Source organism: Pandoraea oxalativorans, assembly GCF_000972785.3.
GTDB classification, from domain to species: domain Bacteria; phylum Pseudomonadota; class Gammaproteobacteria; order Burkholderiales; family Burkholderiaceae; genus Pandoraea; species Pandoraea oxalativorans.
The window spans coordinates 2,643,318-2,700,507 of record NZ_CP011253.3 but is presented as its reverse complement, the minus strand read 5'-3'; the positions used below and the strand labels follow the sequence as shown (position 1 = coordinate 2,700,507).

General features: G+C 61.7%; 50 protein-coding genes, 9 pseudogenes and 1 other annotated feature (1 of these 60 running past the window's edge). Of the genes and pseudogenes, 36 read left to right on the top strand and 23 right to left on the bottom strand.

All coding sequences use genetic code 11. The annotated features are described in order from the left end of the window. The 4 genes from MB84_RS12140 to MB84_RS12125 all read right to left on the bottom strand — a co-directional run. Positions 1 to 1,180, bottom strand: the 5' portion of a protein-coding gene (locus MB84_RS12140; protein ID WP_046291958.1) for an acetyl-CoA carboxylase biotin carboxylase subunit. 173 nt of this gene lie to the left of the window's left edge; the window shows 1,180 of its 1,353 coding nt (coding positions 1–1,180); the start codon lies at positions 1,178 to 1,180; its stop codon lies off the left edge, out of view. 80 nt (positions 1,181 to 1,260) lie between these two features. Continuing rightward, positions 1,261 to 2,202, bottom strand: coding sequence for an IclR family transcriptional regulator (locus MB84_RS12135; protein WP_052653246.1), 942 nt, complete (start codon positions 2,200 to 2,202; stop codon positions 1,261 to 1,263). Positions 2,203 to 2,344: 142 nt separating this feature from the next. Then, the gene (locus MB84_RS12130; protein ID WP_046291957.1) at positions 2,345 to 3,133 is read right to left on the bottom strand and encodes an enoyl-CoA hydratase/isomerase family protein; all 789 of its coding nucleotides are present in this window, start codon (positions 3,131 to 3,133) and stop codon (positions 2,345 to 2,347) included. Between the two features lie 48 nt (positions 3,134 to 3,181). Further along, positions 3,182 to 4,720 (bottom strand): acyl-CoA carboxylase subunit beta, encoded by a 1,539-nt coding sequence (locus MB84_RS12125; protein ID WP_046291956.1) that lies wholly within the window; start codon positions 4,718 to 4,720, stop codon positions 3,182 to 3,184. A 261-nt stretch (positions 4,721 to 4,981) separates the two neighbouring features. Here MB84_RS12125 and MB84_RS12120 point away from each other — a divergent pair. Continuing rightward, positions 4,982 to 6,572, top strand: a pseudogene (locus tag MB84_RS12120) (ABC transporter substrate-binding protein). Positions 6,573 to 6,645: 73 nt separating this feature from the next. On the opposite strand, the gene MB84_RS12115 reads toward MB84_RS12120, so the two are convergent. Next, entirely contained in the window at positions 6,646 to 6,867 is a 222-nt protein-coding gene (locus tag MB84_RS12115; protein ID WP_046291955.1) for a biotin/lipoyl-binding carrier protein, read from the bottom strand. Positions 6,868 to 6,939: 72 nt separating this feature from the next. Here MB84_RS12115 and MB84_RS12110 point away from each other — a divergent pair, with 72 nt between their 5' ends. The 16 genes from MB84_RS12110 (at position 6,940) to MB84_RS12035 (ending at position 23,519) form a co-directional block, all read left to right on the top strand. Then, on the top strand, positions 6,940 to 8,550 hold the full coding sequence (locus MB84_RS12110; protein WP_046291954.1) for an FAD-dependent oxidoreductase: 1,611 nt from the start codon (positions 6,940 to 6,942) through the stop codon (positions 8,548 to 8,550). 359 nt (positions 8,551 to 8,909) lie between these two features. After that, positions 8,910 to 9,683, top strand: coding sequence for an SDR family NAD(P)-dependent oxidoreductase (locus tag MB84_RS12105; protein ID WP_046291953.1), 774 nt, complete (start codon positions 8,910 to 8,912; stop codon positions 9,681 to 9,683). A 61-nt stretch (positions 9,684 to 9,744) separates the two neighbouring features. Beyond that, complete coding sequence (locus MB84_RS12100) at positions 9,745 to 11,310, top strand: ABC transporter substrate-binding protein (protein ID WP_046291952.1); 1,566 nt, start codon at positions 9,745 to 9,747, stop codon at positions 11,308 to 11,310. A gap of 58 nt (positions 11,311 to 11,368) precedes the next feature. After that, entirely contained in the window at positions 11,369 to 13,126 is a 1,758-nt protein-coding gene (locus MB84_RS12095; RefSeq protein ID WP_169835002.1) for an AMP-binding protein, read from the top strand. Further along, positions 13,123 to 13,773, top strand: a complete 651-nt coding sequence (locus MB84_RS30950; RefSeq protein ID WP_245725544.1) for an ABC transporter permease — start codon at positions 13,123 to 13,125, stop codon at positions 13,771 to 13,773. The genes MB84_RS12095 and MB84_RS30950 overlap by 4 nt, the downstream gene beginning before the upstream one ends. Next, complete coding sequence (locus MB84_RS12085) at positions 13,667 to 14,827, top strand: ISL3 family transposase (RefSeq protein WP_052653238.1); 1,161 nt, start codon at positions 13,667 to 13,669, stop codon at positions 14,825 to 14,827. Before MB84_RS30950 ends, MB84_RS12085 begins: the two co-directional genes overlap by 107 nt. Before the next feature lie 42 nt (positions 14,828 to 14,869). Further along, positions 14,870 to 15,355: an ABC transporter permease gene (locus MB84_RS12080; protein WP_342672658.1), complete on the top strand. Its 486-nt coding sequence runs from the start codon at positions 14,870 to 14,872 to the stop codon at positions 15,353 to 15,355. Next, positions 15,348 to 16,247 carry an ABC transporter permease gene (locus MB84_RS12075; RefSeq protein WP_046291951.1) on the top strand — a complete coding sequence of 300 codons (900 nt, stop codon included), beginning with the start codon at positions 15,348 to 15,350 and terminating at the stop codon, positions 16,245 to 16,247. The genes MB84_RS12080 and MB84_RS12075 overlap by 8 nt, the downstream gene beginning before the upstream one ends. After that, entirely contained in the window at positions 16,247 to 17,329 is a 1,083-nt protein-coding gene (locus MB84_RS12070; protein ID WP_084009743.1) for an ABC transporter ATP-binding protein, read from the top strand. Before MB84_RS12075 ends, MB84_RS12070 begins: the two co-directional genes overlap by 1 nt. Then, the gene (locus MB84_RS12065) at positions 17,329 to 18,399 is read left to right on the top strand and encodes an ABC transporter ATP-binding protein (protein WP_046291950.1); all 1,071 of its coding nucleotides are present in this window, start codon (positions 17,329 to 17,331) and stop codon (positions 18,397 to 18,399) included. Before MB84_RS12070 ends, MB84_RS12065 begins: the two co-directional genes overlap by 1 nt. Next, entirely contained in the window at positions 18,396 to 19,574 is a 1,179-nt protein-coding gene (locus MB84_RS12060; protein WP_046291949.1) for an acyl-CoA dehydrogenase family protein, read from the top strand. Before MB84_RS12065 ends, MB84_RS12060 begins: the two co-directional genes overlap by 4 nt. A gap of 63 nt (positions 19,575 to 19,637) precedes the next feature. Continuing rightward, complete coding sequence (locus MB84_RS12055) at positions 19,638 to 20,825, top strand: acyl-CoA dehydrogenase family protein (RefSeq protein ID WP_046291948.1); 1,188 nt, start codon at positions 19,638 to 19,640, stop codon at positions 20,823 to 20,825. Then, positions 20,822 to 21,988 (top strand): thiolase family protein, encoded by a 1,167-nt coding sequence (locus MB84_RS12050; RefSeq protein ID WP_046291947.1) that lies wholly within the window; start codon positions 20,822 to 20,824, stop codon positions 21,986 to 21,988. The genes MB84_RS12055 and MB84_RS12050 overlap by 4 nt, the downstream gene beginning before the upstream one ends. Before the next feature lie 34 nt (positions 21,989 to 22,022). Next, a complete protein-coding gene (locus tag MB84_RS12045; protein WP_046291946.1) occupies positions 22,023 to 22,508 on the top strand; it encodes an FAS1-like dehydratase domain-containing protein in 486 nt (161 codons plus the stop codon). Then, complete coding sequence (locus tag MB84_RS12040) at positions 22,505 to 22,933, top strand: MaoC/PaaZ C-terminal domain-containing protein (RefSeq protein WP_046291945.1); 429 nt, start codon at positions 22,505 to 22,507, stop codon at positions 22,931 to 22,933. Before MB84_RS12045 ends, MB84_RS12040 begins: the two co-directional genes overlap by 4 nt. A gap of 82 nt (positions 22,934 to 23,015) precedes the next feature. Continuing rightward, on the top strand, positions 23,016 to 23,519 hold the full coding sequence (locus MB84_RS12035; RefSeq protein ID WP_046293714.1) for a flavin reductase family protein: 504 nt from the start codon (positions 23,016 to 23,018) through the stop codon (positions 23,517 to 23,519). A 32-nt stretch (positions 23,520 to 23,551) separates the two neighbouring features. Here the strand turns inward: MB84_RS12035 and MB84_RS12030 are convergent, their stop codons facing one another. Continuing rightward, positions 23,552 to 24,424 (bottom strand): IclR family transcriptional regulator, encoded by an 873-nt coding sequence (locus tag MB84_RS12030; protein WP_245725543.1) that lies wholly within the window; start codon positions 24,422 to 24,424, stop codon positions 23,552 to 23,554. Between the two features lie 220 nt (positions 24,425 to 24,644). Here MB84_RS12030 and MB84_RS12025 point away from each other — a divergent pair, with 220 nt between their 5' ends. From MB84_RS12025 to MB84_RS12015, 3 genes and pseudogenes are all read left to right on the top strand, one after another. After that, on the top strand, positions 24,645 to 24,899 hold the full coding sequence (locus MB84_RS12025) for a hypothetical protein (protein ID WP_046291944.1): 255 nt from the start codon (positions 24,645 to 24,647) through the stop codon (positions 24,897 to 24,899). 81 nt (positions 24,900 to 24,980) lie between these two features. Further along, the gene (locus tag MB84_RS12020) at positions 24,981 to 26,246 is read left to right on the top strand and encodes an IS256 family transposase (protein WP_046291943.1); all 1,266 of its coding nucleotides are present in this window, start codon (positions 24,981 to 24,983) and stop codon (positions 26,244 to 26,246) included. A gap of 39 nt (positions 26,247 to 26,285) precedes the next feature. Beyond that, positions 26,286 to 27,578: pseudogene (locus tag MB84_RS12015) on the top strand (lyase family protein); the annotation flags it as partial. A gap of 89 nt (positions 27,579 to 27,667) precedes the next feature. Here MB84_RS12015 and MB84_RS12010 read toward each other — a convergent pair. Further along, a complete protein-coding gene (locus MB84_RS12010; RefSeq protein ID WP_046291942.1) occupies positions 27,668 to 28,384 on the bottom strand; it encodes an SDR family oxidoreductase in 717 nt (238 codons plus the stop codon). A 129-nt stretch (positions 28,385 to 28,513) separates the two neighbouring features. On the opposite strand from MB84_RS12010, the gene MB84_RS12005 reads away from it, so the two are divergent. Further along, on the top strand, positions 28,514 to 29,440 hold the full coding sequence (locus MB84_RS12005) for a LysR substrate-binding domain-containing protein (protein ID WP_046291941.1): 927 nt from the start codon (positions 28,514 to 28,516) through the stop codon (positions 29,438 to 29,440). A gap of 250 nt (positions 29,441 to 29,690) precedes the next feature. On the opposite strand, the gene MB84_RS12000 is transcribed toward MB84_RS12005, so the two are convergent. Then, positions 29,691 to 30,149 carry an MFS transporter gene (locus tag MB84_RS12000; protein WP_211279370.1) on the bottom strand — a complete coding sequence of 153 codons (459 nt, stop codon included), beginning with the start codon at positions 30,147 to 30,149 and terminating at the stop codon, positions 29,691 to 29,693. A 151-nt stretch (positions 30,150 to 30,300) separates the two neighbouring features. Between MB84_RS12000 and MB84_RS11990 the strand changes: the two genes are divergently transcribed. Beyond that, positions 30,301 to 31,511, top strand: a protein-coding gene (locus MB84_RS11990; RefSeq protein WP_157122856.1) for an IS3 family transposase whose coding sequence is annotated in 2 segments (ribosomal slippage) — positions 30,301 to 30,616 and positions 30,616 to 31,511 — 1,212 coding nt in all. Because the reading frame shifts where the segments join, the coding sequence is not laid out codon by codon here. Here MB84_RS11990 and MB84_RS11985 read toward each other — a convergent pair. Further along, positions 31,503 to 32,369: an MFS transporter gene (locus MB84_RS11985; protein WP_052653232.1), complete on the bottom strand. Its 867-nt coding sequence runs from the start codon at positions 32,367 to 32,369 to the stop codon at positions 31,503 to 31,505. The genes MB84_RS11990 and MB84_RS11985 overlap by 9 nt on opposite strands. 76 nt (positions 32,370 to 32,445) lie before the next feature. Continuing rightward, the gene (locus tag MB84_RS11980; protein ID WP_046291939.1) at positions 32,446 to 33,141 is read right to left on the bottom strand and encodes a DJ-1/PfpI family protein; all 696 of its coding nucleotides are present in this window, start codon (positions 33,139 to 33,141) and stop codon (positions 32,446 to 32,448) included. A gap of 50 nt (positions 33,142 to 33,191) precedes the next feature. On the opposite strand from MB84_RS11980, the gene MB84_RS11975 reads away from it, so the two are divergent. From MB84_RS11975 to MB84_RS11960, 4 genes are all read left to right on the top strand, one after another. Beyond that, entirely contained in the window at positions 33,192 to 34,193 is a 1,002-nt protein-coding gene (locus MB84_RS11975; protein WP_046291938.1) for a GlxA family transcriptional regulator, read from the top strand. A gap of 288 nt (positions 34,194 to 34,481) precedes the next feature. Further along, a complete protein-coding gene (locus tag MB84_RS11970) occupies positions 34,482 to 34,739 on the top strand; it encodes a hypothetical protein (protein WP_046291937.1) in 258 nt (85 codons plus the stop codon). A 375-nt stretch (positions 34,740 to 35,114) separates the two neighbouring features. Beyond that, positions 35,115 to 35,903, top strand: coding sequence for a DUF2092 domain-containing protein (locus tag MB84_RS11965; protein ID WP_046291936.1), 789 nt, complete (start codon positions 35,115 to 35,117; stop codon positions 35,901 to 35,903). A 4-nt stretch (positions 35,904 to 35,907) separates the two neighbouring features. Beyond that, the gene (locus MB84_RS11960; RefSeq protein ID WP_046291935.1) at positions 35,908 to 36,453 is read left to right on the top strand and encodes a hypothetical protein; all 546 of its coding nucleotides are present in this window, start codon (positions 35,908 to 35,910) and stop codon (positions 36,451 to 36,453) included. Between the two features lie 364 nt (positions 36,454 to 36,817). Here the strand turns inward: MB84_RS11960 and MB84_RS31710 are convergent. From MB84_RS31710 to MB84_RS30750, 8 genes and pseudogenes are all read right to left on the bottom strand, one after another. Then, positions 36,818 to 36,895: pseudogene (locus MB84_RS31710) on the bottom strand (chalcone isomerase family protein); the annotation flags it as partial. Positions 36,896 to 36,899: 4 nt separating this feature from the next. Further along, on the bottom strand, positions 36,900 to 38,111 hold the full coding sequence (locus MB84_RS11945) for an SAM-dependent methyltransferase (RefSeq protein ID WP_046291933.1): 1,212 nt from the start codon (positions 38,109 to 38,111) through the stop codon (positions 36,900 to 36,902). Then, a complete protein-coding gene (locus MB84_RS11940; RefSeq protein WP_046291932.1) occupies positions 38,108 to 38,959 on the bottom strand; it encodes a DUF1365 domain-containing protein in 852 nt (283 codons plus the stop codon). Before MB84_RS11940 ends, MB84_RS11945 begins: the two co-directional genes overlap by 4 nt. Further along, a complete protein-coding gene (locus MB84_RS11935; RefSeq protein ID WP_046291931.1) occupies positions 38,956 to 40,260 on the bottom strand; it encodes an NAD(P)/FAD-dependent oxidoreductase in 1,305 nt (434 codons plus the stop codon). The genes MB84_RS11940 and MB84_RS11935 overlap by 4 nt, the downstream gene beginning before the upstream one ends. A 34-nt stretch (positions 40,261 to 40,294) precedes the next feature. Then, on the bottom strand, positions 40,295 to 40,963 hold the full coding sequence (locus tag MB84_RS11930; RefSeq protein ID WP_084009739.1) for a lipocalin family protein: 669 nt from the start codon (positions 40,961 to 40,963) through the stop codon (positions 40,295 to 40,297). Continuing rightward, positions 40,960 to 42,075 carry an SAM-dependent methyltransferase gene (locus tag MB84_RS11925; protein ID WP_046291930.1) on the bottom strand — a complete coding sequence of 372 codons (1,116 nt, stop codon included), beginning with the start codon at positions 42,073 to 42,075 and terminating at the stop codon, positions 40,960 to 40,962. Before MB84_RS11925 ends, MB84_RS11930 begins: the two co-directional genes overlap by 4 nt. A gap of 31 nt (positions 42,076 to 42,106) precedes the next feature. After that, positions 42,107 to 42,898 carry a DUF1295 domain-containing protein gene (locus tag MB84_RS11920; protein WP_046291929.1) on the bottom strand — a complete coding sequence of 264 codons (792 nt, stop codon included), beginning with the start codon at positions 42,896 to 42,898 and terminating at the stop codon, positions 42,107 to 42,109. Then, the gene (locus MB84_RS30750; RefSeq protein ID WP_211279394.1) at positions 42,801 to 43,109 is read right to left on the bottom strand and encodes a hypothetical protein; all 309 of its coding nucleotides are present in this window, start codon (positions 43,107 to 43,109) and stop codon (positions 42,801 to 42,803) included. Before MB84_RS30750 ends, MB84_RS11920 begins: the two co-directional genes overlap by 98 nt. 183 nt (positions 43,110 to 43,292) lie before the next feature. Between MB84_RS30750 and MB84_RS11915 the strand changes: the two genes are divergently transcribed. Then, positions 43,293 to 44,264 carry an alpha/beta hydrolase gene (locus MB84_RS11915; protein WP_245725542.1) on the top strand — a complete coding sequence of 324 codons (972 nt, stop codon included), beginning with the start codon at positions 43,293 to 43,295 and terminating at the stop codon, positions 44,262 to 44,264. A 360-nt stretch (positions 44,265 to 44,624) separates the two neighbouring features. Here MB84_RS11915 and MB84_RS11910 read toward each other — a convergent pair whose 3' ends face one another. Next, positions 44,625 to 45,170 carry a TetR/AcrR family transcriptional regulator gene (locus MB84_RS11910; protein ID WP_046291927.1) on the bottom strand — a complete coding sequence of 182 codons (546 nt, stop codon included), beginning with the start codon at positions 45,168 to 45,170 and terminating at the stop codon, positions 44,625 to 44,627. A gap of 86 nt (positions 45,171 to 45,256) precedes the next feature. On the opposite strand from MB84_RS11910, the gene MB84_RS11905 reads away from it, so the two are divergent. Together MB84_RS11905 and MB84_RS11900 are read left to right on the top strand one after the other, a co-directional pair. After that, positions 45,257 to 46,279, top strand: coding sequence for an NADP-dependent oxidoreductase (locus MB84_RS11905; RefSeq protein ID WP_046291926.1), 1,023 nt, complete (start codon positions 45,257 to 45,259; stop codon positions 46,277 to 46,279). After that, a complete protein-coding gene (locus tag MB84_RS11900; protein ID WP_245725541.1) occupies positions 46,221 to 46,718 on the top strand; it encodes a nuclear transport factor 2 family protein in 498 nt (165 codons plus the stop codon). Before MB84_RS11905 ends, MB84_RS11900 begins: the two co-directional genes overlap by 59 nt. Before the next feature lie 60 nt (positions 46,719 to 46,778). Here the strand turns inward: MB84_RS11900 and MB84_RS11895 are convergent, their stop codons facing one another. After that, positions 46,779 to 47,624, bottom strand: coding sequence for an alpha/beta fold hydrolase (locus MB84_RS11895; protein WP_245725540.1), 846 nt, complete (start codon positions 47,622 to 47,624; stop codon positions 46,779 to 46,781). Between the two features lie 163 nt (positions 47,625 to 47,787). Between MB84_RS11895 and MB84_RS11890 the strand changes: the two genes are divergently transcribed. Together MB84_RS11890 and MB84_RS11885 are read left to right on the top strand one after the other, a co-directional pair. After that, positions 47,788 to 48,267 (top strand): MarR family winged helix-turn-helix transcriptional regulator, encoded by a 480-nt coding sequence (locus MB84_RS11890; protein WP_046293708.1) that lies wholly within the window; start codon positions 47,788 to 47,790, stop codon positions 48,265 to 48,267. A gap of 233 nt (positions 48,268 to 48,500) precedes the next feature. Further along, positions 48,501 to 49,379: pseudogene (locus MB84_RS11885) on the top strand (ISNCY family transposase); the annotation flags it as partial. Between the two features lie 13 nt (positions 49,380 to 49,392). On the opposite strand, the pseudogene MB84_RS28950 reads toward MB84_RS11885, so the two are convergent. The 3 genes and pseudogenes from MB84_RS28950 to MB84_RS11870 form a co-directional block, all read right to left on the bottom strand. Then, positions 49,393 to 49,893: pseudogene (locus tag MB84_RS28950) on the bottom strand (IS110 family transposase); the annotation flags it as partial. Between the two features lie 46 nt (positions 49,894 to 49,939). Then, positions 49,940 to 51,513: pseudogene (locus MB84_RS11880) on the bottom strand (IS3 family transposase). A 25-nt stretch (positions 51,514 to 51,538) separates the two neighbouring features. Then, the gene (locus MB84_RS11870; RefSeq protein ID WP_245725539.1) at positions 51,539 to 52,063 is read right to left on the bottom strand and encodes an IS110 family transposase; all 525 of its coding nucleotides are present in this window, start codon (positions 52,061 to 52,063) and stop codon (positions 51,539 to 51,541) included. 152 nt (positions 52,064 to 52,215) lie between these two features. Here MB84_RS11870 and MB84_RS11860 point away from each other — a divergent pair. The 5 genes and pseudogenes from MB84_RS11860 to MB84_RS11840 all read left to right on the top strand — a co-directional run. Next, a protein-coding gene (locus MB84_RS11860; protein ID WP_425415910.1) for an IS3 family transposase occupies positions 52,216 to 53,789 on the top strand; the annotation gives its coding sequence in 2 pieces (ribosomal slippage) (positions 52,216 to 52,681 and positions 52,681 to 53,789; 1,575 coding nt in all). 199 nt (positions 53,790 to 53,988) lie between these two features. After that, positions 53,989 to 54,908: pseudogene (locus MB84_RS28945) on the top strand (IS3 family transposase); the annotation flags it as partial. Beyond that, positions 54,270 to 54,386: a sequence feature (AL1L pseudoknot), on the top strand. It overlaps the preceding pseudogene by 117 nt. 289 nt (positions 54,909 to 55,197) lie before the next feature. After that, positions 55,198 to 56,283, top strand: a complete 1,086-nt coding sequence (locus tag MB84_RS11845) for an IS110 family RNA-guided transposase (protein ID WP_046289963.1) — start codon at positions 55,198 to 55,200, stop codon at positions 56,281 to 56,283. Between the two features lie 16 nt (positions 56,284 to 56,299). Further along, a pseudogene (locus tag MB84_RS28940) lies at positions 56,300 to 56,617 on the top strand (integrase core domain-containing protein); the annotation flags it as partial. A 42-nt stretch (positions 56,618 to 56,659) separates the two neighbouring features. Beyond that, positions 56,660 to 57,121: pseudogene (locus MB84_RS11840) on the top strand (ISNCY family transposase); the annotation flags it as partial. Positions 57,122 to 57,190: the final 69 nt, after the last annotated feature.

Below are 57,190 nucleotides of genomic sequence, written 5' to 3'. Positions count from 1 at the left end.
TCGCGTGCACGATGACCTTCGCCAGCAGCGGGTCGTAGTACGGTGTAACGGTATTGCCCGGCCCATATCCGGTCTCGACGCGAATGCCCTCTCCCTTGGGGAGATCGAAGGTGTCCAGCTTTCCGGGCGACGGAAAGAAGCGCACCGGATCCTCGGCGTACACACGCACTTCGATAGCGTGGCCGTTCACACGTGGCGAATCGGGTATCACCGTCGCCAGCGCTTCCCCCTCGGCCAGACGGATTTGCGAGGTCACCAGATCGATGCCCGTGATGGCTTCCGTGACCGCATGCTCGACCTGCAAGCGCGTATTCATCTCAAGGAAATTGCAGGTGCCATCGGCGCCGAACAGCGTTTCGGCAGTGCCGATGACGTCGTAACCGATCTCTTGAAGCAGCCCGGCAATTTTCTCGGCCGTGGTCTCCATATCGCGACGCGGCAACAGCGGGGCAGGCGATTCCTCGACGACCTTCTGATGACGGCGCTGCACCGAACAATCGCGCTCGAACAGGTGGCATGCGTTACCCGCCTTGTCCGCAAGGATCTGAAACTCGATGTGGCGTGGGCGCTCGATGAGCTTCTCCAGATAAAGCTCGCCGTTGCCGAAACTCTTTTGGGAAACGGAGCGCGCCTGCGCGATCGCCGCAAGCAGCGAAACTTCGTCGCGCGCCGGCACCATGCCGATGCCACCGCCTCCGGCCGCTGGCTTGATCAGCACCGGGTATCCGATGGCGCGCGCGGCAGCACTGATCGAGTCGGCATGGTCGTCGAGCAATCCCGAACTGGGCGACATGGGCATGCCATAGCGGGCCATCAGTTCTCGTGCGCGGGTCTTGTGCCCCATCGCTTCGATCCAGCGCGGCGACGGACCGATGAACGTTGCCCCGGCTTCCATCACGCGGCGCGCAAAGGCCGCGTTCTCCGAAAGGAAGCCGTACCCCGGGTGCACGGCATCCGCCTTGGAGCGTTCCAGCACGTCGATCAGACGATCCTGATCGAGGTAGCTCGACATGGCGGGTGCGGGACCGATGGCGTACACCTCGTCGGCTTGCGCCAGGTAGGGGAGTGTGGCATCCGCTTCGGAACAGACCGCCACGGAACGAATGTTCATCTCGCGCAACGCACGGATGATGCGTGCTGCGACCGCACCACGATTCGCTACGAGGACCTTCGCAAACATGTTGTCTCCTTCGTCGTTTTCATTCTCTACCGCAACGGGCGCGCAAAAGCGCTGCCGAGGAGTCGCGGTACGGGCGTGCGTCAGCCACAAAGGCTGTCAGCCAATCCCCCCCAGGCAACCCGTGCATCGTCAAGGTGACGACCGAGGGCATCGGATTCGAGACGCAGCGCATGCAGCGCCTCCTCAAGGTGCGCACCGGTCATTCGAGACGCAATCGACGCAACGCTGATCGAGACGAACGCCGGACCTTCCTTGCGCGGCAACGTCATGCCGATGGCGCTCACGTCGGCGATCACGGTTTGCACGTTCGTCGCATAGCCGTCTGCGCGCGTTCGTGCGACCAGCTCGCGCAGGCGCGCTGGCGAGATGTCGCGATAGCGGGGTAAATGCACGGCGTTCGCCGCGATGGCAGCTTCTACGGCGCTGTCGGGTAACGCAGCGAGCAACGCCATGGCGCCCGCGCCTGCGCCGAGCGCCCGGCGCGCGCCGATCTTCAGGCTATGGGTACGAATCGGGTAGCTGCCCTGCAAATGATCGAAGCACACGGCTTCATGCCCGCTTCGCACCATCAGAAAGACGGAGTCGCCCGTCAGGTCGGCCAGCCGTCGCAACGTTGGCTGGCAGCGCTCCCGAAGATCGAATGCCGGCGACGCGTTGAGGCCAAGCAGATACGCCGTATGGCCGAGCGTGTAACGGCGCGCCTGCGGGTCGAGTTGCAGCATGTTGCTGAAGGCCAACCCTTTGACGATGCGATGCGCCGTGATGCGCTCCAACGCCAGGCCCTCGGCGATCTCATGAAGACGCAATCCCTGCGGGCCGCACATGGCAATGAGGCGCAGCACGGCGATGGCGCGTTGAATGCTCTGCGTGCCTTCGCTCGCGCGACGTCCCGCAGCGGCACTTGCATGGCTACCGTTCGTCGTGAGGTCGGGCACGAAGTCTGCGGCGTCGGCGATGCGATCGGCAACGTCCTCGGACGAGGGGTCGGCAATATCGCTGGCATATCGTGGGGGCAGGCTCATCAAAATCTATCCGTTTCGGTGTCTGCCGAAGGCAGACAAAGTGACGCTGAGGAACAGGTGGCGAGGCATCGTCGAGCGGGTGTGGCGCCACAGTGTTCGAAAGACGAAGTAAACCGATATTGTCTCGCAAACCGGTACGCCGTCAGCGGCCTCGAAACACCGCTTCGCGCTTTGCAGCGAAAGCCTCACGTCCTTCCTTGCGATCTTCGGTGTCGCGCAACAGCCCCCACAGATGACGCTCGTAGTTCAGCGCAGGCGACAGTGGCATGTCCATGCCGTCGCGTGCCGCCTTTTTGATCGCCCGCACCGCGAGCGGCGCGCCGTCTGCAATGCGGCGTGCGATCGACGTCGCCACCTCCATAAGCGCGTTCTGCGCGACAACGTGACTCACAAGGCCGATACGCAGTGCTGTCTTGGCGTCGATGGCTTCGCCGGTCAGCAGCATCCACATGGCGTTCGCGCTGCCAATCAGACGCGGCAACCGCTGCGTTCCACCTGAGCCGGGCATGGCGCCGACGGTCACCTCCGGCAATGCGAAGCGGGCCGTATCGGCCGCGATGCGGATGTCGCATGCCAGTCCGATTTCGAGTCCGCCACCGTACGCCAGCCCATTGAAAGCGCAAATCATAGGAGTGTCGAAGTCCATGCCCAGCGTGAGCGATCCCGTCTCCGGTTCAGCGCCTTCGCCGCGAAAGATCTGTGCTGCGAACGATGTCGTCGGGGGCGGCGTGTGCCGAAGATCAGCGCCGCTACTGAATGCACGATCCCCGGCCCCCGTGATGATGACCGCGCGAATCTCCGGCGCGCCACCGATGTGCCGCCAAAGCGCCTGCAGTCGCGTGCGCATCGGATAGTCGATAGCATTGAGCGCTTCGGGGCGGTTTAACCGCACCGTCGCGACGCCGTCGCTCACACTGAAGTCGATAGTCATGGTCGCAATGTCGGGATTCGTAGATAGATAGGCACGTAGTGGGTTGTCTCAGGGATCGATGCGGTGCTTGAATCCCGGCTGACGTGAATCGGCTGCCGCCGCAAGCGCCTGCCGGATCGCGTCGCGCGTTTCCGCAGGGTCGATCACGTCGTCGATCCAGCCCTGTGCCGCGGCCTCGTAGGCGCTCGACTGCTCGTCAAGACGCGCCATGATCTCCGCCTTGCGCGCGGCCGGATCCGGTGCGGCGGCAATCTCCCGGCCGAACACCAGTTCGACACCGGCTTCAGGCCCCATGACGTCGAAATGCGCCCCCGGCCAAGCCGCAAGATAGTCGGGACGCATGGCGCGGCCGCACATCGCGAGATACGCCAGACCGATGGCTTTGCGGGCGACGAACGTAATCTTGGGGACTGACGCAGCACACACGGTGTTGAGCAGCCGGGCAGCGAGCGACACCATGCGGTGCTTCTCGATGTCGGGGCCCACAAGAAAGCCCGGCGCGTCGCAAATGAAGACGAGCGGGACATGAAAGGCGTCGCAAACGTCGACGAACTTGCGCGCCTTCTGTGCGGTTTTCTCGTCCATCACACCGCCGCGCGCCATCGGATTCGACGCGACGAAGCCGACCGGTTGCCCGTCGATTCGTCCGAGCGCCGTAATCAGATTGGGGCCGTAGCGCGGTCGGTAATGGAAGAGGTCGCCTGTGTCGACGATCAGGCTCAACACGCGCTTCATGTCGTACGCCTGACGCCCGATATCCGGGATGAGCGCGCGCAGCTTCTCGCGTCCTTCTTCCGTGTCGACGGCCGCAGGCTTCGCCTCGACGACCGGCGGCAACTCGCCGCTGTGGCTCGGGAGAAACGACAGGAACGTTCGCAGACTGCGCAGCGTGTCCGCTTCGGTGTCACCGACGTAGTCGGCCTGACCGGTGACGGTCTCGCTGACCTCCGCGCCACCAATCGCCTCGGGAGTGACCATCTCGCCGGTGCCGACCTTCACGACGAGGGGGCCCGACATCCCCATCACGCCCGTGCCACGCGCGAGTGCGGTGAAATCGGATTGCGCGGCAGTGAAGGACGGACCGCCGAATGCCGGTCCGAGAATCGCGGCGAGCTGCGGAATCTGACCGGACATACGGAAGTGATCCGCAAAGCGCGCGCCCATGTTTGCAGCCATCGCACCGAAACTCTCCTGCACACGCGCCGCACCGGCTTCCATCAGCGCAATGAACGGCTTTTTGTGACGCAACGCAGCATCGCGCACGCGCGCGATCTTGATTTCTCCCACACGTCCTCGTGTGCCGCCCAGCACCGTCGCATCGTCCGCTGCGACGTAGACGATGCGTCCGTCGATGGTGCCGTGCCCGGTCACGATGCCGTCAGCCGGGGTGCGTTCGCGTAATGACGGATGCGCGCTGTGCGCATGCACGCCCATTTCGATGAAGCTGCCATCGTCGAGCAACAACGCGATGCGCTCGCGCGCCGTGAGCTTGCCTTGTTCGCGCAGCTTGTCGATGGCGGACGCCGAAGTCGACGCCCGGATGGCGTCGCGGCGGTGTTGCAGTTCTTCGATCTTGCGTTTGTCCATGAGTGTCCTGGCGGTGCGATAGGCACGGAAAGCAAGCGGGCCTTTCCGCATATCCATATATTGAAATAGATAACGATTATATGGTGTGCCACGCGAGTATCGATGTCGTGTCGGTATGATCGCTTATTGACATCGTTAATCATGTTTCCTAGCTTTTATAGCGGATATTTCAACAACGCGCCAGATAAATCGGCGCAAATCCGGGTGGGGTTTTCGATGCTTCTGTAATTCCAATATGTGTACAAATTAAGAGAGGTCGAAATGAATCGTTTGACGGGACGGCGCGTCGTAACGCGCATGGCATCGGGGTTGCGGGCAGGGGCGGCAGTGGCCGCACTGGCCGCGGGAGCGCTGGGCGCAATGGGGGCATCGTGCGCGATGGCAGCCGACAAGACGGGGCCCGCCGTCGATCGAAACACACTGGTCGTGGCCCTCGACAAGGAAATCCAGAGCCTCGATGCGCTCATCACGGCGAGCGGCGATTCCCAGCGCTACGCGATGTCGATCTTCGACACGCTCTATGGCTTCGATACCAAGGGCAACATCGTGCCGCGCATGGCGAGCAGCTACACCATGTCCTCCGACGGTCTGACCTATACGTTCAAGCTCAGGCCGAATATCAAGTTTCATAACGGCGACCTGTTCACATCGGGCGATGTGAAGTACTCCATCGAGCGCGTGATCGACCCTGCGTCGAAAAGTACGCGACGCCCATATTTCGCCCCCCGTCATCGACGCCATCGACACGCCCGATCCGCTGACGGTCCGCATTCGCCTGAAGCAGCCGGACGGCGTCTTCCTCAACAAGATTGCAGGCTTCCTGTTCATCGTTCCACAGAAGTACACATCGTCACTGCCGAACGTAGAAGCGTTCGCGGCAGCGCCCATCGGCTCAGGGCCCTATCGCGTAAAGACGAACAAGGTCGGGCAATACCTCGAGCTCGAGCGTTTCGACGATTTTTACGGTGATAAACCCGCCATCAAGACGCTGGTATTCAAGTACATCCCGGAGCCGTCGAGTCGCGTGAATGCGATCGTGTCCGGCGAAGTGGATATCGCCGCCATGATCCCCCTCGCCGAAGTTGCGAGGCTGCGCCAGGACGCTGCCCTGGACGTCATCACGAACCCGGTGTCGTCGCCCATGCATGTGCGCCTGTACTCAAACGTCCCGGACTCGCCGCTGGCCAAGCGCGACGTTCGGCTCGCACTCAATTACGCAGTCGACGCCAACGCCATCATCAAAGGTGTTTTCCACGGCGTTGGCGCGCCGATGGGCACTTTCATCTCGAAGTACTTCCCTTATGGCGGCGACCCGAGCGTCGCACCGTACCCCTACGACCCGGCAAAAGCGCGCGCACTGCTCAAGCAGGCCGGCTACCCGAACGGCTTCTCGATCAAGCTCTACGACGCCGTCGGGACACCCAAAGAGTTTGCCGAAGCGCTGGCCGCCTATTGGGGGCAAGTCGGCGTCAAAGTGGACATCAATCGAATCGACTACGCCGCGTGGAGTCGCCTGAACAACACGCACAAGACCGGGCCGATGACGACCACTCAGTTCACCAACGCGATCTACGACCCGATCCATCCGGTAGCGGGATCGTTCTCGAAGGACGGCGCCTGGTCCGACTACTACAACCCGGAGGTCGAGGCACTCCTCAAACAACTCGACACGACAACCGGCGCCGAAGCACGCGGCGCGCTCTTCCGCAAGATCGGCAAGATCCTCCACGACGACGCCTCGGCTGTGCTCGTGACGGAACTTTTCAACGTCTTCGCGAAGAAGAAGACGCTGACATGGGAAGTGCAGCAAGGCTCGGGCTTCCTGAACTTCCGCAAGGTGGCCTGGCATTGAGACGCGTTTCGCCGTGCGTCACGCGATGCGACGCACGGCGACTCGACCAAACGGGCAGGCGAGGGCGCAGCCTTCAGGCGTCGAGACTCACGGCAACGTCCCCCTCGCCAATCGGATCGCCCACATTGAAGTGCACTTTCGTCACACGCCCGGCGCGCGGCGCGATGACGGGAATCTCCATCTTCATCGATTCGACCATGAGCAGCGCCTGATCTTCGGACACCGTGTCGCCCTCGGCGACAAGCACATGACAAACGGTGCCGGTGATTTCAGAGCGAATAGCTTGGTGGGACATCTCGGTTTCCTCCGGGTGGTGATAAATGGCTCAACAGATGATGGTCAGTGAACAACGAGGAGTCGTCGACACATGGTTGCATTCTTGAAAGCTTCGGAACAGCGAGGTGCGCACGCGCAGTGGCATGCGACTTACGACGTCGTCGTCGTGGGTTACGGTGCGGCAGGTGCGGTTGCCGCCATCGAGGCAGCGGATGCGGGTGCGCGAGTACTGCTGATTGAAAAGATGCCCGACCCCGGCGGCATTTCGATCTTGTCCGCCGGCGGCGTGCGCGTCTGCGACGATGCCGACGCGGCATTTGCCTACCTGCAACACACGTGCGGTGGCCGCACGCCGGACGACGTGTTGCGCGCGCTCGCCGTCGGCATGACGGAAGTGCCCGACTATCTGCGCGAACTGGCGCGCACGAACGACGCCGTCGTTCGCGTCGACGCGGCGCTCGGCAACTATCCGTTCCCCGGCTGCGACTCGCTGGCCTATGCCGACATTGAATCGATTCCCGGCTTCGGCGATCCGGCCGGCTACCTCGCCGCACGGCCATTCCGCCCAGGGTGTCTGCTCTTCAAGCTGCTGCTCGACAACGTCGAGGCGCGAAGCGCACAAGGGCGCATCGACGTCTGGCTCTCCACCCGCGTCGAACGACTGGAGCAGGGTGAGCGGCGCGAAGTGCTTGGTGTACGAGTGCGTCGCGGCGACGAATCGCTGCGCGTGCGCGCGCAACGCGCCGTCGTGCTCGCCTGCGGTGGATTCGAAGCGGATGAGGAGATGAAGCGTCAGTTCTTTGTCTCGACGCCCGTTCTGCCAGGCAGCTTTCGCGGCAACACTGGCGACGGGATCCGCATGGCGCAGGCCGCAGGCGCGGCGCTCTGGCATATGTGGCACCACCACGGGCCGTATGGCATCCGACATCCCGACCCGTCGTATCCGTTTGGCATCTACGCCAAAATCCTGCCAATGTGGACGCCCGAGCGCGAGACAAAACCCTTGCCGAAGATGGCATGGATCGTCGTGGATCAGCGCGGACGCCGCTACGTCAATGAGTATCCGCCGTACATATCCGACACCGGAGTGCGCCAGTTCGATCACTACGACCCGTCGGCCTACCGGCATGACCGCCTGCCGTCGTACCTGATCTTTGACGAGGCCGGACGGCGCATGTATCCGATGGGGCGCTCGATCACGAACGATCGCGAGGCTTGGTACGAATGGAGCAGCGACAACCTGAAGGAGGTGGAGAACGGCTTGCTGCAAAAAGCCGACACACTCGACGCGCTGGCGGAAAAACTGGGCATCGACGCGGCAGGACTCGCGCGCACGGTGCGCGAATGGAATGCCGGTTGCGAGGCGGGCCACGACGATGCGTTCGGCCGCCGCCCCGAAACGATGACGCCGCTCACTGAGGGGCCGTTCTATGCCGCGTCGCTGTGGCCGGTCGTCATCAACACGCAAGGTGGCCCTGTACACGACGCCGCTCAGCGGGTACTGGACCCCTTCGGCGAGCCGATTGCCGGCCTCTATGCAGCAGGCGAACTCGGCAGTGTGTTCGGGCATATCTATATGGCGGGCGGCAATCTGGCGGAATGCATCGTCGGCGGGCGAATTGCCGGTCGGAACGCAGCTCGCGCGTGCGACGCCGCGGCAGCACGAGGCGAAGCGAATTCCGTCGACATGCGGCGCGCCTGATGCATGCCGGGCATCCGGGTACTTCGAGCGATTGAAATGAACCGGACCTCGGATGCCCATTCTTGCGACCTTATCCTAATGTTCAAATGGTGGAATTAATGACGCGTTAATTTTCGCAGAAAACCGCGAACGAAGTGCGGTGATTTGCTAAGCAAAAATCCATATAAAGACTGGCTCACGCTTGCGTTATAAAGATAACCGATGGTGTATCGATTGAACTGAGAGTTATCCCTGATGAAATTCAAGCAAAGTAGTTTGTTTCAAATATTGACCGTCGCATCATGCGTGATTAGACTGGTTTCCATTACGACGACTGCCGACACAGATCAGGCAGCGCCACAACCAGGAGACGCAAGCGCATGAGCAATCGCTTCCAGGGAAAGGTGGTTCTAGTGACGGGCGGCGCGCGTGGCATCGGCTACGCAACGGCCGAACGGTTCGCGCAGGAGGGTGCGCGCGTGGCGATCTGCGATATCTCGGCAGACGCTGCGCAATCCGCCGCCGAAGCGCTGAAGCGCGACGGCGGGCATGACGCCGTCGGCTTCGGCTGCGACGTCACGGATGAGGCGCAAGTCGAAACGCTCTTCGCGCAGGTGATCGCGCAACTCGGCGGACTGGACGTCCTCGTGAACAACGCAGGCGTCACACGAGACAATCTGCTGTTCAAGATGTCTGTGGACGACTGGGATCGCGTCATGAACGTCCATTTGCGCGGCACTTTTCTGTGCACGCGCGCCGCGCAGCGACACATGGTCGAACAACGCAGCGGCAAGATCGTCAATCTCTCTTCCACATCGGCACTCGGCAATCGCGGGCAGGCGAACTACTCGTCGGCCAAGGCGGGGTTACAAGCCTTCACACGCACCGCCGCCATCGAGCTGGGCCCCTTCAACATCAACGTCAACGCGGTAGCGCCGGGGTTCGTCGACACCGAAATGACGCGTCAGACGGCGGAGCGTCGTGGCATCGATCCCGAAGAATACAAACGGCAGCGCGCCAAGAGCATTCCGCTCGGCCGCGTCGGTGTTCCTCGTGACATCGCCAATGTCGTCGCTTTCCTTTGCAGCGAAGACGCGTCGTTCGTTTCGGGGCAGATCATCTATGTCAAGGGCGGGCCGGAAACGTTGCGCTAACCTCAGTTGATTGTTGTCAACCGGGTATCGCTTCGTTCATCGCTCTTCTTCGGAGAATTCAATGCACACACGGGCATTGCATGCAGGGTCACGCAAGGTGGCGTGGATCGGGTTGGGTATCGCGCTGTGCGCGGCGCTTCTGACGTCGACAGCGGCACACGCCATTGGCGGGAAGCCCGCCCTCGACCGCGACACGGTAGTGTTCGCCGTCGGCAAAGATATCAATAACCTCGACGCTCAGGTCGCCGCTACGGGCGATTCTCAGCGCTACGGCTGGCAGTTGTTCGACTCGCTGTACGCGTTCGACATCGACGGCAACCTGAAGCCCAGTGTGGCCACCGGCGTGAAGATCGCGCCCGACGGCCTTCAGTACACGTTCACGCTGCGCAGCGACGTCAAATTTCACAACGGCGCGAAGCTCACGGCCAGGGATGTGAAGTATTCGCTTGAGCGCATCGTCGCGCCGGAAACGAAGAGCACGCGGCGGCCATACTTCGCGAACCTCGTCGACCGCGTGGATGCGCCGAACGACACGACCGTCGTGTTTCATCTGAAACGACAGGACGGGGCGTTTCTCAACAAGATCGCAGGTTATCTGCTGCTGGTGCCGAAGGCCTACACCGAAGGACTCGCGTCGCCCGAGGCGTTCGCACGCGCGCCGGTCGGTTCCGGCCCGTACAAGTTCGTCGAACAGAAGAGCGGGCAATCGGTGACGCTCGAGCGTTCCGACGGCTACTGGGGCGCGAAACCGGGCATCAAGCGGCTTGTCTTCAAGGTCATTCCCGAGGCGAGTAGCCGCATCAATGCGCTGCTCAACGGTGAGGTCGATGCAATCGACTATGTACCGAGCGTCGACGTAGCGCGCCTGAAGGCCAACGCCGGCCTCACCGTCAAGTCGGTTCCCGTGGGCAGTCCGCTCGCCGTGCGGCTGTACTCCAACGTGCCGGGCACGCCGCTCTCGAAGCGCGAGGTGCGCCTTGCACTGAACTACGCGCTCGATACCAAGGCGATCATCGGACAGGCGTTGCATGGCGTGGGCGCTCAGATGTCCTCGTATGTCTCGTCCAGCTATCCGTACGGCGTCGACCGCACGCTCAAGCCGTATCCGTACGATCCCGCGCAGGCGAAGAAATTGCTGGCGCAAGGCGGCTATCCGAACGGCTTTACAACCGACCTGCTGTGCCCGACAGACAACCCGAAGGAACTCTGTGAGGTGATCGCGGCGTACTGGTCGGCCGTCGGCGTGAAGACGAATGTGAAGGTCATCGATTACGCCGCGTGGAGTCGCCTGAACAACACCCACAAGGGCGGCCCGATGACGATGATGCAGTTCTCCAATGCCATCTACGACCCGGTCCATCCGATCAGCGGCGCCGCAACGAAGGACGGCACGTGGTCGGATTACTTCAACCCGGAAGTCGAGAAACTCGTGGCACAGGGCGACGCAGCGACCTCGCGCGAACAACGCGACGAGATCTTCAAAAAGATTGGCCGCCTGTTGCACGACGACGGCCATGCCGTGCTGATCACCGAGCTTTATTACACCTTCGCACAGGACGTGAAGCTCAATTGGGAGCCGCAGCACGGCAGCGGGTATTACAACCTGCGCAGCCTGAGCTGGAAGTGACCTTCGTGATGTCGAGAACTCAGGCAACGAGAGTAGAACCGAACCGATGAATCCGAACATGAAACGACAGGACAGTGCCCCACCTCCGGCGCATACCGCCTCGGCGGTGGCGGCCGCGCGGGTCGACGCGATCGACTGGACGCATGAGACGTTCGCGAGCGCGCTGACATGGATCGCCCAAGCGCATGGCGAGCGCGAGGCTGTGGTCCATGGCGACACGCGCCTGACCTTCGGCCAGCTCGTGCAGCGCATTCATGCATTCGCGCGCGGCCTGATGTCGCTGGGTGTCGGGCCCGGCGAAAACGTGGCCTTGTGGATGTCCGACAGCACGGAGTGGCTGATCGCTCGCTGGGCCGTGCCCCTCATCGGCGCGGTGCTCGTCCCTGTGAACACCCGGTTTCGCGACAGCGACGTGGCATATGTACTCAGCCAGTCGGAGGCCACCACGCTTATCGTTCAGGAGCGAGGCGGCGCATCGGGGCGGGGCGTGCGTTACTTCGACATTCTCGCGCAGCTCGTGCCCGACTGGACCACACAGCGGCGTGGCGCGTGGCAGTGCGAGCGCATGCCGGCCCTGCGCCGTGTCATCGCGCTGCCGGATGAACGCACCCTGCATACTGGCATGGAGAGCTTTCATGCTGTCGAAGCACACGGAAAGAGCCGGTTGGACGACGGGACGCTGGAGCGCCGCTTTGCAAAGGTGAAGGCCGACGATGTCGCCCAGATTCTCTACACCTCGGGGACGACCTCGTTCCCGAAGGGCGCGATGGTCCGCCACGGCGCATTGCTCGCCAATAACCACTACGCGGCGCAGTGTCTGCGGCTGAGCGCACAAGACCGCTACCTCTCGTGTGTGCCCCTGTTCACCGCAACGGGCACGTTCTACACGCTGGCGATGGCGCTTTCCGGCGCGGCCATGGTCATCGCCGATCACTTCTCGCCGCAACTCTTCTGCGAACTCGTTGCGCGCGAGCGCATCACGGTCAGCTTCTTCGTCGACACCATCGTGCAGGACCTCAAGGCGTTCCCCGATATCGGCAACTACGACCTGTCGAGTTTGCGCACCGGCACCGGCGCACCGCTGCCCACGGCGTCTTTCGAATGGGTCAGCCGCACGCTGGGCGTGCCTGAACTGGTGAGCGCGTATGGCATGTCCGAGACGTCCAATGCGGTCGTTCGCACGCGCTGGGACGATCCGTACGAAAAGCGCTCGCGCACGAACGGACGCCCGGTGCGCGGGGTGAAAGTGCGCATTACCGACATCGAAACCGGCAAGGAACTGCCCGCCGGTTCGATCGGCCAGATTTGCATTTCCGGTTACGTGGTCATGAAGGGCTACTACCGCATGCAGGATGAAGACCGCAAAGCCATCGACGCCGACGGGTGGCTGCTCACAGGCGACCTCGGCGAGCTCGACAGCGATGGTTATCTGACGTATCGGGGTCGGGTAAAGGAGATGATCAAGCCAGGCGGGTTCAACGTCGCGACGCAGGAAATCGAAGTGTTCCTCAAGACCTATCCGGGGGTGCGGCAGGCCGTTGTGGTGGGCGTGCCCGATGCGCGCCTTGGCGAGGTGGGGTACGCGTACATCGAACGGCAGGAAGGGGCCGATATCTCGCCCTTTGCCTTGCAACAGTATTGTCGCGAGCACATCGCCAGTTACAAAGTGCCGCGCTACGTGGAGTTCATCGATGTCTGGCCGCTGACCGGCAGTCAAAAGATCCGCAAGCTGGAACTGCGCGATCGCGCCACGCGCAATCTCCAGGGCGACGACGAGTCCACCAGCGCGACCGCCGATGGAGGCGCACACGCATGATTCGCTATCTCACGCGTCGCGTGGCGCAGTCGCTGATCACGGTGTTGCTCGTCACGCTGGTGATCTTCCTGATCGTGCGGCTGATCGGCGATCCGACGCACCTGATGCTCCCGCCCGAAGCCACTGAAGCCGACCGCGCGCTGCTGCGTCACGAAATGGGGCTGGATCGCCCGGTGGCCTTGCAGTACGGTAGCTATCTCTGGCATCTGCTGCAGGGGCAACTCGGCATTTCGTACCGGTTCTCCCGCCCGGCGCTCGACGTGGTACTTGGCGCGCTTGGCCCGACGTTGCTGCTCACCACCTCCGCGCTCGGACTGGGCATTCTGGTCGGGGTGCCGCTCGGGGCCATTGCCGCGGTACGTCGCGGTGGCGCGATCGATCAGTGCGCCAAACTTTTGGTTCATCGCGCAATAGCGTGGAGGGATTTGACAAGTTTTCGTACTCTTGATGGCAGGAATTTGCCATCAGGAGTGCGTGGAGATGCTGGATCGCAAGCTGCTGGAGTCGCTGGGAGGCTGGCAGGGCTATGCCGTCGAACGCGTGGAGTGGCCCGAGGGCACAGGGCGCACGCTGTCGATCTATTTGAAGCCAACCGCCAAGGTGATGCTGTGCGAGCAGTGCGGCGCACGATGTCGCCAGGTCCATGAGACCACGGTGCGCCGGGTGCGAGATCTGCCGTTATTTGAGTACCGGGTTGTTCTTCATGTTCCACGCCGGCGCTTGTTGTGTGAGCAATGCGGTGGCCCGCGCCTGGAGCGGCTTACTTGGCTGGGTCGCTACCAGCGGGTGACGGATCGGCTTGCGGCGGCCTGCAGCCAATTGCTGCAATCGAGCAACGTGCAGGCGGTGGCGAGGTTCTTCGAGCTGGGTTGGCATACCGTCAAGACGCTGGACAAGGCCCGGCTCCGAGCGTCAGTGCGCGAACCGGATTGGTCCAGGATCGAGTATTTAGCGATGGACGAGTTCGCCCTGCATAAAGGGCATCGGTACGCGACGGTAGTCGTCGATCCGATCAGCAGGCAGGTGCTGTGGATCGGCCCAGGACGCTCACGCGAGACGGCTCGGGCGTTCTTCGAGCAATTGCCGCGTGGGGTCGCCCAACGCATCAAGGCCGTAGCCATCGACATGACTACGGCCTACGAGTTAGAAATCCAGGCCCACTGCCCACGGGCGGAGATCGTCTATGACTTGTTCCATGTCGTGGCCAAGTACGGACGAGAGGTCATTGATCGGGTGCGCGTGGATCAGGCCAACCAACTGCGCCAGGACCGTCCCGCGCGCCGGGTCATCAAATCGAGCCGCTGGCTGTTATTGCGCAACCGCGACAAGCTAGACCGGCAGCAGGCCGTCCGGCTCGACGAATTGCTGCAAGCCAACCAGCCGCTGCTGACGGTCTATGTCCTGAGGGACGAACTCAAGCGGCTCTGGTTCTACCGAAGACCTGCCTGGGCAAAACAAGCCTGGCACCACTGGTGCGAGCAGGCCGAGCAAAGCGGAATAGCCCCCTTGAACACCTTCGCTCAGCGTCTGAAAGGCTATCTGCATGGCATCCTGGCCAGATGCCGACATCGTCTAAACACCAGCATCGTTGAGGGCATTAACAACACTATCAAGGTCATTAAGCGGCGCGCCTACGGCTACCGAGACCAGGAATACTTCTTCCTCAAAATCCGCGCCGCCTTCCCCGGTAATGCTCAATGAACCAAACTTTTTGCCGTCCTCGGGCAGGCCGCACCGCCATTCCTGTTCAGCCTGCTCTTCATCCGCCTGTTTTCCATTGAGCTGTCGTGGTTTCCGACGAACGGCTACGGCACGTTCTCACATCTCGTCATGCCCGCCGTGGCGCTGGGCTGGTATTCGGCGGCGGGGATCATGCGCCTGACGCGCTCGAGTATGTCGGAAGTGCTCGACACGGAATACATCAAGTTTGCACGTATCAAGGGCGTGCCCGAGCGCACCATTGTCTTTCGTCACGCGCTGCGCAATGCGCTGCTGCCGATGATTACGTTCACGGCGTTGCAGTTCGGCATTCTGATGGGCGGTGCGGTGTCGGTCGAATTCATCTTCTCGTGGCCGGGCATCGGCCGACTGATTCTCGATTCGATCTCCAATCTCGACTACACGGTCGTGCAAGCCGCCGTCACCGTCGGTGCGCTGATCTTCACCTTGCTCAACCTGGCAGTAGACGTGCTCTACGCCTACGTCGATCCTAGGATTCGCTATGCATGAGGTCACTCCCCAGGACCTGCAGCAACGCCCGGCCGAGGTCAGTGTGCCGGTGCCGCAGGCACGTGCGCGTCGCCGGCTCTGGCGCGACGTTCAGCTTTGGGTGTGCATGGCATTGGCGCTGGCGCTGATCGCCGTTGCGCTGGTGCCGCAATGGCTCGCCCCCTACGACCCGAACGCAATTTCGCTGAGCGATATCCTCAAGCCGCCGTCGGCCGCTCACTGGTTCGGCACCGATCAGTTGGGCCGAGACCTGCTGTCGCGTGTGATCTGGGGCTCGCAGATCTCGCTGTACGTGGCGTTTTGTGCCGTGCTGATCGCGGGCATCTTCGGCAGCCTGTTCGGCATTGCGGCGGGCTATCTCGGCGGACGGGTCGACGCCGTCGCGATGCGTATTGCCGACATCCAACTGGCTTTACCGGCGGTGATTCTCGCGCTGGTGCTCGTCGGTGCCATCGGCTTCAGCGTCTTCAATCTGGTGATCGTGCTGAGTCTCGCTAACTGGGCGCGTTTCGCCCGCGTGACCCGCGCCGAAGCGTTGTCGTTGCGCTCGCGCGACTTCGTGCTGCTGGCCAAACTCGCCGGGGCATCGCGTTTTCGCGTGATGTTTGCGCACATCGTGCCGAACGTGGTCAATACCTTCATCGTGCTCGCCACGCTCGACATCGGCACCATCATCATTCTTGAGGCGACGCTCTCGTTCCTGGGCCTGGGCGTTCAGCCGCCAACGCCGTCGTGGGGCGCCATGATCGCCGATGGCCGGGGCTACCTGGAAACCGCATGGTGGATCTGCGGCATTCCCGGCATGGTCCTGATGGTGACCGTGCTGCTCGCGAACCAGCTCGGCGACGCGTTGCGCGACCGGCTAAGTCCGACGATGTCGAGGGGGTGGTAATGACCGTACTCCTCGAAGCGAAGAATCTGACGACGATGCTGCGCGGCAAGCAGGGTGTCGTCACTGCGGTGGATAACGTGAGCCTGCGCGTCGAAGCAGGGCGCTCGCTGGCGCTGGTCGGCGAGTCCGGCTCGGGCAAGAGCATGACGTGCAATACGCTGCTCGGATTATTGCCGTCGAACGGGCGGGTCGTACAGGGAGAGGTGCGCTACAAGGGACGCGATCTCACCCGGCTTTCGCATGCGGAAATGGCAAAAATTCGCGGCCGCGAGATCGGCATGATTCTGCAGGATGCCATGACGTCGCTCAACCCGCTGCCGACCATCGGCGACCAGGTTGCCGAGATCTTCCGCGTACATCGGGGCATTCGCGACAAAGCCGAACTGCGTCGTCTGTGTGTCGATGTGCTGGAACGCGTGAAGATTCCCGCTGCGCTTGAGCGTCTGGACAGCTACCCGTTTCAGTTCAGCGGCGGCATGCGTCAGCGCGTATCGATCGCCATCAACATTGCGCTCTCACCGGAATTGCTCATTTGCGACGAACCGACGACCGCACTCGACGTCACCGTGCAGCTTCAGATTCTCAAGCTCCTGCGCGAGCTTCAGCAGCAGCGCAACATGGCGTTGATCTTCGTCACGCACGATCTGCATCTGGCATCGCAGTTCTGTGACGACGTCGCGATCATGTACGGCGGTCGCATTGTCGAATCGGGGCCAATTGCCGACGTGTTCGCCCGCCCGGCGCATCCGTACACCGCAGGCTTGCTGCGGGCCGTGCCTTCGCTGGGTCGCTACGAGAAGCGTCTCGAAGCGATTCCGGGGCAGCAGCCGGGACTCACCGAATGGCCTCAGGGTTGCCGCTTCGCGCCACGGTGTGCGCTCGCGACGCAGCAATGCCGCGATCAGTATCCGGATTGGTTCGAGTGGCAGGGTGGGGCGCGCCGCAGCGCCTGCTGGCAGACGATGCAGATGTGGACACAACCGTCCGCACCGGGCAGTCACGCGACCGGCGACGCGACTGCCGAGGCGGACGCCGAGACCGCAGTGAACCGTGCAGCCCGCGCGCGCAGGGAGGTGGCGTGATGTCTCAACCGTATCTTTGCGTGCGCAATCTTCGAAAAACCTACGATGTACGCCGCGGGCTGCTGGGGCGCGCCCGACCGCTGCATGCCGTGGCTGGCGTGACCTTTGACGTGGACCCTGGCGCGACCTTCGGGTTGGTGGGCGAGTCCGGGTCCGGCAAGAGCACGATCGCCAAGATGTTGATGCTGGCCGAACCGGCAACGAGTGGTGAGGTCAGGGTCGACGGGCAGGACATCCGGCAACTGAGCGCACAGGCGCGCGAACACTTCCATCGTGTGCTGCAACCCGTCTTGCAAGACCCGTACAGCGCGCTGAATCCGCGCATGCGGGTCGGTCGGATTATCGATGAGCCGTTGCGTATTCATCGCACGCTCGACGAGGCCGGTCGCGCCCGACGCGTCGACGAACTCCTGCGACTCGTCGGGCTGCCGGGCGGCGCAGCGCGCAAGTTCCCGCATGAGCTCTCGGGTGGACAACGTCAGCGCGTGGCGATTGCCCGCGCGCTCAGCCTCAGCCCGCGCTGCATGATCCTGGACGAACCGGTTTCCGCACTCGACGTGTCCATTCAGGCGCAGATTCTGAACCTGCTCAAGGACCTGCAGGACACGCTCGATCTCACCTATCTGCTGATCTCGCACGACCTGGCGGTCGTAGCGTACATGAGCCAGCGCATCGGGGTGCTGTACCTCGGCGAATTCATGGAAGTCGCCGATACCGCGACGCTCATGCGAGGCGCGCGTCATCCGTACACACAAGCGCTGATTGCGTCCGTCGATGCGCGCGGTGGCAGCGCAGATCAGGCGGTCGCGGGCGAGATTCCCTCGCCGATGAATCCCCCCTCGGGATGCCCGTTTCATCCGCGTTGCCCACATGCGGCGGCGCGGTGTCGTGAAGAAAAACCGGTCGCGCGGGAGATTGCGCCGCGCCACTGGGTGACGTGTCATTTCGCGGAGACGATTCCCGTCGCGACAGCGAACACCGCTGCGCGCGCCATCGGCCCGAAAGCGATAGAAACCGCCAAGACCTCCGCTCCGGAAGCTCAGGCGGTCCCCTTTCAGGAGGCAACATGAATTTTGCAGAAACCCCTTCGTTGTCCAGGCAGGGCAACCCCGATGTGCTCGCTGCGCTGGAATCGGTCGTGCAAGAGCGCTTCCCGGCACGTGAGCGCGCGTATCACGACGCGGCGGCCATGCCGTTCGAGAACTTGCAGGACCTGTTCGAGCTCGGCCTGCTCACCGCCACCGTGCGTAAAGAGCACGGCGGCCTTGGCAGCAACGTCATGTCGTCCGATCCGGCCACATTCCTGCAAGCGATGCGGCGCGTGGCTCGGGTGTCACCGGGCACCGCGCACTGCATGCAGGTGCAGAACCACGTGGCGTGGGCACTCGACGAACTGGGTACGGACGCACAGCGCGAACGTTTCGTGAAGCCCATGACGCAGAAAATGAGCGTGTCCTCGTTCGTCGGCAGCGAAGCCGGGCGCAAGCACATGTACGTGCTCAAGACCACGGCAAAGAAGGTCGACGGCGGCTACATCGTCAACGGCAACAAGAACTATGCGACGAATGGCTACGAGAACGGCGTCGCCATCGTGTTCGCGACCATCGAAGGCGAAACGGAGTACTTCAAGTCGCACCTGATGGTCGTCGTCGAACCGGGAATGGAAGGGCTCAGTATCAATCACGACTGGTATCGCCCGACCGGCATGCGCGTGTGTCCGAGCCCGGAGATTTACCTGAACGACGTCTTCATCGACGAACTCCACGTGCTCGGCGAGCCCGGCGTCTATCCGCGCGGACGCTGGCAGGGGCGCTTCCACCTCGGTTTCACAGCGAACTACCTCGGCATGATCGAAGGCGCGTACGAGTGGGTGCGACAGAGTCTGGTCGAGCGCGGTCGGGGCAAAGACCCGTTCGTGCAGTTGCGCATGGGCGAGGCGAAGACCCAGTTGCATGGGGCGCAAGTCGTCTTCGAAAACGCCATCGACGCGTGGCGTGCGGGCGACGTGCAACGCGCGGAACTCATCTCCATGCAGGCGAAATCGATCTGCGCCCATGCGGCACTGGAGATGTCGCACACGCTGATCATGCTGGCCGGCTCGACGGCGCTCTTCGACGAGTTCCCGCTGGCGCGTCTGATCCGCGATCTGAATACGCACATCCTGCACGTCGGACACGACAAGACAGCACAGATCGTCGGGGCCGCCGAACTGGGCGAGTCCTTCGATTCGACGTTGCAGCGTTGAGCCCCGCGCTAATACGTCGGGTACATCGGACCCATCCCGTCAACCAAGACTTCGAGAGTTTTCATGGATTTTCAGCTCACCGAATCGCAGCGCGAACTGATCGACGCCACCGAGAGGTTGTGTCGTCAGTTGCTCCCGTTCGCCAAGGAGGCGCATGAGGCCGAATCCAGGGGCGACTTTGCGCCCCTGCAACGGCTACGTCGGCAGATGGCAGAAGCCGGATTGCTGGCGTTGAACATGCCGCAGGAATATGGCGGCGTCGGCCTGCCGCTGCTGGAGACCCTGCTGCTCATTCAGACCATCCAGCGTGTCGACTCCACGCTGGGCGGTCTGGCGCACCGCACCTCCACCGGCGCCATCGGCGCCGTGCTGGAGCTGGGCACGCAAGCGCAGAAGACGCGTTTCGTGGGCGGTGTCGCACGCGGTGAGATCGGCGTGTCGATCGGCATTACCGAGCCGGATGCGGGATCGGCCGCCACGGCGATGAAGACGCGTGCGCGCATCGAGGGCGACGACGTCATCATCAATGGCCAGAAGATCTTTATCAGCGCCGCAAAAGGGCATCACTATACGATGCTCTATTGCCGCTTCGGCAACACCGGCCGCGCGAGCGACATCGGCGCGATCATGGTGCCGCACGATGCCCCCGGATTCTCGTGCAGCGGCGGGACGTTGAACATGGCAGGCGAACGGCAGTACGAGTTGTACTTCGACGACTGCCGCGTGCCGAAGGCGAACATCCTCGCCGAGAGTCGCGCATTTGCGAAACTGATCAGCGTGTACAACGTGGAGCGGCTGGGCAGCATCTCGCGCATGCTCGGCTCTGCGCAGGCGGCGTTCGAATTTGCATTGCAGTACGTGCAGGAACGCAAGCAATTCGGCCGCGAACTGGCCGACTTCCAGGGCTTGCAATGGATGCTGGCCGACATGAAGGTCAAGCTCGAAGCCGCCCAGATGCTGACCTACCGTGCGGCATCGAACACCGCGAGTGGACTGCCATCGCCGCTCGAGACGTCCGTGGCAAAGGTCTATGTGGCACAGGCCGCGAAGAAAATCTGCGACGACGCGATTCAGCTTCTCGGCGGCTATGGCTACATGGCGGAGTACCCCGTCGAAGGGCTGTATCGCGAAGTGCGCGGCGGATCGATTTACGGCGGCACCTTGCAGATCCATAAAAACATGATCGCCGGGCATCTGCTAGGCCGCAAGAACAGCCAGTGGGCACCGAACTCCGGGGAGTCAGGCGAATGAAGGTCACAGCGCTTGCCGACCGCGAGCCGGTCATCGTCGACGTCGTGCGAACGCCCGTGGGGCGTCGCAATGGCGCACTCAGGCAATGGCATGCAGCGGCGTTGCTTGCTCAGGTCCTGAGTGCCGTGCTCACACGCAACGGCGTGCCGGCGGGGGATGTCGACGACGTGGTCGCGGGATGCGCGACGCAGGTGGGCGAACAGGCAGGCAACATCGCCCGCACCGCGCTGTTGATGGCCGACTTTCCGGTGACGGTGCCGGGAACGACCGTGCAGCGTGCGTGCGGCTCATCGCAGCAGGCCATTCACTTTGCCGACAACCTGATCCGCAGTGGCACGTGCGATGTGGTCGTCGCCGGCGGCGTCGAGCTGATGTCCACCACGCAAGGCGGGAACGACGACACACGTTACGGACGCCGGTATCCCGAGTCGCTGGTGGAGCGGTTTTCGATGCCCTCCATGGGCATTGCCGCCGAGCGCATCGCTGCACACTGGAAGCTGGGACGTTCCTATCTGGACGAACTCGCGTTGCGCAGCCATGCGCTGAGCGCAGCGGCGCACGACGCCGGCCGGTTTTCGCGTCAGCTTCTGCCCGTAGCCGGGGCCGACGGCCAGCCGCTCACGCGGGACGAAGGGGTCCGGCGCGATACATCGCTGGAAAAGCTGGCCTCACTAAAACCGTCGTTCCGTGAAGACGGCCGGGTCACCGCGGGCAATGCCAGTCAGGTGTCCGACGGTGCGGCAGCCATGCTGCTGATGACGGCGGCGAAGGCGCGTGAGTACGGCTTGCGCCCGCGTGCCGTATTGCGTGCGCAACTCGTGGTCGGTGTCGATCCGGCGATGATGCTCACCGGTCCGATTCCGGCAACGCAGCAGATTCTCGCGCGCAGCGGGCTTGCCCTCGAAGACATCGATCTGTTCGAGATCAACGAGGCATTCGCATCGGTGCTGGGCGCGTGGCTTGCCGAGATTAAGCCCGATCTCTCACGTGTGAATGTGAATGGTGGCGCCATCGCGGTGGGGCACCCGCTCGGGTCGACGGGGGCGCGCCTGATGGCCGGGCTGGTCGACGAGCTGGAGTTGCGCGGGGGCTTGTACGGGTTGCAGTCGATGTGCTGCGGCGGCGGACTCGGTACGGCGACCATTGTGGAACGTGTCGAGTGAGGCGGCTCGCGAGCGACGAACGAGGAGCGTGACGATGACGGAGATCGACCATTCGCTGATTGGCACGAGCGCACCGCCGTTTTGGGTGGAAGTCGAGCGCGGGGCGATTCGCAAATTCGCCGACGCGATCGGAGACGACAACCCGCTATACCGCGACGAAGCATTCGCGCGTCGACATGGCTACGACGGCATCGTGGCGCCGCCCACGTTTCCGACCTGCTTTCGCGCACCGAAGGATCCCCCTTGGATAGCGACGCTGGACCGGCGTCGCATCGTCGCCGGAGAGATGGGGTTTCACTACGTTCGGCCCATCGTGGCGGGTATGCGGTTCGAATGCCGCCTCCAGTTCGTCGGCGTCGACGAAAAGACAGGCGCGCGAGGTGCAATGTCGCTGATGCGCCAGGTGATGTCCGGCTACCGGATAGGCGAGGACGGCGTGGCTCGGGAATGCGTATTCACGGTGCGACGCACTACCGTCTATCGATCGGCGCAGCAAGTCGCGTCGGGGAGTCTGGCATGAACGAGAGGCCTCTGTTGCAAGTATGCGTGGGGGACACCTTCGCGCTTTCGATACCGGCGGTGACGACCACGCAGCTCGTGAGATACGCGGGGGCGTCGGATGACTACAACCGCATCCATTACGACCAGGGCTATGCGCAAGAGGCTGGTCTGGGCGGCGTGATCGCCCACGGCATGCTCACCATGGGATTCATGGGGCGCGCGGTCTCGGAATGGGCAGGTCCGGCGGCGTTCATCGTCGACATCGAGGCACGCTTCAATGCACCGGTACGGCCTGGCGACGTCGTCGTCGTGACCGGCACCGTGGCGGATAGCGCGCCCGGCAGCGACGGACGTCAGCGCCTGCGATGCGAGATCGTGGCGCGCGTGGGTCAGAAAACGGTCGCCAGCGGCGCCGCGGTCGTGGCCGCGCCGCTGGCGCACTGACGGAATCGCAAGCGCTGTCGTGCATCGGCGACGCCGGGCACGACGCACAAAGATCGTTTTGACGTATCTCGAGGAGGCTTCCGTGACTACCACGTTCGATGCCAGCCACTTTCGTCACGCGTTGGGGCGTTTCGCCACCGGCGTGACCATCGTCACCACCACCATGCCCGACGGCACGCCGGTAGGCCTGACGGCGAACTCATTCAATTCCGTGTCGCTCTCGCCGCCGCTCGTGCTCTGGAGCATCAACAAGCGCTCGCGCAGTCTGGAGGTATTCGAGACCTCCGGACGCTTTGCGATCAATGTACTGTGTGCGGATCAAATGCCGCTCGCAGCGCGGTTCGCGTCTCCGGTACCGGATCGCTTCGAAGGGGTGGAGTGGCGCAGCGGTCGTGGCGGCATGCCGCTCTTCGACGGGTGTGTGGCGTGGTTCGAATGCGATCTCGCCTTCAAGTACGAGGGCGGCGACCATTTCATCTTTGTCGGTGAGGTGATGGATCTGCATCACTGCGACCGGGTGCCGCTGCTCTATGCGGGCGGGGCTTATGGGGTGCCCACGCCGCACCCGGATATCGCGCTGGGCTGATGCAGGCGCGGCGAGCGATTCTTCTCGCCGCATCACCCCCAGAGGAGCGATTCGGCGTCGAGTTTCTTTTCCAGTGCGCGCACTTCCTTTTGCAGGAGTCTGGCCATCTCGATGCGTCGCGCGCCGGAAAGCCGCGATTCGATGGCCGCAATGCTGATCGCCGCATACGGCGTGCCCTGACGCGGCCGGATCGACAGTCCGATGGCAGACACGCCCGGCAGCACATCTTCTTCGTTGATGGCATAGCCAGCGTCCGTCGACGCGGCAATCGCCTTTTCCAGTCGTGACGGCGTGAAATTACCGAACGTGGTGAGACGGCCCGCGTTGGTCGACATGACCCTCTCGCGTTCGTCGGGCGGCAACGAGATGAGCAGAGCGAGACTGCCCGCACCGACACCCAACGGTCGTCGGCCGCCAATTTCGAGCGTGCGCGTCTGAATCGGATAGCTGCCCTCGAGCAGATCGATACAGACGGCGTCGAGGCCGCTGCGCACCATCAGGAAGACGGAATCGCCCGACTTGTCGGCCAGTGTTTGCAGTGTGGGCTGACAAAGCTCGCGCAAGCTGAAATGCGGCGACGCAGCGAGTCCGAGTTCGTAGACGACGTGGCCGAGATGATAGTGCCGCGTCTCCCGGTTCTGCATGAGCATGCCCTGTGCGACCAGTCCCTTGACGATACGGTGGGCGGTCGGACGTTCGAGCGAGAGCGCGTCGGCAATGTCGGACAGGCGCAACCCCTTCATGCCGTGCGCGGCGATTTCGCGCAGAACGGTCACGGCCCGATGGACGCTCTGGGTGCCGAGTGGCGGTGCGTTGCCGACGGACTTCCCAGTGACCTTGTCCGCGGCTTTTACCGGTTGACCGGAGGCGCTCGCCTTGGCTTTCGCATTGGCGGATTTGGGCACTATTTCGACGCTTTTCGTGGGCACGATGAAATGAGGCAGGGGAGTGAGCGCAATATCGAGATCGTACTATATCGGCGCCGCCGGATGTGGCGCGCAAACGTCGACCGGCGTATCGTGGTCGACTGCATAGAACACCGGCGCCGATCCCCCTTCGAACGCCGTCAGGATCAGGAGACACGCAGTGCGCAAGACAAGAATTGCCGGACTAGGAGTGTGCCTTATGACGATGCTTTGCGCGCCGGGTATGGCGCAAACCTCGACGGATACCACGGCTGCCACAGCGCCTCGGCGAGACGCGTTTTTCTGGCTGGGGGAAATCAACAAGGCGTCACTCGTCATCAACACCCGCCAAGGTTTGCTCGATGCGAAGCTGGCGCCGCACATCGCTCAGGGACTCGACACGGTGCTGCGCGCGGGCGATCAGCCGGGCGAGCTATTGTCGAATCTGGTGTACGGGGTGCTTTGGGAAATATGAGAAGGCGGTGGCGGTTTAGCTGAGAATGTTGCTTGTCGAAGGCACACCGAGCAAAGCCGGCGCGAGCCGGCCCCGACCACCATGAAGAAGATTACGAAAGAAACGAACGGCAGTAAAGCACAAACGAAGAGCGCGCTCGATGAACTGATCCAGCAAGGCGCGCGGCAGATCATCGAGCAGGCAGTCGAAGCGGAACTGGCGAGCATGCTTGAACAGTACAGCAACGTGAGGTCGATCGACGGTCGGCGTGCCGTGGTGCGCAACGGCTACCTACCAGAGCGCGAAGTCGTCACGGCCATCGGTCCGGTGCCGGTTCGGGTACCGAAGGTGCGTGATCGCTCGGGTTCGGGCATCCGCTTCAATTCGGCGGTCGTGCCGCCGTACGTTCGCAAATCCGCACGCGTGTCGGCCGCACTACCGTGGCTGTACCTGCGAGGCATCTCGACGGGCGACATGAGCGAAGCCATGGGCATCATGCTGGGCGGCCAGGTCAGCGGCCTGTCGCCAAATGTGGTGAGTCGTCTGAAGGCGCAATGGGCCGATGAGCATGCTCAGTGGAATCAGCGTGAGTTGTCGTTGGCGCGCTGGGTGTACTGGTGGGCTGACGGCATTCACACCGGCGTGCGCAGCGACGATTCCGACGGCCAGTGCCTGTTGGTGATCATTGGTGTCAAACCGGACGGAACGAAAGAGCGTGTGGCGATCAGTGACGGGTATCGGGAATCGAAGGCGTCGTGGGCCGAACTGCTGCTCGATCTGAAAAAGCGCGGTCTGCAGTCAGGGCCGCTGCTGGCTTGCGGAGATGGTGCGATGGGATTCTGGGCAGCGATGGAAGAAGTGTTCCCGCAGACCAAGCATCAGCGCTGCTGGTTCCACAAGATGGGCAACGTGCTCAACGCGCTGCCGAAATCGCAGCAGGCCCGCGCCAAAAAGGCGATGCAGGACATTTGGATGGCCGCCACGCGTGCCGAAGCGCTGGTTGCCTTCGATCACTTCGTTGATACCCACTCGGCAAAGTATCCGAAGGTGGTCGAAAAGCTGACGCAAGATCGCGACGAGCTGCTGGCATTTTACGATTTCCCGGCCGAACACTGGCAGCATCTGCGCACGACGAATCCGATTGAATCGACCTTCGCGACGGTGCGTCACCGCACCAAGCGCACGCGCAACTGCGTCTCGCGCGCGACGTTCCTCGGCCTGGCATTCAAGCTGATCGAGTCGGCCGAAGACTCGTGGCGGCGCATCCGCGCCCCCGAAAAGATCGCGACGATGCTTGACGGGATGACGTTCAAGGATGGAGAGCCGGTGACCGACAGCACACCGGCTCAGCAGCCCCTGGCCGCCTAATCTTGCTCACGCCCCGTACACCAGATTTGACTTTAACTCCAGCCGGGCGGCGCGCGCCCTGATCTGGTGATCACGTTCGAGCCGTTGCTGATCAAGGCGGCGGGCGTCGAAGCGACACTGCTGCATGCCGGGCGCTCCAGTCAGGACATGCTCGCGACCGTGCGCGCTGCGATGTATCGTGATCGGTTGCTCGTCCTCGCCGCCCAATTGCGTACGACGACGGCAACGCTTCGTCGACTCGCGCAACAGTACGAATCGACCGTCGTGCCCAATTACACGAATGGCGTCGCAGCGCAGCCGAACAGCTACGGGCACTATTTGTTAGGGCACGTGGCCGGATTGCAGCGAGACGCTCAACGTCTGCATGAGCTGTATGCACGGGTGGATCTGTCGCCGATGGGAACCACCGTGCTCAACGGCACCAGTTGGCCGCTCGATCGCGACAAGATGGCGCACGCCTTCGGCTTCGCTGACAAGGTCGACAACGCGTACGATGCCGCCCAGATCGCGGCGACGGACCTGCCGGTGGAGATCGGCGCGCTGGCGACGAGCATGGCGTTGCATACGTCCGCGTTTGTGCAGGACGTGATGGTGCAGTATGCACAGCCACGTCCGTGGATCTTGCTGCGCGAAGGCGGTGGCAACACCTACGTCTCAAGCGCCATGCCGCAGAAGCGTAACCCCGGGCTGCTCAACGATACCCGCACGGCGGCGTCGATGGTGGTGACGCTCGGCGTCGGACGTGCGATCACCGCGCACAACATCCCGCCCGGAATGAGCGATGCGAAGCACATCGACGAAAACATGGCGGTGCTCGACAAAACGACGGCGCTGCTCAAGCGCTGGGATCGTGTGCTCAATGCACTGGTGATCGATCCGCAGCGCGCGCTCGACGAACTCGACAGCGACTGGACGGCGTCCCAGGAAGTCGCCGACGTGCTGATGCGCGACTATGGACTGCCATTCCGCGTAGGGCATCACTTTGCGTCGGAGATCGTGGATTACGCCAAGGCCCACGACCTGCGTCCGAGCCAGTTCCCGTATTCGGAAGCCCAACGCATCTTCAGGCAGACGCTCACGGAGATGAACGTGAGCGCAGGAGACCTGCCGATGAGCGAGGCGCAATTCCGCGCGACGCTCGATCCGGTCGCCATCGTCAAACATCGTGCAACGTCCGGCGGCCCGCAACCGGCCGAGATGAAGCGCATGCTGACGCGCACCGATAGCGAACTGAGCGCCGACGGTAAGTGGATCGACACCCATCGCCAGACCATCGATCGGGCACTCGCGTCGCTGGACGGGGATTTTCGGAAGTATTTGACGACGAACTGAGGTTCGCGAAACGCTCGCCGCTGCCGGACGATGACTGCGTCGTCCGGCATATCGCTTTGACGCCTGCGGACCGGAGGCTGATGTCGCTGTCACCAGCGAACCGTTTGCCCTCGGTAATCCCGATACTCGAGCCCCGGTCGCCCGCGCTTTGCCAGAAGCACATCCACGACACCAGGGACACTTTCTTCAATCGACAGGCGTCCCTCGGGGCCACCCAACTCCGTGCGCACCCAGCCCGGTGCGATGAGCAACATGGCGCGCTTCGTAGCCGTTGCCTGACGCGCCGCAAAGCTGCGCATGAACTGGTTCAGCGCAGCCTTAGTGCCCCGATAAAGCTCGCGCTGGCCGGATTCATTATCCGCAATGCTGCCTTGCCCCGAGGACATGATGCCGATGAGGCCATCCGTGGGCACGAGATCACACAGGCTTTCCACGACCCGCATCGGACTTAACGCATTGGTGATCATCAGGTCCACGAAATCCTCGGTGGAAACTTCACCGATGGTCTGCGTCGGATCCGGGTTCGTCGTTCCAGCATTGACGAAAAGAATGTCGAATTTCCATTGCCCGAGCCGCTCGTGCAAGGCCGTGATCTGCTCAGGGACCGTGATATCCAGCGTCTCGATCTCAACTTGTTCCGGGTGCGCGGCGGCCAGGTCGTGAAGTCGCGTGTCCTGGCGACCTGCTCGTACGGTCCCCACAACGCGCCAGCCGCGATTGACGAATTCGACGGCCATTGCATGCCCTAGGCCGCGCGACGCGCCAACGAGCACGATGGTGGGCACAGGTTCAATGAATGTCCGCATGGTGTTCTCCCTTGACCGGTTGACCTGGTGAATTTTCCAACCCACCGCTTGGTTGCACAAGACGCCTTACCTGCAATCGTGACTTGCGTCTGACGCCATGCATCGCGGCATTTGGATTATCCTGAGCGAATGTCACGAATCGACCTCAATCTTCTGACGGCGCTGGATGCCCTGCTAAGTGAACGTAGCGTCACGAAAGCGGCTGAGCGCATGAAAATCAGCGTTTCCGCCATGAGCCGAACGCTCACACGGCTGCGCGCGACGACCGGCGACCGTCTGCTGTTGCAGGCGGGGCGAACGCTTGTGCTGACGCCTTACGCGGAGCGTTTGAGTCAACGCATCCCGGCACTGGCCCGCGAAGCCGAAGCGGTGCTCAGTCGGGCCGAATATCGATTCGATCCGGCCGCGCTCGAACAGCGCTTCACTTTGCGAGCGGGAGAAGGGTTCATCGACTTGCTTGGCGCGGCATTGGTGGAGCGGATTCATCGCGCTGCGCCGGGCGTTCAATTGCGCTTCACGCCCAAGCCGGACTGGAATGCTCAGCCGCTAAGGGAAGGTTTGATCGATCTGGAAATTGGCGTTGTCAGGGTGTCGGCACCGGAGGTACGCGCGCGTCGGCTGTTCCGCGACCGGTATGTCGGCGTGTGTCGCAAGGGACATCCCGTGCTGAGAAAAAAGCAGATCGCCATCGAGCAATGGCTGACCTTTCGTCATGTGATGGTTTCACGCTCCGGCGACGCTGAAAATCCGGTCGACGCAGCGTTAGAGCTTGATGGGAAAACGAGGGCGCTGCCTATCGTTGTACCGTCCTACTCGAGTGCGATGCAACTGGTGCGCCAGTCGGACCTGCTAACGGTCATTCCCCGGTCCTGCCTGGGCAATTCGCATTTGCCAAACTACGCGACAGACCAGGGCCTGCAACCGTTTGTTTTGCCATTTGAGACAGCGGAATTCAATGTCTCGGCAATCTGGCACCCGCGCCTCGATCATGACCCCGCGCAGTGCTGGCTTCGCGCGCAGGTCATGGCGGTGTGCGCTGCGCTTTATCCGGAGTGAGGCAGGGGGGCGAATCGGCTAAATCGGAAGTCAGTTGAGCAAGCGGATGATGTCGTTGGCGAATGATCCGGCGAGACCGTACAGGGCTGCGGCGATGACGATCGGGTTCATGATGGTTTCTCCTTGATCCGTGATTCAGTGAGTGGGTCGACTTTCGCTGTGTCGCGTCAACCGGTGAATGAAGTATCGTCATTTGCCTTCAAATCCGAAACTGAGACAAATACAAGTGCGTGCCTGGCCGAACTTTCGCTTAGCCCAGCGTCGCCTTGTCACCGCCATTGCGCCGCTTCGCCACAAGAATCGCGACGACCGAAACTACTCCGATGACCGACACCGCAGCGATGAAAATGCCGGGCGCGGCGTGGTCTTGTGTGAGGCCGGTGAGCAATGAAGTCACCAACGGCGTGAATCCGCCAAGCAGCGCCGCAGCAGCGTTGTAGGCAATGGCCAGTCCACTGAACCGCAGGTTCGTCGGAAACAGATCGGCTGCAAGCGAGCCGAACGTCCCGGCAATCAATGACACGATAAGAGCCGCCACGCCAAAGAGCACATAGGGATTGATCGCACCGCTCCCCACCGACACGTAGAACGGATACCCACCCACCGCAATCATCAAAGCACCAATCAGGTAGAGCGTCGGTTTGCCGACGAAATCGCTGAGATATCCCACGATCACAATCAAGATCGACAAGATGGCGATGGAGAACATCACAAGCTTGCTTGCCACGTCAGCCGAATACATCGCGACTTGCGTCAGATACGGGACTGGAGCGGCCCCATGAAACACCGGACACAGCGACCCACTTACAATAACGGGTAGGCATAAGACTGTGTTTTTGACTAACACCAAGCAGGAAGTGATGGAAGTGTTGACGGGCCCAGAGCGCCGGCGTCGCTGGACGGCGGAGCAGAAACTGTCGATGGTTCGCGAGAGTTTCGAACCGGGAAAATCGGTTTCAATGGTCGCGCGCCATTACGGCGTGAACCCGAACCAGCTATTCCACTGGCGCAAGCTGTACCAGGACGGTAGCCTGTCAGCGGTCAAGGCTGGCGAAGAAGTGGTTCCGGCATCGGAGTTGGCTGATGCGCTCAAGCAGATTCGCGAGCTGCAACGGATGCTCGGCAAAAAAACAATGGAGAACGAGATTCTCCGGGAAGCAGTTGAATACAGCCGAGCAAAAAAATGGATAGCGCACTCGCCCTTGCTGCCGGAGGACGGCCAGTGAAACTGGTCTGTGAAGTTCTCGGCGTGTCGCGCTCGAACGTATCGGCACGACTGTCGCGTCCGGCGACGTGGCGCGATGGCCGGCAATCAAGGCCGACCGACGACGAAACTGTAGTCGAGGAAATCCGCCGTGTCGTCGGCGATTTGCCCAGCTATGGCTACCGGCGGGTTTGGGGCACGTTGCGCAACGAGCGCGTTGCAGTTGGACTGGCGCCGTTCAATGCCAAGCGCATTTATCGCATCATGCGAACGCATGGGCTGCTGACGCAGCGCCGACCGATTGCGCCGCGAGCCCACCGTCGACATGATGGCAAAGTGGCCGTCGCGCGCAGCAATCAGCGATGGTGCTCGGACGGCTTCGAGTTCCGCTGCGACAACGGCGAGCCGCTGCGTGTGACGTTTGCGCTGGATTGCTGCGACCGAGAAGCGATGAGCTGGGCGGCGACGACAGCAGGCCACAGCGGCGACATTGTGCGCGACGTGATGCTGGCCGCAGTGGAAAATCGGTTCGGCAACGAGGTGCATACGCCGTCCGAAATCGAGTGGCTGAGCGACAATGGTTCGGGCTATACGGCTGACGATACGCGCCGGTTTGCGATGAACATCGGACTAAAGCCATTGACCACGCCCGTGTGCAGTCCGCAAAGTAACGGCATGGCCGAGAGCTTCGTGAAAACGATGAAGCGCGACTACGTCGCCTTCATGCCGAAGCCGGATGCTGCAACCGCTGCTCACAATCTGGCCATTGCATTTGAGCATTACAACGAGAAGCACCCCCATAGCGCGCTGAAATACCGCTCGCCTCGCGAGTTCCGGCGCTCGATGGATTCAGCAACCTTAGTGTGATGGTGTGTCCGGTTTTACAGGGTCAACTCCAGGGACCATCGCGACGCTCAGCAGCGCAATGAGCGCCTGATTGAGCCCGACGATGCCAATGGTAGTGATGACCTGAAACCAGTGACGTTGCAAGACTTCAACCGCCGGAAGCTTCGTACGCTTGTGTTGTCTGATCGACAGGAAGAGTGCCGTCTCCTTGAGTCCGCTACGCATCAACGCGCCGACAGCCCCGAGTCCGCCGCCCACGAGAAACGCCGCCCGCCATCCATAAGCCAGCATCTGCGCGTCCGTCAGCCACGCATGCAAACCGAGGCTGACGATTGCAGCCAGCAGGCTCCCCGAGTTCACGCAAGCAAACATGACGCCGCATGCCAATCCGCTTTTCCTGGGGGCCGACTCGACGACGTACGCAATCGCGCCGGGTAATTCACCGCCAATACACGCGCCCTGCAGAAAACGTAATGCCACGAACGCGATGCTCGCCGTCACCCCCATCGTCTGATAAGACGGCATGAGCGCCATCCCCGCCGTGGTCGCGGTCATCAGTACGAGCGAGAGCTGGAACGCCAGCCGACGTCCGAACTTGTCTCCAATGTGACCGAGAACGACCCCACCAAGCGGGCGCGCGAGATAGCCGACGGCAAAGGCAGCAAACGTCGCGATCATCGACGTCGCCCCATTGCCCGTCGGGAAGAAGGACTTCGCAACATAAGGGGCGAAGATCCCGTACACGATGAAGTCGTAGAACTCCAGTCCGCCGCCGACGCTGGCCAGAAGAATCGTTCGCCAGTCGACCGTTTTTTCGGACACGCCTTGCGCGCCGTGCGCAAACGTCTGATCGTCTAACACCATGTCATTTGCTTTCATTTGACGCGTCCTGTCTGCCATGTCGTATGCGCTTAGATGCGCTTATCGATCTCAACCATTAAATCCTGCCTTGCCGTTATGCAAACCCGGCCGCTTTCGACGCGCTTAGCACGGCTAGCAATCGTCGCTCCCGACGCGCGGCGGTGGACGCCGTGAGACGCTCGACGACGGCAGCGGGGGCTGTCTCGGGGACGCCCGCCTGAAACGGCGGCTCCGGGTCGTATTCGATGAGCAGTTGAATGCCCTGTGCGACGTCGACGCCCGCCAGTTCACCGACGACTTTGAGCGCCATGTCGATCCCGGCAGTCACACCGCCAGAGGTAAAGAAGCGACCGTCGATCGTCATTCGGTCCCGGCTCGGGATCACGCCGAAGTACGGCAGGAACTCGACGGCTTGCCAATGACAACTGGCGCGACGCCCGGTGAGGCATCCTGCGGCGGCGAGGAGCAGGGAGCCGGTACAAATGCCGAACACGTAACGGCTGTGAGAGGATTGCGTCTGCGCGAACGAAACGATGGTGCGGTCAAGCATGGCGTCGTCTACCCCCGGACCGCCGGGTACGACGAGCAGGTCGTACTGGGGTGCGTTCTCGAAGTCGACGGTCGGCGTGAACGCAAACCCTTTGCCGCAGAGCACCGGCGACATCGTCGGGGCGACGAGATCAACCGTCCAGCCGGGCACGGCGCTCAGGACTTCCAAAGGCCCGGTCATATCGAGCTGGGTCATGCCCGCAAACATCATCACACCCACACGGAGTTGCGCATTCGTCATAACATCGGTCTCTCGGCGAAAGTGAACGATCCGACTCTAGGTAGCGAGGAATGGAAAAAAACTCAAAAACCCCGCCTTTTCCGTCACCGCCGCCGCGCAACGTCGTTTTTCTTGTCTACGACGGGTATCAACCGCTCGATCTGGTCGGACCGATGCAGGTCTTCGCACTGGCGAACCGGGACGCTCTCCATCCGCCGTATGTGCTGACGACGATCACGGCGAGGCCCGGTCGGGTGCATGCCAGTGCGGGGCCGGACATTCTGGTGGACGAAGGGCTGGAGCGTCTCGCGCAAGCGGATACGGTCATCGTTCCGGGCGGTCCCGGCGTCGACGCGGCTTGCGCCGACATTGCCATCACCGACGCGATTTCCCTCTCGCAACCCACTGTCCGGCGGCTCTGCTCGGTGTGCACCGGTGCCTTTCTGCTGGCGGCCGCGGGCGTGCTGGACGGACGTCGCGCGACGACTCACTGGGGACGCTGCGATGCACTTCAGGCCGCTTACCCCCGAATCGCCGTCGAGATGACACCGATCTTCGTCAACGACGGCAATGTGTGGACCTCGGCAGGGGTAACGGCGGGCATCGATCTCGCGCTGGCGCTTATCGAAAACGACTGCGGCTACGGCGTCGCGGCCTCGATTGCAAAGAAGTTGGTGGTTTATCTGAGACGGCCGGGAGGGCAGGCGCAATTCAGCGAAACGCTGTTGATGCAGGAAAGCGCGGGGGCACAGGCGTTTTCGGCGCTGATGACCAAGGTTTCCGTCAGCCCGAACAGGCGGTGGAGTGTGGAAGCGCTGGCCGCCGAAATGGGCCAGACGCCGCAAACATTTCAGCGACGTTTCAAGCTTGCGATGGGGTGCTCACCGTACGCTGCCGTACAGGACGTACGGCTTTCGCGAGCCAGATTGATGCTCGAGACGACCACCAGCGGCATTTCACTGATCGCCGACCGATGTGGATTCACGTCGGACGAGCAAATGCGCCGGGCCTTCCAACGGAAATACGGATTGCCGCCTGCGGCGTTTCGAAGTCATTTTGGAATTGAGGGGTGAATCATGCGACTTTCATTACACTTCGTGTTTGCGACGACTTTGATGACAGGCTTCACAAACGGTTTTGCCGCTCTCCCACCCAAATATCTTGGGATCAAGGATTTCGACAAATGCCTTACGGACAAGCAAGTCGACACATACAGGGCGTGGTGCATACCTGTCAGGAAGCCCAAAGCGTGTCCGAAATCGAGCTGGAAACAGTTACGCTCGTTGAGCGGCCAGGATCGCATCCCCCGATGTTCGGAAAAGTGATTGCTACACCGAATATGTTTTAGATAGGAAAGCACCGTGACCAAGAAGAGCGACGACCAAGTACAGGCAGAAATCAACGCGTTGACGGAGTTGCTGCCGCACCTTCCGCAGCGCGCACGGCAAGCGGTCGATGCCGCCATCGAAGTTCTGCGGGACGACCTGTCGAGCGACGCGATCCACGAGAAGTTCGAGGAGGGCACCGAGGAGTTTGAGGACGCGTTGACGGCATTCCTGTGGCGCAATGGCGTAGCAGGTAGCGACGCGCTTTCGGCGTGGTATCGCGAACTGATGTGACGCAATACGCGACCGACAGCTCCATTTCCAAATCAGAGGCGTCTTCCGGATGTACATAGAGAACGCCGCGATTTCCCCAGTTGCGCGCCCACCGAGGCGGAAGAAATGCTGTAGTAGCCCGATGAGGTTGTCCCGACACGCAGGACACGGCGGTCGTGTCCATATAGCGGGATTTTTCTTTGGAATACGAGCCAACCGCCATCGGGGACTTCGGGCAACGCGGATTCCCCATCGGGCAATTGGGGACAATCGCCTTGGCTTCGACGGTTCTGCGCGCTATATTGGTTCAGAGTGTCTGCCGGGCATCTCCGCATCGGCATGCGCCAACCTTCGGCATTTCCCCTTCACCGCATCTCCCCCAACCGAGGCATAACGATGAGACGACAGGCATTGGCAATCCTGATGCTGCTCACGACAGGTGCAGCATCGACGGTCACGGTGACATGGGCACAGCAGGCGGTCCCTGCAAGTGCACCGTCCGCACCGGCGAGCAGCGTCGATCCCGACGCGGTTCAGGCGCTGCACTCGATGGGGACCTACCTGCAATCGCTCCAGCGCTTTCGCGTTTTCACGGATCTGACCGGGGAGCGTGTGCTGGCGGACGGGCAAAAGCTTCAGCACGGTGCGAACGCCACCCTCGAAGTCGATCGGCCGCATCGGCTGCGCGCGGTCATGAAGAGCGCGCGGACCGAGCGCGAGATCATTTACGACGGGAAGCAGGCAACGTTGTACTCGCCGCAACACAAGTACTACGCGTCGGTGCCGTTCGATGGCACGCTGGCCCAGCTGGTCGAGGCACTACGCGCACGGTACGGCGTGGAACTTCCGCTCGCCGACCTCTTCTCGTGGGGGATGCCCGATGCCCAGCATCAGAAATTCGATTCGGCCATGTTCGCGGGACAGGACTATGTCGGTAACGATCTTTGCGATCACTATGCCTTCCGGCAGCCCGGGATCGACTGGCAGATCTGGATCACCAGCGGCAGCAAACCCTTGCCACGCAAGGTCGTGGTAACGCGCACGGACGACGACGCACGTCCGCAGTCCGTCTCGATCCTGTCCTGGCAACCGGGCTTCTCCATCAAGCCGTCGACCTTCGACTTCCGGCCGCCAGCGGGCGCAAAGCGGATCGAAGCCGTTCAACTGCCGGCCAACAAGGGGTGACATCATGACAACACGACGCTCCCCCTTCGTACGCCTGTGTGTCGTCGCAACGTCGCTGACCGCAATTCTCGCGCCAATGTCGCCCTCGGAGGCCGCAGGCCGTGGCGGCGGTGGGGCTCATGCGCGCGAGCACGCCGGTGGTGGTGGCAGGTCCGGTCAGCCCGCCGCGCAGCGCCCGAATGCGGGTAATACAGGTAATCGACAACCCGACGCCCGCACCCGCAATGTGCGCAACACCAGCGTGAACAACGTCAATAATGTCAATAACGTCAATAACGTCAACGTCAATCGCAATGTGAACGTCAACGTCGACAACCATGGCGGTGGCTACTACCACGGCGGATGGGATGACGATTACCATCCGGTCGCGACGGCCGCGGCCGTCACGGCGGCCGTCGGCGTGACGGCCGCCGTCGTCGGATCGATCGTGCATTCGGTCCCGGCAAACTGCGTGCCTGTGAACTACCGCGGCATGATCTATCAGCAGTGCGGCAACACGTGGTATCAACCTCAGGGGACGCAGTTCATCGTCGTCAACCCGCCTTACTGATGCAAGCGGCAGGTATCCGGGCGAGGGGCGAAAGGCTACGCTACTCCACGTGTCTGGATACTTGCCGACTCGCTGTCGCGGCAAGGGACCTCACTTTGCCCGTCCGACGCGAGTGGCAACCAGAGGACGAACTCGGCACCGCCACCGGATATGAGACCGGCCAGAATGACGGCCCATCCGCACGCGAGCACCGCGTAGGCTTGCGACTCCTTCACGAATTGGACGGCCCCCAGCCTCCGCCGCGCGCCGCACTCAACACGCAGATCAACCACCCCAACTGCCCGAGAACCAGATAGAGCCACATCGCGCGTAACACCGCCACTCGCTCTGCGGACAAGTGCATCGATGCCATCGTCCATGAGCCTTCGCCAAGCAACCGCTCGCGCAGCGATGGGGCACGGGTGCGGGGGTCGAGCCAGATACCGAAAAATGCGCGCGCAAACATCTCATGCCCCTCGCGTGAGCAGGAATTGATTGACGTCGATGCGCCGCTCGTCGAACGCGGCCTCGCAATACTTCAGATAGAGGCGCCAGGTGCGGATAAACGTCTCGTCGAACCCCTGCGCGCGAACCTCGTCGATTCGGGACGAGAATGCGGCGTGCCAGTGATTTAGCGTGCGGGCATAGTCCAGTCCGAATGACATGGTCTCGCTGGCGTGCAAGCCGGACCGGCGCGCCGACGCGACGAAACGCGACACGCTCGGCAACATGCCGCCCGGAAAAATGAACTCCCGAATGAAGTCGCTGGACCCGCGATAGGCCTCGAAAGCCGCATCGGCGATCGTGATCGTCTGGATCAACGCCCGACCGGAAGGACGAAGACGCTCGGCAAGCACATTGAAATATCGTGTCCAGTAGGCCTGACCGACCGCCTCGAACATCTCGATCGACACCACGGCATCGAACTGCCCCTGCACGTCCCGGTAATCCGTGAGCGAGACCGTCGCCAACGGTGACGCACGTGCGTCGGCGATACGCGCCTGTGCAAGGGAGAGCTGTTCATGCGACAAGGTGATGCCGTGGACCGCAATACCCTGGCTTGCCGCGTGCAAGGCAAAACCACCCCAGCCGCAACCGATCTCGAGCACGCGCTGGCCGGGGCGCAGGCCGAGCGTGTCGACGATGTGCTGGTACTTCGCGCGTTGCGCGTCGGCCAGCGAGCGTTGCGCATCACCTTCGAACAATGCGCTCGAATAGGTCCAGGTCGGATCGAGCCACAAGCCGTAAAACCGATTGCCGAGATCGTAATGTGCGTGGATATTGCGCCGGCTGCCCGCGCGCGAATTACGGCGCAAGGCATGCCTAAGACGAAACCAGACCCGGCTCAAGCGCGACCCGACGATGGAACGGTCGATCGTCGACCGATTGCGCAGCGCCAGGCGCAGCAGTGCGGCGATGTCGGACGTATCGATCCACCCCGCAATATAGGCCTCGGCAAAACCGATGTCGCCCGCGCGCATGATCTGCCGACAGGCTCGCCAGTCGCGGATCTGAAGTGTGGCGCCGGGCGTCTCATTGGACTTGCCGAAAACCTGTGTCGAGCCGTCGGGCGCGACGAGCGTCAGATGCCCGACACGAATGCGCTGCAACAGGGCGCAGAAGACTCGAGCGCCAAGCGGAACATTCGTGGGCGGGGTGAAAAGTCGAAGCATCGTCATGATCTGATCTCCTGATCGGACGGCGTGGCAGCGGGTGGCAATTCGCGCTCGCGTCCTGCTCCGCGTATCGGCGTGCCGGGAGGCCGACACGATGGCGACTTGCCATGGAACGGCACCCGCTTGAGCCATAGCCGCAGCGCCTGCCAATGAATTCGAAATACGACGTTCAGCGCATCGAACGGTCCGCGTAGCATGGTCTTCAGCACCCCGGCGCCCGTAAAGGGCTCGGCGCGCATGCCGACGGCGGTTCGCAGCAGCAACCTGCCGTCCACGCGGTAATCGATACCCACCGACCACGACCGGCCATGCCGATTGACGCGAAAGGCATACTCGCCTTCGACCTTGCCAAACGGCGAGACGTGAAACACTTTGCGGCACTCGAGCGCGACATCGCCGCGAATGGCGGTCGCGTCCGGCGCGCATAGCAGGTAGCCGTGATGCTGACCGAAGGTGTTGTTCACGTCCGCGTAGATCGCGCGCAGGTTGCCCTCGCCGTCGTGGCAGTACCAGAAGCTCACGGGGTTGAACGCGTAGCCCGCGATTCGGGGAATGGTTTGCAGCCAGATAGCGCCGTCGGCGCGAATCCCCGACTCCGCGAGACGCTCACGCATCCAGCCATCGAGCGAGCGGCCATCCCTCGGTCCGTAGTCCGTCGACTTCAGGCTCAGAAGACGGTGTCGGTCGGCGGCGAACCACCAACTTGCCAAGGTGTTCATGCGTGCGAGGTCGCACGAGATCTGGAACAGGGGATAGGTGAACCTGTGCCGCACCGGTGACAGACGTTCGTGCATCACGTGCCCTCGAAGCAGCCATGCTGCAGGCGCGGCGCTCGGATCCGTCGGTTTCATAGGGACGCCCATGAGGGGAGGACATCGAAATCCCGGGCCACGCGCAGTGCGGATTTGAGGCCATCCTCGTGAAATCCGTAACCGGTCCAGGCGCCCGCGAACCAGGTCCGTCGACGGCCTTGCAGCGCCGGGAGGTGCGACTGGGCGTCGACCGCGCCGAGATCGAGCAGCGGATGTTCGTAGACGTAGCGGCCGATGACCGTAGACGCCGCAGGCTCGCGCACCGGGTTGAGGGTCACGATCACCGGCGTAGTGAAGGGCAGGGCCTGGAGTTGATTGATGAGGTAGCTCACACAAACCGGATGATCAGACGCCGTTGTCCGGCTCGCATGGCTCACGTAATTCCACGCCGACCACACGCGCCTGCGTCTGGGGAGCAACGTCGGGTCCGTGTGGAGCACGGCAATGTTCGATTGATAGCCCACGGCGCCAAGCACTCGGCGCTCCGCCGGGTCGGCGTCGCCAAGCAACTGCAAACTGGTCGGCGCGTGGCTGGCCATCACCACCGCATCGAAGCGCTCCGCCGCAGCGTTGCCGAACCGGACCGTCACCCCTTCGCCGTCCCGCTCCACGTGCGTCACGGGGGCGCCGAGTCGAACGTCGTCCAGCGTGGCACAGATGCGCCTGACGTACTCGCGACCGCCGCTGGCGACGGTACGCCACTGGGGCCGGTCGCGGATCTGCAGCAGCGCGTGGTTCAGACAGAACCTCAGGAACGTCACCGCGGGGAACCGCAGAATATCGGCGGCGCGGCTCGACCAGATGGCTGCGGCCATCGGCAGCAGATAGTGTTGCTGAAACGGTTGGCCGTAACCATGCACCAGCAGGAGTTCGCCGACAGACTGCCGCTCGCGCGAGGCGCTCTCGAGGTGCCGCTCGGCAGAAGCGTTGAATCGCAGGATGTCGCGCAACATGCCGAGAAAGCTCGGCGAGCACAGATTCCGGCGCTGGGCGAAAACGGTGTTCAGACTGGTCCCGGCCCACTCGAGCGCGCCCCCGCCAACGGACACGGAAAACGACATGTCACTTGCGACGGATCGCACGCCCAGTTCGTCGAAAAGGGCGATGAGGTTAGGATAGGTGCGCTCGTTGAACACAAGAAAGCCAGTATCGACCGGCGCATGCATTCCGTCGAGCTCGACGTCGACGGTATTCGTGTGTCCGCCCGCGTATTGCCCTGCCTCGAAAACCGTCACCCGGTACTTTTGTGCGAGGAAATATGCGCTCGCCAGGCCCGCGATGCCGGCGCCGATCACCGCGACACGTTGGCCGGGAGGCAAAACGATCGTCGTTGGGCTCATAGTGCGATCTCTCTATCAGTGGGGTGGTCGGCGCTCAGTCTTCACGCCCTGGCGTGGCGAAGCCGGGCTGACCCAGCTGTTCCGGCAATTGCGGTACGCGCCGGAAGCGCGATGTGTCGTACCCCATCGCTTCGAGCCGGGTCAGCAGCGATCGGTACGTCGCGTCGTCCATCGTCGGCTCACGTGAAAAAACCCAGCCGAGCGATTTGTCCGGGTAACCAAGCAGCGTGTAGCGGTAATCCGGGTCCACATACAACGTGAGTTGCGAAACGTAGATCGGCCAAAAGAGCCGTACACGCCAGTGACCACCGCCCGTGCCCGGCACGACGCTATCGAGAAACTGATAATGGCTTTCCGCTTGGTCGAATCCGCCTTTGCGACCGTAGAAGTGATCGTCGATGCGTTGGTCTTCGCGCAGCACCCATTCGGCGCGACTCGCGACGAAATCGCGTTCCGCGAAGTAGGGAATGTTGGCGATGACGTACCAGCGGCCCATGTAGCGCGACAAATCTACCGATGCCACCTTGAGGGGGACGTTGGCGAGCGGATTCGGGTTGGGAGGTGCGCCGGAGCAACTGGTCAGCGCCGCGCAGGCGAGTACCGCGACAGCGAACCAGCGTTCGCGTGCAGCCCTTGGCGTGCACAGCGGCACGGCAAAGCGCCTGGCGGCAAGCGGGTGGGGCGGTGGCGAATGGCGAATCATGCCTGGCCTCCTGCGCCCGCGCCTCGCTTTTCGAACAAAAAGTGCCCAACGCCCCACTGCTGGCCGTCCGCGTAACCGAAGAGTTCTGCCACAGCCATGTAGAACATGCGCCAGCGCTGGAGTTGAAGACGCGCCTGCGCGCCGTAGTGCGCCTCGAGGATCGGCAGCACCGTCTCTCTGGAAGCATCGAGTGCGTCGAGCCAGTCGTTGGCCGTGCGCGCGTAGTGCCGCCCGTCCATCCACCAGCGGTCGGCGATGCGCAGGTCCTCCTGGAAATGCAGCAGCAGATCGGCGCTCGGCATGGTGCCGCCGGTGAAGAAATGCCGCGACATCCAGTCGGATCCGTCGCGGTCCTGAAAGTGATAGGCGAGATGGCGATGCGCGAAGATATGCACGAACAGCATTCCACGATCGTTCAGCCAGCCCGCGATCTTTTTCATCAGCGCACCGTAGTTCTTCATGTGTTCGAACATCTCGATCGACAGGACCCGGTCGAATTGCGCGGGGACGTCGTCGGTAAAGTCGAAGTCGGCCACGTTGCCCGTGACGATCCGAAGGTTGCGCAGCCCCCGCTTCGCGGCGCACGCTTCGATGAATCGGCGTTGACCGTAAACGTTCGATAGCCCGACGATTTGCGCCCCGGGGTATCGCGCCGCCAGCCAGAGGGCGAGCGATCCCCATCCACAACCGAGATCCAGAATGCGCTGGCCGTCGGCGAGCTGTGCCCGCTCGGCATAGCGCGTCAACATGGCCTGCTCGGCCTGCGCGAGCGATGTCGACTCGCTTTCGTAATAGCAACACGAGTACTTCATCGCGGGTCCCAGGTGGGCGAGGAAGAACTCGCTCGGCACCTCGTAATGCTGGGCATTGGCCTCGTGGGACGCGATCGCGATGGGGCTCGAACGCAATTCCTTTACAAGGTCGGACAGTGCCGACATGCCACGCTCGACATGCTGCGCATGTTCCTGCTTCAGTCGTTGCCGCATGAGTTGACGCATTCCGGCACGTAGCAGCGCGTCAGGTACCAGGCCCGATTCGCAGAGCCGAACGAGTCCCGATTCTTCGATCGTGCCGGTGCTGGCCGAGGGTGGCCGCGTAAGGGAGACAGTCATTGTGTCGAACTCCAGGGTTGCGAAATGTCCGTCATGACGATGTCGTCCGACGAGCGGGTTTCGGTGGCCAGGGGACCAGCGCGCTAGTGGATTGCATGTATTCGCGGTAAGCCGGGCGCGTGGCCATCAAGTGCGCCTCCAGCAGCGGGATACCCGAGACCTTCAACAGCAGCCATGCCATGAACAGTGGGGGGAAGAGGGTCACCCAGCCCCACGGCATCGCAATGCAGAGCGCGGCATAGCTGCACCAATGCAGGCACTCGAAGAAATAGTTGGGATGACGTGAATATCGCCACAAGCCCTTGCGGCAGACCTGTGCACGATGCGTGGGATCGCTGCCGAAGTCGCGCAACTGGCGATCGGCGCTTGCTTCCCCGACGACCGCGCAAGCCCAAATGAGCACTGCGGCGATCACACTCGGTGACGATGCAGCCTGCGCGCTAAACGAAGGCAAGAAGAACGCGACCGCAAGCAACATTGCGATCACGCCCTGGAACTGGAAGAACCAGAACATGTTGCGGTCGGCCTTCGCTCCCCATCGCTCGCGGAAGACCCGGTAGCGCGCGTCTTCCACCTTGCCCCAATTGCGCCGCCACAGATGCAGGGAGAGACGTGCGCCCCACAACCCACCGGCGACGCCGACGAAAATCCGGTTGAGCGCGTTCCCGGTGCCCTGAGTCGCCACGAAGATTGCCGCCAGACTCAGGGCAGCAGCCCAGATAGGGTCAACCATGCAAGCGTTTTTCGTACGCTTTTGCAGCACCCACGCCAGAGCGAAGGCGAAAATCATCCCGCAGAAGGTCATCACGACAGTCGATCGCATTGGGGACCTGCCAGGCAATTAAGGGTTGTGCAGACGTGTTGTGACGTATACGAAGATCGGAGGCTGCCGGATGCACCTTCAATGAAAAAAATTGCGGAAATGAATTGCGAAGCACACGCAGGCGGGCGGGCAGGGTGCATCCGGAATGTCGTGGCATGCGTATCTGTAACGGATTCCCCATCGGCGAAACGCCATCAAGCGACGTAGCCATCGAAGGCCATGCGCGTTCGGGTCGTCTGTCAGGCGGGGAACTGCTGAAAGCGGTGAAAACCGAACGGCGTGATCCGCGTGGATTGCTGCCGTAAGGACACATGAAAGAAAGGTGGGCCGAGGGGGCTACTTCCGGCTACCGGGCGATGAAGCACTTTATCGCCCGGAGTCAACCAGTGGAGGAATGGACCGTCGCTCCTTGCCAAAAACTTCGCCATGCGCTATGCCAAAAATTCACTTTTCCAACATCCTTTCGGCTGTGTCCGCCGGTGTGACGCTTTGTGCGTGTTCCCCGATCAATGTGATCAATGCGCTAACGCCCGGCACGACGTATCGATCCGTCACCGATGTGGCCTATGGCGACTTGGGGCGGCAGCGACTCGATGTCTATGTGCCCACGCGCGCAGGGGTGGCTGATGCTGGCATGCCCGTCGTCGTATTCTTTTACGGTGGCAGTTGGCAAGGCGGAGACCGTGCGGAATATCGCTTCGTCGGTGAAGCCCTGGCCTCACAGGGTTTTCTCGCAATCCTGCCGGACTATCGGACATTTCCCGAGGTCACGTTTCCGGCGTTCATGGAAGACGCGGCAGGGGCGGTGAGATGGGGGGCCGACCACGCCGGAGACTTTGGTGGCGATCCCGGTCGCCTGTTTCTCATGGGACATTCGGCGGGCGCGCAAATCGTGACCTTGCTGGCGACCGACGAACGATACCTTCTTGGCGTCAGCCTTTCGACCTGCGCCGTCTCGGGTGTCGTCGGGCTGGCCGGTCCTTACGACTTCTTGCCGCTGCAAAGTGCGACGCTTCGCTGGGTCTTCCCTGTGCTTGTGCGTGAGGCGAGCCAACCGATCCGATTCGTGACGGGGCGCGAGCCGCCGATGTTCCTTGGGGTAGGGGACACGGACCTCATTGTCGAGCCGGGGAACACCGATCGTTTCGCGCAACGGCTACAAGAGACGGGGGTCCGGGTGGACATCCGGCATTACGACCTTGGACACGCGCTGATGCTGGGCGCGATCAGCACACCGTTGCGCCGATTTTTTCCGGTGCTGAGCGATATTGCCAATTTCGTGGACGGCGAACCACAGCGCGCCACGCGTGTGGCCTGCGCACAGGGCACCGCCGGCGAAATTTCACCGATACAGCCGATGCCATAGATCGCGCATCGGCGAATCCGTCGGTCAAGGCGACGCCATGTCTTGCTTTGGCGATATACCGAATTTTCTCGTGTAGTCGCGGCTAAACTGCGCAGGACTTTCATAGCCCACCTCGAAGGCCAGCCCAGCGTCTCGTCCCCACCTTTTGACGGCGAAGCACGAGGCCGTTGACGTCGCCGCATCAAGCGAAAACGTAGCGCCAGCCTGGGTATCGGGGCAGGGTAGACAAAGCCGGGTGGGGTGCGGCAGCAATGGAATTCTGCCCCTGCCAACTTATCACGTCCGGCCGACGAGCCTCGACACCAGATGACCGGCAGACGAGGCGTTCATCTTCATTCGGAGGCGCGACACATCGGACGTTCAATGGCTCAGGATTGCACCGGCTATGACCTTAAAAATCCGCTCGGCACGAGACGCGTGCGACGACTGCTCGCGCAGCCAGGCCAGTGCCGCGATGATATCGAACAGTTCCGCTCCGCTTAAATCGGCACGCGCTTTCCCGTCGGCCTGAGCTCGGGCCAGAAGCGACGCGCCAGCACTGCGCAACGTGACACATGACGCATGTAGCGCGGAATCCGAGTCCTCAATCGCCCCCATCATCGGCGCGATGATGCCGCGATGCTCATGCGTGAAAGCAATGATCTCTTTCAGCCATGACACCAACGCTTGATCGGAGGGCATCGACGCTTCAAGACTTTTGGCTCGCTCGGCCAGCGCGCCGAAGCTTGAGCGCAACAATGCCTCGAGCAAAGCCTCACGCGTCGGAAAGTGGCGATAAAGCGTGCCGAGTCCGACTTCGGCTCGCCGGGCAATATCCCGCATCGCGGCTTCCGCTCCGTGCTCGGCAAACACCTCGCGAGCGATCGTCAGCAGGTGGTCGTAGTTTTTTCGGGCATCAGCTCGCATTCGTTTCCTTGACAAACGGAACAGTGCTCCATATATTCGGAGCACTGTTCCGAAACAATAGCCGATTTTGGCTTCAGGAGAAAGCGATGTTGCCCAAAATGATGAAGGCCGTTCAACAACACGAGTTTGGCGGCCCGGACGTCCTGCGTTACGAAGATGCACCGATGCCGGTGCTAAGAGGAGGCGAAGTCCTTGTGCGCGTGCATGCGGTCGGTATCAATCCACCAGATTGGTACCTTCGCGACGGATACAAGATGCTGCCGCCCGAGTGGCAGCCAAAGGTCGCGTTTCCGCTCGTCCTTGGAACGGATATCTCGGGGGTGATCGAGGCGGTCGCCGAGGACGTCGAAGGCTTTTCCATCGGCGACGAGGTGTACGCGATGGTGAGGTTCCCCACGGGTCTCGCCGGGAATAGCAGAGGCTATGCGCAATACGTCAGTGTGCCGGCGGAGGAGATAGCACTCAAGCCAGACCGCGTCGACCATGTTCACGCTGCGAGTGCGCCTATGTCGTTGCTCACTGCATGGCAGTTCCTCGTCGATCTCGGTCACGACGAACCCAATCCGTTGCAGTCGAACACGCATGTCCCGGTTGCGCTTGATGGCAAAACCGTACTTGTGAACGGCGCAGCGGGGGGCGTTGGTCATTTCGCCGTGCAAGTCGCCAAGCTGAAGGGCGCGCGAGTGATTGCGGTCGCGTCCGGCAGGCACGAAACACTGCTGCGCGACCTTGGCGCAGACGACATATTCGACTACACCAAGACCGCACCCGAAGATGTGTTTCGCGATCTGGATCTCGTCGTTGATGCCGTTGGCGGCCCGGCCACCGAGCGTTTCCTGCGTACGATCAAGCGCGGCGGTGCCCTGTTCCCCGTCTTTCCTCTAGGATTTTCCGGAACCGAAGAGGCGAACCAGCGCGCCGTGACGGTTTCGGCAACTCAGGTCCGCTCGAATGGTGCACAGCTTGCGGAACTGGGCCGCTTACTCAGCACAGGCGCGATTCGTCCTGTGATCGACAGCACTTATCCCCTTGCGAACGCCAATGAAGCGCATGCGCGAGCAGCTCGCGGGCATATCCAAGGCAAGCTCGTACTGGAAGCGAGTCGATGAAAAGCGCAGTCGACCGCCTGCCAACAGGTCTTCCAACGATCAGAACCTAGCCACCATGACGACGATAAAGAATGCCATTGAAGACCTGATCAACAACTCGGGGCTGACAACGACTGAAGCCATCGAACGACATTTCGATCCCAGCTTCCGTCAACGAGTCAACGGCGAATGGATTGAATACTCTGTGTTTCAGGCGCGCATGGACCGCCTTCGCAGCATCGTTGAACGGGTCACAATCACCGTGCGTGACGAGCTTGTCAACGGCAACTGCTATGCAGAGCGCCACATAATCGATTTGCGCATGCGCGATGGAGAGCGTCTGCTTCATGAGGTATACCTCTTCGCGCAGCGCGGCCAGGACGGCCGTTTTCGCCAGATCGAGGAAATGACTCTGGCGCTACCGACGCAAGCAGGGACGTGCGATCAAGAACTCAGATGAAGTCATGCACGCATGTCGCATCCGACTAAGATTGCAGCAAGCGGTGCGGTTTACGGCCCCTCAAAGACCCCGCTCGGCGAGCCAGACACTGATGCATTCTGCCAATTGCTCGTGGTTGTCTTCGATCATCATCATGTGACCATTACCCTTGATTCCAACGTCGGGCAGCCAACAAAAGTCCGCTCCCAGGAATTCGGCGAGCGCTCCGTCGAGTTCCTTCGGATGGCGCGGGTCCCGATCGCCTGTGATGACAAGAACAGGAATGCTCTTGAGTCGCTCAACATGCGTCAGGCGCAGGGCGCTTCCCCCGATGTTGAAGCGCTCGTTGAGGATGCGCGGGCTCTCGGGTCCAATGGAGCGGGCGTAGGCTTCAAATGCCTCTTGCGGAAAGCGCGGGCTATTTGCCCAGAACTGCCTGATGAACGCCCGGTCCACAAACGCGGGACGGTCGATCGGTGCATAAACGGGATGACCGCCTGTGTCGTCATCGGAAGATGTGCCGGCGCAAGCCGGAAGCGCCGGAATGAGGTTCGCAGGTGCGCCTGGCGCAATGCCGACCACCGCGACGACAAACGCCCGGTAGTTCTCGGCTACCCACCAGGCGATAGGGCCACCAGCCGAATGCGCAAACACGATTGCCGGGCCGATCTCCTGCAACAGGGCTCCTAAAGACCGTCCGACGTCCATCATCGACAATTGCAAGAAGGCCGGGGTGCTCGGCGAGCGGCCATGGCCAGGCCAATCCACTACGTACACGTCATGGCCACGGCGGGCGTAGAACGTTGCCCACCCCTCGCGCCCATCGGGCGTTGCGAGGAAGGCGGTGCCATTATGAAAGCCACCATGCAGCATGACGATGGGGAGCTTGCGCGCGTCGGATGCGGCAGCTACGACATCGGTGTACACCGGGTGTTCCGCCGTCCCGGAATATAGGTATGTCCGTTTCATCGTCCCCATCTTCCTTTTTGCGTATTTACGCACCGGAGTATAGATTTATATAGTTCCATATGGAACCATATAAGGCATCGGGTTTTCCTTTAGGATGAGGCGCACTCAACGCTGCTACGCCATGAATCAGCCGCTTAGTGAAATTCTTGACGGGGTGACGATCCCGTTCGCATACAAATTGGGGTACCTGATCAACGCCTACCGGGAGCCGTCATTTCGGGCCATTGAGGCTGCGCACGGCCTGACGCGCCCTGAGATCCTTTCGCTCATATTTCTGTACTTCAGAGACGGGGTCTCTGCCGCAGACATCTGCGACTTTTCCGGTCACTTGAAGAACAACGTCAGCCGCGCCGTCACGGCGCTTGAAGCCAAAGGCCTCATTCGCCGTCAGGTGGACTCGAAGGATCAACGAAGATTAGTCATCTACATCACCGCGAAGGGGCGGCGGCTGCATGACGCGTTCATGCCGGCACTGGCGCGGCGAGAGGAGGACATGATGGCGTGCTTATCATTTTCCGAGCTACGGACTTTCGAGGACCTGTTGCGCAAGCTGTGCGCTCACGGACCGACGTGGAGTGGAACGAAGCACTGGCTGCCGTAACGTGCATTTGCGCTGGACGAGCGTTCTGCACTCAGACCTGCGGACGAAGACTTGAATGCCACCTATGCTTGGGCGCTGGAGTTGGATGCTGCCCACGCCCCTCATTTAACATAATGTACATTATGCGAACATAGCATGTAAGTCCAAAGTTCAAATGTCGTGTTTGCGCTAAATTGAAATGTCGTGTTTGAAGGTTCAAGCTGGTGGCCGGCATTGCTTGAGGAGCGCCGGCCATGAACGCATCTGGGACGATCACCATGTCGATGACCGAGCTGGATCGGTTGAAGGTCGTACAGGCCGTTTGTGAGCGGCGTCTGAAGCCTGGCCAGGCGGCGAACCGGCTCGGGTTAAGCGTGCGTCAGATAGAGCGTCTCGTGCACCGCTACCGGGCCGCAGGCATCGCTGGCTTGGTCTGCGGCAAGCGAGGTCGGGCGAGCAACCACCGATTGCCCGACGGTGTAGCACGACGCGCAGTGGTCATCGTTCGGGAGCGATACGCCGATTTTGGTCCAACGTTGGCTTGCGAAAAGCTTCGGGAATGCCATGGCATCTGTCTGTCGGTCGAGACCGTGCGCACGCTGATGATGGCTGCCGGTCTGTGGATTCCTCGCAAACAGCGCGCGCCCAAGGTCCACCAGCCACGCAACCGACGCGCGTGCCTCGGCGAGCTGATCCAGATTGACGGCAGCGATCATCGGTGGTTCGAGGAGCGGGCGCCGGCGTGCACGTTGCTGGTGTTCATCGATGACGCGACGGGCCGTCTGATGACGCTGCACTTCACGCAGACGGAGTCGACGTTTAGCTATTTTGAAGCGCTGCGAAAGTATCTGACGGCCCACGGCAAGCCCGTAGCGCTGTACAGCGACAAGTTCAGCGTGTTCTACGTCAAAGATCGTCAAAGCGTAGCCGGCAAAGGCGTGACGCAGTTTGGGCGGGCGGCCTACGAGCTCAATGTCGAGACGTTTTGCGCCAACACGAGCCAGGCCAAGGGACGTGTCGAGCGTACGCACAAGACGTTACAGGACCGACTCGTCAAGGAGATGAGGCTGCGCGGGATCAGCACGATGGAGGCGGTCAACGCCTTCATGAACCGCCCCGGATTTTGTGGAGATACCGTCTTGCCCGTCAAGCGATTGCGACGTAGTTCGCCCGATAAGGCTGTCGTGTCTTCAGAACGCCGAAACACAGATGCACAAGCTTACGCATTGCAGCGCCGAGTATAGACATGGTGGATTTGCCACGCGCTGCCAAGCGTTCACACAATGCCTTGATGTGGGGGTTATAGCGTTTAGCGACGACGGCCGCCATGTAGAGAGTTGCCCGTACCTTGGGCGGCCCGGCCTTCGATAAACGTGAAGGGCCCTGGATCGACGATCCCGACTGCCTCTGCACCGGCACCAGGCCGAGATACGCCGCAAGTTGTTCTGCAGAATCGAAGTGGCGCGCGTGCATGATGGCAAGCAGCGTGCGGCCTACCTGAGGGCCAACTGCCGGGATACTTTGCAGCAGCATCAAGTTTGCTTTAAGGCCCGGATGGGCAGCAATGTGATCATCGATCTCGCGTTGCAGGCTGGCTAAATGGCGCTCCAAAAACTCGATCGTCTCGAGAATCGAATGCAGGACTAGCGCCGTCGGAAATTTTCAAGCTAGTTGTCGCCTCCACGAATAAATTTCAGGCGGCCTTTCTCTCCTGACTACGGCGCTGTGCGGCGACGTCCTGGTGGTCGATGCGATCCGGGTTCAGGTGCACAGCATCGACGCGCTGCCAGTTGCGCGTGCGGCCTTTCCAGCGCAGCGGGTGGCGTTGCCGGGCGGCCTCATAAAGCGCTGCTCGTCGATCCAAAATGGTCTGGTCGAGATTGGCATGGCGCTGCGCCGGCGTCACGAACCGGATCGCGCTGTGACGGTGCTCTTCGTTATACCAGCGCACCAGCGCGCCCACCCAGGTGCGTGCGGCGAGCAGGGTGTCAAATGCCCTCAGCGGGTAAGTCGGCCGGTACTTTAGGGTCTTGAACAACGATTCAGAATAAGGGTTGTCGTTGCTCACGCCCGGGCGGCTGAGCGAGTGCATGACGCCCAGCGTCTGGAGGGTGGCGAGCATCGTCGCACCTTTCATCGGGCCGCCGTTATCCGAATGCAGAATCACCTGGTCGGGTGGTATCGCTTCGCGCGCACACAGGTCCTTGAGCACTTCACTGGCCAGTGCGCTGCTTTCCTGCGCATAGACCTGCCAACCAACGATCTTTCGGCTGAACACGTCCAGAAACAGGTACAGATAAAAATACTGCCCGCGAACCGTGCTCGGCAGATAGGTGATGTCCCAGCTGTACAACTGGTTCGGCGCACGCGCGCACACCGCACGGGGCTTGCTATGGGCCTGGGCCGGCCGTTCGCTGCGCCGGTGGGCGAGTTGCTTCTCGGCCTTCAGGACCCGGTAGAAAGTCGATTCCGAGGCAATATAGCGTTGCTGATCTGCCAAGCGCGGCACGATCTGGCTGGGCGGCAGATGACCCAATTCGGCCGAGTTCGCCACCGCCAGAAGCTCGGCGCGCTCCTCGGCGCTAAGCTTATGGCGCGGCTCGTGGTGTCGTAATGTGCGCCGGTCCACTGCGTCAGGTTCGCCGCGCTGCCAGCGCTGAACGGTGCGGGCACTGAGCCCCAGAATGACGCACGCGCGTGCTTGGCGAGCCCCGGCCCGAGTCGCCTCGGTGATCAGACCAATCAATACTTTGCGCTGCTCAGACGACGTCATTCGGCCTCGTCCCCGAGCAGCGCACGGTACTTTTTTTGCAGCACCAGTAGCGCCGCAGCCTCAGCCAGCGCCTTCTCCTTGCGCTTCAACTCGCGCTGCAGTTCAACATTGGCCTGCTTCAGAACCCGCACCTCTTGGGCGCTTTCGCGCCAGCTATCACCGTTTCTGCCCGCGGCACAGAACTGCGCTCGCCACTGCGCGAGATGATGCGCAAACAAGCCGCGCTCCCGGCACCAGCCATGCAAGGCTTCGTCGACCAGACCATGGCTCTCCTGCAAGGCCATTAGCCGTTCCTCCAGCGACCAATCTTCCGGTCGTTTTGCGTGTGCAGAGCCCGAGCTCCGATTCGCGGCAGCGGCGCCTCTCATCCATTTCCTCAATGTCAGTACGTTCACGTTCAATTCGTCGGCCACCGCGCCAACCGTGCGGCTCCCACGCCGCAGGACCTTCGACAGCGCTTGCTCCTTGAACTCGACAGAATACGTTTGTTTCACTTTCAACTTACACCTCTGACGCTACTTAATAAGGAAGTTCAGAGGCGACAACTAGTATGACGCCGGGGGCCGTTGGAGCCGTGATTTCCGCTTTCTCATGCCGGTTGCGCTCACGCTGAAGATCTTGTGCAAGCGCTTCACGGCGCGCCATCAGTGCTTGAAGTATGCGAGCCTCGGGCGCTGGAGGACTCCAGCGCATTGGCTGTGCGTGCATCGCAAAGCGCGCTAACACGTGGCTGTCTACCATGTCGTTCTTCGTGCGCACGCCCATTCCCGTCGCAAAAGCACGCACCTGCGCAGGATTAACGACAGACACGGAGAGCCCGGCATCGTGCAGGCCACACGCGGCCATCTCGTGATAGACGCCGGTACCTTCGAGCGCGACATGTACGTGGCTCGGCTCGGTGTGTCTCTTGCCCAACCAGCCCAACAGATCGGTTAGGCCGGCGCGGCTATTGGCAACAACCTTCGTACTACGCTTGCCGTTTGTCATGTCCAGCAGGCAGCAATCCAGCTTGGCTTTGGCAACATCAATACCGAGGTAGAACATCAATTTGATCCTTAATCGAGGAATCAATACCAACTCACCCACTTGCCTTGTACATACAGGGTCCACGCCCTTGGCTACCGTTCCCCCCGGCGTCATACTAGTTGTCGCCTCTGAACTTCCTTATTAAGTAGCGTCAGAGGTGTAAGTTGAAAGTGAAACAAACGTATTCTGTCGAGTTCAAGGAGCAAGCGCTGTCGAAGGTCCTGCGGCGTGGGAGCCGCACGGTTGGCGCGGTGGCCGACGAATTGAACGTGAACGTACTGACATTGAGGAAATGGATGAGAGGCGCCGCTGCCGCGAATCGGAGCTCGGGCTCTGCACACGCAAAACGACCGGAAGATTGGTCGCTGGAGGAACGGCTAATGGCCTTGCAGGAGAGCCATGGTCTGGTCGACGAAGCCTTGCATGGCTGGTGCCGGGAGCGCGGCTTGTTTGCGCATCATCTCGCGCAGTGGCGAGCGCAGTTCTGTGCCGCGGGCAGAAACGGTGATAGCCGGCGCGAAAGCGCCCAAGAGGTGCGGGTTCTGAAGCAGGCCAATGTTGAACTGCAGCGCGAGTTGAAGCGCAAGGAGAAGGCGCTGGCTGAGGCTGCGGCGCTACTGGTGCTGCAAAAAAAGTACCGTGCGCTGCTCGGGGACGAGGCCGAATGACGTCGTCTGAGCAGCGCAAAGTATTGATTGGTCTGATCACCGAGGCGACTCGGGCCGGGGCTCGCCAAGCACGCGCGTGCGTCATTCTGGGGCTCAGTGCCCGCACCGTTCAGCGCTGGCAGCGCGGCGAACCTGACGCAGTGGACCGGCGCACATTACGACACCACGAGCCGCGCCATAAGCTTAGCGCCGAGGAGCGCGCCGAGCTTCTGGCGGTGGCGAACTCGGCCGAATTGGGTCATCTGCCGCCCAGCCAGATCGTGCCGCGCTTGGCAGATCAGCAACGCTATATTGCCTCGGAATCGACTTTCTACCGGGTCCTGAAGGCCGAGAAGCAACTCGCCCACCGGCGCAGCGAACGGCCGGCCCAGGCCCATAGCAAGCCCCGTGCGGTGTGCGCGCGTGCGCCGAACCAGTTGTACAGCTGGGACATCACCTATCTGCCGAGCACGGTTCGCGGGCAGTATTTTTATCTGTACCTGTTTCTGGACGTGTTCAGCCGAAAGATCGTTGGTTGGCAGGTCTATGCGCAGGAAAGCAGCGCACTGGCCAGTGAAGTGCTCAAGGACCTGTGTGCGCGCGAAGCGATACCACCCGACCAGGTGATTCTGCATTCGGATAACGGCGGCCCGATGAAAGGTGCGACGATGCTCGCCACCCTCCAGACGCTGGGCGTCATGCACTCGCTCAGCCGCCCGGGCGTGAGCAACGACAACCCTTATTCTGAATCGTTGTTCAAGACCCTAAAGTACCGGCCGACTTACCCGCTGAGGGCATTTGACACCCTGCTCGCCGCACGCACCTGGGTGGGCGCGCTGGTGCGCTGGTATAACGAAGAGCACCGTCACAGCGCGATCCGGTTCGTGACGCCGGCGCAGCGCCATGCCAATCTCGACCAGACCATTTTGGATCGACGAGCAGCGCTTTATGAGGCCGCCCGGCAACGCCACCCGCTGCGCTGGAAAGGCCGCACGCGCAACTGGCAGCGCGTCGATGCTGTGCACCTGAACCCGGATCGCATCGACCACCAGGACGTCGCCGCACAGCGCCGTAGTCAGGAGAGAAAGGCCGCCTGAAATTTATTCGTGGAGGCGACAACTAGCTTGAAAATTTCCGGTTCAGTGTCTGTGCTGGTGAGGGCGAGGCGAAGGGCATTATCTCCACAGCAAGGTCCAAGCCTTCAGGCTCCAAACATGCTCACTTCACCTCATGTGACGGTAGCTAACCATCACGAAGACGAAGATACAAGGCTCCAACTCTTGAGAGAATGGAGCCATGAACAAGAGATCGAGCAAGTTTTCCCCGGAAGTCCGGGAGCGCGCAGTGCGCCTGGTGCGCGAGCAGCGTAGCGAGCATCCGTCGCTGTGGGCGGCGGTCGAGTCGATTGCGCCGATGATCGGCTGCACGCCGCAAACGCTGAACGATTGGGTCAAGCGCGACAAGATCGATAACGGCGAACGTGCCGGCCTGAGCGCGAGCGAGCGTGATCGCCTGAAGGCGCTGGAGCGCGAGAACAAGGAATTGCGCAAGACCAACGAGATTCTCAAACTGGCCAGCGCGTTTTTCGCCCAGGCGGAGCTCGACCGCCGTATCAAGTCCTGAAAGCCTTCATCGATCAGCATCGCGACACCTTCGGGGTCGAGTCGATCTGCAAGGTTTTGCGGATTGCCCCGTCGGGTTACTGGCGCCATGCTGCCCAGCTTCGCGATCCATCCAAGCGCTGCGCCCGAGTCAAGCGTGACGACGTGCTGTGCCCGGAAATCCAGCGTGTCTGGCACGCCAACATGCGGGTCTACGGCGCAGACAAGGTCTGGAGGCAGATGAACCGGGAGCAAATTCGGGTGGCCCGCTGCACGGTCGAGCGACTGATGCAGCGGCTGGGATTGCAAGGCGCGGTGCGCGGCAAACGGGTTCGCACAACGATTCCCGATGTCTCGGCACCTCGCCCGCTGGACCGGGTCAATCGCCAATTCAAAGCCGACCGGCCGAATCAGCTCTGGGTTTCCGATTTCACCTACGTTTCGACGTGGCAGGGCTGGCTGTACGTGGCGTTCGTCATCGACGTGTTTGCACGACGCATCGTTGGCTGGCGGGTGAGTCGTACCATGCGCACCGACTTCGTACTCGATGCGCTTGAACAAGCGCTGTATGCCCGCCAACCGGGCGACGACGGGACGCTGATCCATCACTCCGACAGTAAGAATACGGGTATCAGATGTTTCCGGGCTTCTCGCGGCTTTCAATGAGGGCTGTCCGGCGACTTTTGGTGCCGTAAAGCGTTCCGGGCGACCTGACCCACATTCCGATCGACGTAGTGTCTTTCCCCTGACCTGTCGATCGTCCGGAACCGCCGAGCGGCGAGGTTTCGCCTCGTCGATACGTGTGACTCAAGAAGGGCCTGACGCTCTGTCGCTTTACTGTCTTGTCCAGGTACTCGATGCCGGTGAAATCGCCTCAATCTCATCGGCAACCGGAGCAAGGCTCATGAAAGAAGAACCGGCTATTTCTGGATATCGCAACGTTGTGGGCGGCGTGGATACCCATAAGGACGTGCATGTTGCAGCTGTCGTTGACGAACACGATCGTCTGCTCGGCAGTGAATGCTTCCCTACCACGCGGCATGGCTACAAACAGATGCTGCTCTGGATGCGCTCATTCGGAGAGCTTGCCCGGGTTGGCGTCGAATGCACCGGCTCCTACGGAGCGGGCTTGCTTCGCTACCTTCAACTGGCCCACGTAACGGTGCTTGAGGTCACGGCACCCGACAGGAGCGACCGGCGCAAACGCGGCAAGGACGACACGCTGGACGCTTGCAACGCGGCGCATGCTGCCTTTGCTGGTGTGCGTACAGTCACGCCCAAGACACGCGACGGCATGATTGAATCGCTGCGCGTTCTGAAAGTCTGCCGGAAGACCGCCATCTCCGCGAGGCGCGTTGCATTGCAACTAATTCACAGTACCATCATCAGCGCGCCTGACGAGTTACGCGAATCGCTGCGCAAGATGACACGGATGCAGCTTATTCGAACATTGGCCGCGTGGCGTCCCGATCTGTCTGACTATCGGAGCCTGATCTCTGCCAACCGGATTGCATTAAAATCACTGGGGCGTCGGTATCTCGAGTTGCACGACGAGATCGCCGACCTCGATGTCATGATCGCGGCTCTGGTCGATGAACTCGCCCCCGATCTGGTCTCCCGGTATTCAATTGGCTATGAGTCCGCTTCGCAACTGCTACTGACCGCTGGCGACAACAGCGACCGGCTTCAGTCAGAGGCCAGCTTCGCCGCCCTCTGTGGAGTGAGTCCCGTCCCGGCGTCTTCTGGCAAGGTGACACGACATCGACTGAATCGCGGTGGAGATCGCGCGGCCAACAGCGCCCTGCACATTATCGCCATCGGTCGATTGCGAACCGACGATCGCACAAAAGCCTATGTCGCCAAACGCGTCAGCGAGGGCCACTCAAAGCTTGAAGCGATTCGATGCCTCAAGCGCTATATCGCACGAGAGGTCTTCTACGCCATCCGGCAACGTTACCGCCAGATCGCGCAGACCCAATTTACCTCTTGACCTTTAGAAGGGCGTCAGGGGATCGCAATATGTTTCCATTCGGTACACCGAGCGACTTGCCCAAGCGGGCATTGAGCCATCGGTCGGCAGCCGCGGCGACAGCTATGACAACGCCCTGGCGGAAACGATCAACGGTCTATACAAAACGGAACTGATTCACCGGCGAGCGCCTTGGAAAACGAAGGAATCCGTCGAGCTCGCCACCCTGGAATGGGTAGCCTGGTACAACCATCATCGGCTGATGGAACCGCTGGGCTATATCCCGCCAGCCGAGGCTGAGGCAAACTACTACAGGCAACTCAGAAATACTGCTGAAGCGCCTGCGTTAACTTAAACCAACCGGCCTCCTCGAAAGCCGGGGCGATTCATCATGCATCTGGAGTTGATCTTTACCTGGCGCGAGCCGCGGTGCGTGTCAAAGAGCCTCACGCTTCAATATGACAAGAAGCTGTATCTTCTGACGGAAACGCCAGAGGCTCGCAAACTGGCGGGCCACTACATTGACGTCTACCAATACCCGGATGGCCGTATTGAGCCGCGGGCCAAAGGCGTTGCCCTCCCCTTCATCCTCTACGATCGGCTCTCTGAGGTCGATCAAGGCGCGATCGTGGATAACAAGCGCCTCGGGCATGTGCTGCAGCTTGCCCAGTTAGTACAGGAGAAGCGTGACAATCGGCGGTCCCAGTCTTTGCCGGGGTCGGTCAATGACGAGACGCCTCGCAAACGCGGTCGGCCGCCGGGCAGGAAGTCTCAACGCAGCATGGGGGAGGATGACGTTTTGGAGGCATTGCAACGCTTGCAAAAGCGAGCTTGGCCGCTGGTGGACAGCGCCGACTAAGTCAAAGAGTTGAGAGCACGTAGGTCATGTACAAGCGGACATTTGAACGTAGCCGTAAACTGGACATTT

Bases quoted from the DNA above. Each gene is read 5' to 3' on its own strand.
- MB84_RS12010 (WP_046291942.1), bottom strand. From the start codon at position 28,384: ATGCGGACATTCATTGAACCTGTGCCCACCATCGTGCTCGTTGGCGCG.
- MB84_RS12125 (WP_046291956.1), bottom strand. From the start codon at position 4,720: ATGGACAAACGCAAGATCGAAGAACTGCAACACCGCCGCGACGCCATC.
- MB84_RS11975 (WP_046291938.1), top strand. From the start codon at position 33,192: ATGGAAAAAAACTCAAAAACCCCGCCTTTTCCGTCACCGCCGCCGCGC.
- MB84_RS12050 (WP_046291947.1), top strand. From the start codon at position 20,822: ATGAAGGTCACAGCGCTTGCCGACCGCGAGCCGGTCATCGTCGACGTC.
- MB84_RS11910 (WP_046291927.1), bottom strand. From the start codon at position 45,170: ATGCGAGCTGATGCCCGAAAAAACTACGACCACCTGCTGACGATCGCT.
- MB84_RS12115 (WP_046291955.1), bottom strand. From the start codon at position 6,867: ATGTCCCACCAAGCTATTCGCTCTGAAATCACCGGCACCGTTTGTCAT.
- MB84_RS11925 (WP_046291930.1), bottom strand. From the start codon at position 42,075: ATGACTGTCTCCCTTACGCGGCCACCCTCGGCCAGCACCGGCACGATC.
- MB84_RS11845 (WP_046289963.1), top strand. From the start codon at position 55,198: ATGAAAGAAGAACCGGCTATTTCTGGATATCGCAACGTTGTGGGCGGC.
- MB84_RS12095 (WP_169835002.1), top strand. From the start codon at position 11,369: ATGAAACGACAGGACAGTGCCCCACCTCCGGCGCATACCGCCTCGGCG.
- MB84_RS30950 (WP_245725544.1), top strand. From the start codon at position 13,123: ATGATTCGCTATCTCACGCGTCGCGTGGCGCAGTCGCTGATCACGGTG.
- MB84_RS11900 (WP_245725541.1), top strand. From the start codon at position 46,221: ATGCGCGAGCAGCTCGCGGGCATATCCAAGGCAAGCTCGTACTGGAAG.
- MB84_RS11920 (WP_046291929.1), bottom strand. From the start codon at position 42,898: ATGCGATCGACTGTCGTGATGACCTTCTGCGGGATGATTTTCGCCTTC.
- MB84_RS11960 (WP_046291935.1), top strand. From the start codon at position 35,908: ATGACAACACGACGCTCCCCCTTCGTACGCCTGTGTGTCGTCGCAACG.
- MB84_RS12025 (WP_046291944.1), top strand. From the start codon at position 24,645: ATGACGATGCTTTGCGCGCCGGGTATGGCGCAAACCTCGACGGATACC.
- MB84_RS12070 (WP_084009743.1), top strand. From the start codon at position 16,247: ATGACCGTACTCCTCGAAGCGAAGAATCTGACGACGATGCTGCGCGGC.
- MB84_RS11915 (WP_245725542.1), top strand. From the start codon at position 43,293: ATGGACCGTCGCTCCTTGCCAAAAACTTCGCCATGCGCTATGCCAAAA.
- MB84_RS12040 (WP_046291945.1), top strand. From the start codon at position 22,505: ATGAACGAGAGGCCTCTGTTGCAAGTATGCGTGGGGGACACCTTCGCG.
- MB84_RS11870 (WP_245725539.1), bottom strand. From the start codon at position 52,063: ATGTTCTACCTCGGTATTGATGTTGCCAAAGCCAAGCTGGATTGCTGC.
- MB84_RS12135 (WP_052653246.1), bottom strand. From the start codon at position 2,202: ATGAGCCTGCCCCCACGATATGCCAGCGATATTGCCGACCCCTCGTCC.
- MB84_RS12020 (WP_046291943.1), top strand. From the start codon at position 24,981: ATGAAGAAGATTACGAAAGAAACGAACGGCAGTAAAGCACAAACGAAG.
- MB84_RS11930 (WP_084009739.1), bottom strand. From the start codon at position 40,963: ATGATTCGCCATTCGCCACCGCCCCACCCGCTTGCCGCCAGGCGCTTT.
- MB84_RS12065 (WP_046291950.1), top strand. From the start codon at position 17,329: ATGTCTCAACCGTATCTTTGCGTGCGCAATCTTCGAAAAACCTACGAT.
- MB84_RS12130 (WP_046291957.1), bottom strand. From the start codon at position 3,133: ATGACTATCGACTTCAGTGTGAGCGACGGCGTCGCGACGGTGCGGTTA.
- MB84_RS12045 (WP_046291946.1), top strand. From the start codon at position 22,023: ATGACGGAGATCGACCATTCGCTGATTGGCACGAGCGCACCGCCGTTT.
- MB84_RS12060 (WP_046291949.1), top strand. From the start codon at position 18,396: ATGAATTTTGCAGAAACCCCTTCGTTGTCCAGGCAGGGCAACCCCGAT.
- MB84_RS12105 (WP_046291953.1), top strand. From the start codon at position 8,910: ATGAGCAATCGCTTCCAGGGAAAGGTGGTTCTAGTGACGGGCGGCGCG.
- MB84_RS12075 (WP_046291951.1), top strand. From the start codon at position 15,348: ATGCATGAGGTCACTCCCCAGGACCTGCAGCAACGCCCGGCCGAGGTC.
- MB84_RS12000 (WP_211279370.1), bottom strand. From the start codon at position 30,149: ATGTTCTCCATCGCCATCTTGTCGATCTTGATTGTGATCGTGGGATAT.
- MB84_RS11940 (WP_046291932.1), bottom strand. From the start codon at position 38,959: ATGAAACCGACGGATCCGAGCGCCGCGCCTGCAGCATGGCTGCTTCGA.
- MB84_RS12110 (WP_046291954.1), top strand. From the start codon at position 6,940: ATGGTTGCATTCTTGAAAGCTTCGGAACAGCGAGGTGCGCACGCGCAG.
- MB84_RS12100 (WP_046291952.1), top strand. From the start codon at position 9,745: ATGCACACACGGGCATTGCATGCAGGGTCACGCAAGGTGGCGTGGATC.
- MB84_RS12005 (WP_046291941.1), top strand. From the start codon at position 28,514: ATGTCACGAATCGACCTCAATCTTCTGACGGCGCTGGATGCCCTGCTA.
- MB84_RS11890 (WP_046293708.1), top strand. From the start codon at position 47,788: ATGAATCAGCCGCTTAGTGAAATTCTTGACGGGGTGACGATCCCGTTC.
- MB84_RS30750 (WP_211279394.1), bottom strand. From the start codon at position 43,109: ATGGCTACGTCGCTTGATGGCGTTTCGCCGATGGGGAATCCGTTACAG.
- MB84_RS11945 (WP_046291933.1), bottom strand. From the start codon at position 38,111: ATGACGATGCTTCGACTTTTCACCCCGCCCACGAATGTTCCGCTTGGC.
- MB84_RS12055 (WP_046291948.1), top strand. From the start codon at position 19,638: ATGGATTTTCAGCTCACCGAATCGCAGCGCGAACTGATCGACGCCACC.
- MB84_RS11985 (WP_052653232.1), bottom strand. From the start codon at position 32,369: ATGAAAGCAAATGACATGGTGTTAGACGATCAGACGTTTGCGCACGGC.
- MB84_RS11965 (WP_046291936.1), top strand. From the start codon at position 35,115: ATGAGACGACAGGCATTGGCAATCCTGATGCTGCTCACGACAGGTGCA.
- MB84_RS11935 (WP_046291931.1), bottom strand. From the start codon at position 40,260: ATGAGCCCAACGACGATCGTTTTGCCTCCCGGCCAACGTGTCGCGGTG.
- MB84_RS11905 (WP_046291926.1), top strand. From the start codon at position 45,257: ATGTTGCCCAAAATGATGAAGGCCGTTCAACAACACGAGTTTGGCGGC.
- MB84_RS11980 (WP_046291939.1), bottom strand. From the start codon at position 33,141: ATGACGAATGCGCAACTCCGTGTGGGTGTGATGATGTTTGCGGGCATG.